The 55,122-nt window shown below is 66.8% G+C and carries 56 protein-coding genes and 1 tRNA gene (1 of these 57 only partly in view); 38 read left to right on the top strand and 19 right to left on the bottom strand.

Annotated elements, in window-relative coordinates; genetic code table 11:
* A protein-coding gene (locus AC6I6X_RS20865; RefSeq protein WP_497932492.1) for a glucodextranase DOMON-like domain-containing protein crosses the window boundary here: on the top strand, positions 1-1,159 show its 3' portion. 1,736 nt of this gene lie to the left of the window's left edge; only the last 1,159 of its 2,895 coding nucleotides appear in the window; the start codon falls outside the window, past its left edge; its stop codon occupies positions 1,157-1,159.
* Positions 1,160-1,263: 104 nt separating this feature from the next.
* Here AC6I6X_RS20865 and AC6I6X_RS20860 read toward each other — a convergent pair whose 3' ends face one another.
* On the bottom strand, positions 1,264-2,685 hold the full coding sequence (locus AC6I6X_RS20860) for an ATP-binding protein (protein WP_497932491.1): 1,422 nt from the start codon (positions 2,683-2,685) through the stop codon (positions 1,264-1,266).
* Positions 2,686-2,890: 205 nt separating this feature from the next.
* Here AC6I6X_RS20860 and AC6I6X_RS20855 point away from each other — a divergent pair, with 205 nt between their 5' ends.
* Together AC6I6X_RS20855 and AC6I6X_RS20850 are read left to right on the top strand one after the other, a co-directional pair.
* A complete protein-coding gene (locus tag AC6I6X_RS20855) occupies positions 2,891-3,259 on the top strand; it encodes a universal stress protein (protein WP_497932490.1) in 369 nt (122 codons plus the stop codon).
* Positions 3,260-3,261: 2 nt separating this feature from the next.
* A complete protein-coding gene (locus AC6I6X_RS20850) occupies positions 3,262-3,822 on the top strand; it encodes a GNAT family N-acetyltransferase (protein ID WP_497932489.1) in 561 nt (186 codons plus the stop codon).
* A gap of 119 nt (positions 3,823-3,941) precedes the next feature.
* Here the strand turns inward: AC6I6X_RS20850 and AC6I6X_RS20845 are convergent, their stop codons facing one another.
* Positions 3,942-4,400 (bottom strand): universal stress protein, encoded by a 459-nt coding sequence (locus AC6I6X_RS20845; RefSeq protein WP_497932488.1) that lies wholly within the window; start codon positions 4,398-4,400, stop codon positions 3,942-3,944.
* A gap of 212 nt (positions 4,401-4,612) precedes the next feature.
* Between AC6I6X_RS20845 and AC6I6X_RS20840 the strand changes: the two genes are divergently transcribed.
* Together AC6I6X_RS20840 and AC6I6X_RS20835 are read left to right on the top strand one after the other, a co-directional pair.
* Entirely contained in the window at positions 4,613-5,077 is a 465-nt protein-coding gene (locus tag AC6I6X_RS20840) for a universal stress protein (protein ID WP_497932487.1), read from the top strand.
* Between the two features lie 163 nt (positions 5,078-5,240).
* Positions 5,241-6,512 (top strand): DHH family phosphoesterase, encoded by a 1,272-nt coding sequence (locus AC6I6X_RS20835; RefSeq protein WP_497932649.1) that lies wholly within the window; start codon positions 5,241-5,243, stop codon positions 6,510-6,512.
* 12 nt (positions 6,513-6,524) lie between these two features.
* On the opposite strand, the gene AC6I6X_RS20830 is transcribed toward AC6I6X_RS20835, so the two are convergent.
* The 4 genes from AC6I6X_RS20830 to AC6I6X_RS20815 all read right to left on the bottom strand — a co-directional run bounded on the left by AC6I6X_RS20830 (position 6,525) and on the right by AC6I6X_RS20815 (position 8,809).
* Positions 6,525-7,220 carry a hypothetical protein gene (locus AC6I6X_RS20830; protein WP_497932486.1) on the bottom strand — a complete coding sequence of 232 codons (696 nt, stop codon included), beginning with the start codon at positions 7,218-7,220 and terminating at the stop codon, positions 6,525-6,527.
* 168 nt (positions 7,221-7,388) lie between these two features.
* Positions 7,389-7,817 (bottom strand): DUF5807 family protein, encoded by a 429-nt coding sequence (locus tag AC6I6X_RS20825; RefSeq protein ID WP_497932485.1) that lies wholly within the window; start codon positions 7,815-7,817, stop codon positions 7,389-7,391.
* 137 nt (positions 7,818-7,954) lie between these two features.
* A complete protein-coding gene (locus AC6I6X_RS20820; RefSeq protein ID WP_497932484.1) occupies positions 7,955-8,386 on the bottom strand; it encodes a DUF7112 family protein in 432 nt (143 codons plus the stop codon).
* A 33-nt stretch (positions 8,387-8,419) separates the two neighbouring features.
* Positions 8,420-8,809, bottom strand: coding sequence for a 30S ribosomal protein S6e (locus tag AC6I6X_RS20815; RefSeq protein ID WP_497932483.1), 390 nt, complete (start codon positions 8,807-8,809; stop codon positions 8,420-8,422).
* Between the two features lie 225 nt (positions 8,810-9,034).
* On the opposite strand from AC6I6X_RS20815, the gene AC6I6X_RS20810 reads away from it, so the two are divergent.
* From AC6I6X_RS20810 to AC6I6X_RS20790, 5 genes are all read left to right on the top strand, one after another.
* Positions 9,035-9,313, top strand: a complete 279-nt coding sequence (locus tag AC6I6X_RS20810) for a WNWW family protein (protein ID WP_497932482.1) — start codon at positions 9,035-9,037, stop codon at positions 9,311-9,313.
* A gap of 88 nt (positions 9,314-9,401) precedes the next feature.
* Positions 9,402-9,746 (top strand): hypothetical protein, encoded by a 345-nt coding sequence (locus AC6I6X_RS20805; protein WP_497932481.1) that lies wholly within the window; start codon positions 9,402-9,404, stop codon positions 9,744-9,746.
* 169 nt (positions 9,747-9,915) lie between these two features.
* The gene (locus AC6I6X_RS20800; protein ID WP_497932480.1) at positions 9,916-11,121 is read left to right on the top strand and encodes an NAD(P)/FAD-dependent oxidoreductase; all 1,206 of its coding nucleotides are present in this window, start codon (positions 9,916-9,918) and stop codon (positions 11,119-11,121) included.
* A 119-nt stretch (positions 11,122-11,240) separates the two neighbouring features.
* Positions 11,241-11,900 (top strand): plastocyanin/azurin family copper-binding protein, encoded by a 660-nt coding sequence (locus AC6I6X_RS20795; RefSeq protein ID WP_497932479.1) that lies wholly within the window; start codon positions 11,241-11,243, stop codon positions 11,898-11,900.
* A 214-nt stretch (positions 11,901-12,114) separates the two neighbouring features.
* Positions 12,115-12,387: a DUF7967 family protein gene (locus tag AC6I6X_RS20790; RefSeq protein ID WP_497932478.1), complete on the top strand. Its 273-nt coding sequence runs from the start codon at positions 12,115-12,117 to the stop codon at positions 12,385-12,387.
* Positions 12,388-12,448: 61 nt separating this feature from the next.
* Here the strand turns inward: AC6I6X_RS20790 and AC6I6X_RS20785 are convergent, their stop codons facing one another.
* Together AC6I6X_RS20785 and AC6I6X_RS20780 are read right to left on the bottom strand one after the other, a co-directional pair.
* A complete protein-coding gene (locus tag AC6I6X_RS20785) occupies positions 12,449-13,465 on the bottom strand; it encodes an ion channel (RefSeq protein ID WP_497932477.1) in 1,017 nt (338 codons plus the stop codon).
* Between the two features lie 237 nt (positions 13,466-13,702).
* Positions 13,703-15,928, bottom strand: coding sequence for a heavy metal translocating P-type ATPase (locus AC6I6X_RS20780; protein WP_497932476.1), 2,226 nt, complete (start codon positions 15,926-15,928; stop codon positions 13,703-13,705).
* 254 nt (positions 15,929-16,182) lie between these two features.
* On the opposite strand from AC6I6X_RS20780, the gene AC6I6X_RS20775 reads away from it, so the two are divergent.
* From AC6I6X_RS20775 to AC6I6X_RS20760, 4 genes are all read left to right on the top strand, one after another.
* On the top strand, positions 16,183-17,424 hold the full coding sequence (locus tag AC6I6X_RS20775; RefSeq protein WP_497932475.1) for an MBL fold metallo-hydrolase: 1,242 nt from the start codon (positions 16,183-16,185) through the stop codon (positions 17,422-17,424).
* A gap of 152 nt (positions 17,425-17,576) precedes the next feature.
* A complete protein-coding gene (locus tag AC6I6X_RS20770) occupies positions 17,577-18,113 on the top strand; it encodes a flavodoxin domain-containing protein (RefSeq protein ID WP_497932474.1) in 537 nt (178 codons plus the stop codon).
* A gap of 77 nt (positions 18,114-18,190) precedes the next feature.
* A complete protein-coding gene (locus AC6I6X_RS20765; protein ID WP_497932473.1) occupies positions 18,191-18,955 on the top strand; it encodes a hypothetical protein in 765 nt (254 codons plus the stop codon).
* Between the two features lie 75 nt (positions 18,956-19,030).
* Positions 19,031-19,432, top strand: coding sequence for a hypothetical protein (locus tag AC6I6X_RS20760; protein WP_497932472.1), 402 nt, complete (start codon positions 19,031-19,033; stop codon positions 19,430-19,432).
* Between the two features lie 93 nt (positions 19,433-19,525).
* On the opposite strand, the gene AC6I6X_RS20755 is transcribed toward AC6I6X_RS20760, so the two are convergent.
* The gene (locus tag AC6I6X_RS20755) at positions 19,526-20,773 is read right to left on the bottom strand and encodes a hypothetical protein (RefSeq protein WP_497932471.1); all 1,248 of its coding nucleotides are present in this window, start codon (positions 20,771-20,773) and stop codon (positions 19,526-19,528) included.
* A gap of 183 nt (positions 20,774-20,956) precedes the next feature.
* Between AC6I6X_RS20755 and AC6I6X_RS20750 the strand changes: the two genes are divergently transcribed.
* From AC6I6X_RS20750 to AC6I6X_RS20720, 7 genes are all read left to right on the top strand, one after another.
* Positions 20,957-21,958 carry a double zinc ribbon and FHA domain-containing protein gene (locus tag AC6I6X_RS20750; protein ID WP_497932470.1) on the top strand — a complete coding sequence of 334 codons (1,002 nt, stop codon included), beginning with the start codon at positions 20,957-20,959 and terminating at the stop codon, positions 21,956-21,958.
* Between the two features lie 203 nt (positions 21,959-22,161).
* Complete coding sequence (locus AC6I6X_RS20745; RefSeq protein WP_497932469.1) at positions 22,162-23,370, top strand: vWA domain-containing protein; 1,209 nt, start codon at positions 22,162-22,164, stop codon at positions 23,368-23,370.
* Positions 23,371-23,419: 49 nt separating this feature from the next.
* A complete protein-coding gene (locus AC6I6X_RS20740) occupies positions 23,420-24,688 on the top strand; it encodes a protein kinase domain-containing protein (protein WP_497932468.1) in 1,269 nt (422 codons plus the stop codon).
* Entirely contained in the window at positions 24,685-26,346 is a 1,662-nt protein-coding gene (locus tag AC6I6X_RS20735; RefSeq protein WP_497932467.1) for a protein phosphatase 2C domain-containing protein, read from the top strand. Before AC6I6X_RS20740 ends, AC6I6X_RS20735 begins: the two co-directional genes overlap by 4 nt.
* An 80-nt stretch (positions 26,347-26,426) precedes the next feature.
* Positions 26,427-27,650, top strand: coding sequence for a serine/threonine protein kinase (locus AC6I6X_RS20730; RefSeq protein WP_497932466.1), 1,224 nt, complete (start codon positions 26,427-26,429; stop codon positions 27,648-27,650).
* A 163-nt stretch (positions 27,651-27,813) separates the two neighbouring features.
* The gene (gene solA, locus AC6I6X_RS20725; RefSeq protein ID WP_497932465.1) at positions 27,814-28,941 is read left to right on the top strand and encodes an N-methyl-L-tryptophan oxidase; all 1,128 of its coding nucleotides are present in this window, start codon (positions 27,814-27,816) and stop codon (positions 28,939-28,941) included.
* A 293-nt stretch (positions 28,942-29,234) separates the two neighbouring features.
* The gene (locus tag AC6I6X_RS20720; protein WP_497932464.1) at positions 29,235-29,852 is read left to right on the top strand and encodes a DUF7344 domain-containing protein; all 618 of its coding nucleotides are present in this window, start codon (positions 29,235-29,237) and stop codon (positions 29,850-29,852) included.
* Positions 29,853-29,990: 138 nt separating this feature from the next.
* On the opposite strand, the gene AC6I6X_RS20715 is transcribed toward AC6I6X_RS20720, so the two are convergent.
* The 3 genes from AC6I6X_RS20715 to AC6I6X_RS20705 form a co-directional block, all read right to left on the bottom strand.
* Positions 29,991-30,914 (bottom strand): TIGR03571 family LLM class oxidoreductase, encoded by a 924-nt coding sequence (locus tag AC6I6X_RS20715; protein ID WP_497932463.1) that lies wholly within the window; start codon positions 30,912-30,914, stop codon positions 29,991-29,993.
* Positions 30,915-30,988: 74 nt separating this feature from the next.
* A complete protein-coding gene (locus tag AC6I6X_RS20710) occupies positions 30,989-32,053 on the bottom strand; it encodes a zinc-binding metallopeptidase family protein (RefSeq protein WP_497932462.1) in 1,065 nt (354 codons plus the stop codon).
* Between the two features lie 125 nt (positions 32,054-32,178).
* Positions 32,179-34,146, bottom strand: coding sequence for an aconitate hydratase (locus AC6I6X_RS20705; protein WP_497932461.1), 1,968 nt, complete (start codon positions 34,144-34,146; stop codon positions 32,179-32,181).
* Positions 34,147-34,446: 300 nt separating this feature from the next.
* Between AC6I6X_RS20705 and AC6I6X_RS20700 the strand changes: the two genes are divergently transcribed.
* The 8 genes from AC6I6X_RS20700 to AC6I6X_RS20665 all read left to right on the top strand — a co-directional run bounded on the left by AC6I6X_RS20700 (position 34,447) and on the right by AC6I6X_RS20665 (position 39,727).
* Positions 34,447-34,929 carry a deoxyuridine 5'-triphosphate nucleotidohydrolase gene (locus AC6I6X_RS20700; protein ID WP_497932460.1) on the top strand — a complete coding sequence of 161 codons (483 nt, stop codon included), beginning with the start codon at positions 34,447-34,449 and terminating at the stop codon, positions 34,927-34,929.
* A 419-nt stretch (positions 34,930-35,348) separates the two neighbouring features.
* Complete coding sequence (locus tag AC6I6X_RS20695; RefSeq protein WP_497932648.1) at positions 35,349-35,900, top strand: metal-dependent hydrolase; 552 nt, start codon at positions 35,349-35,351, stop codon at positions 35,898-35,900.
* A 69-nt stretch (positions 35,901-35,969) separates the two neighbouring features.
* Positions 35,970-36,434 carry a copper resistance protein CopD gene (locus AC6I6X_RS20690; RefSeq protein ID WP_497932459.1) on the top strand — a complete coding sequence of 155 codons (465 nt, stop codon included), beginning with the start codon at positions 35,970-35,972 and terminating at the stop codon, positions 36,432-36,434.
* A gap of 91 nt (positions 36,435-36,525) precedes the next feature.
* Positions 36,526-36,954, top strand: a complete 429-nt coding sequence (locus AC6I6X_RS20685) for a hypothetical protein (protein ID WP_497932458.1) — start codon at positions 36,526-36,528, stop codon at positions 36,952-36,954.
* Positions 36,955-37,150: 196 nt separating this feature from the next.
* Positions 37,151-38,050, top strand: a complete 900-nt coding sequence (gnd, locus tag AC6I6X_RS20680) for a phosphogluconate dehydrogenase (NAD(+)-dependent, decarboxylating) (RefSeq protein WP_497932457.1) — start codon at positions 37,151-37,153, stop codon at positions 38,048-38,050.
* Positions 38,051-38,390: 340 nt separating this feature from the next.
* Positions 38,391-38,708 carry a HalOD1 output domain-containing protein gene (locus AC6I6X_RS20675; protein ID WP_497932456.1) on the top strand — a complete coding sequence of 106 codons (318 nt, stop codon included), beginning with the start codon at positions 38,391-38,393 and terminating at the stop codon, positions 38,706-38,708.
* A gap of 144 nt (positions 38,709-38,852) precedes the next feature.
* A tRNA-Arg gene (locus AC6I6X_RS20670) sits at positions 38,853-38,925 on the top strand.
* Between the two features lie 196 nt (positions 38,926-39,121).
* The gene (locus AC6I6X_RS20665; protein ID WP_497932455.1) at positions 39,122-39,727 is read left to right on the top strand and encodes a class I SAM-dependent methyltransferase; all 606 of its coding nucleotides are present in this window, start codon (positions 39,122-39,124) and stop codon (positions 39,725-39,727) included.
* On the opposite strand, the gene AC6I6X_RS20660 is transcribed toward AC6I6X_RS20665, so the two are convergent.
* Positions 39,724-40,968, bottom strand: coding sequence for a hypothetical protein (locus AC6I6X_RS20660; RefSeq protein ID WP_497932454.1), 1,245 nt, complete (start codon positions 40,966-40,968; stop codon positions 39,724-39,726). The two genes, AC6I6X_RS20665 and AC6I6X_RS20660, sit on opposite strands and share 4 nt — an antisense overlap.
* A 96-nt stretch (positions 40,969-41,064) precedes the next feature.
* On the opposite strand from AC6I6X_RS20660, the gene AC6I6X_RS20655 reads away from it, so the two are divergent.
* Positions 41,065-41,451, top strand: a complete 387-nt coding sequence (locus AC6I6X_RS20655; protein WP_497932453.1) for a DCC1-like thiol-disulfide oxidoreductase family protein — start codon at positions 41,065-41,067, stop codon at positions 41,449-41,451.
* Between the two features lie 87 nt (positions 41,452-41,538).
* Here the strand turns inward: AC6I6X_RS20655 and AC6I6X_RS20650 are convergent, their stop codons facing one another.
* The gene (locus AC6I6X_RS20650) at positions 41,539-42,330 is read right to left on the bottom strand and encodes an HpcH/HpaI aldolase family protein (RefSeq protein ID WP_497932452.1); all 792 of its coding nucleotides are present in this window, start codon (positions 42,328-42,330) and stop codon (positions 41,539-41,541) included.
* A 143-nt stretch (positions 42,331-42,473) separates the two neighbouring features.
* On the opposite strand from AC6I6X_RS20650, the gene AC6I6X_RS20645 reads away from it, so the two are divergent.
* Together AC6I6X_RS20645 and AC6I6X_RS20640 are read left to right on the top strand one after the other, a co-directional pair.
* Positions 42,474-42,959: a cupin domain-containing protein gene (locus AC6I6X_RS20645; RefSeq protein WP_497932451.1), complete on the top strand. Its 486-nt coding sequence runs from the start codon at positions 42,474-42,476 to the stop codon at positions 42,957-42,959.
* Between the two features lie 147 nt (positions 42,960-43,106).
* Positions 43,107-43,928, top strand: coding sequence for a DUF6517 family protein (locus AC6I6X_RS20640; RefSeq protein ID WP_497932450.1), 822 nt, complete (start codon positions 43,107-43,109; stop codon positions 43,926-43,928).
* A 25-nt stretch (positions 43,929-43,953) separates the two neighbouring features.
* On the opposite strand, the gene AC6I6X_RS20635 is transcribed toward AC6I6X_RS20640, so the two are convergent.
* From AC6I6X_RS20635 to AC6I6X_RS20625, 3 genes are all read right to left on the bottom strand, one after another.
* On the bottom strand, positions 43,954-44,214 hold the full coding sequence (locus AC6I6X_RS20635) for an Hsp20/alpha crystallin family protein (RefSeq protein WP_497932449.1): 261 nt from the start codon (positions 44,212-44,214) through the stop codon (positions 43,954-43,956).
* Positions 44,215-44,438: 224 nt separating this feature from the next.
* Entirely contained in the window at positions 44,439-46,022 is a 1,584-nt protein-coding gene (locus AC6I6X_RS20630) for a sulfatase (RefSeq protein WP_497932448.1), read from the bottom strand.
* 230 nt (positions 46,023-46,252) lie between these two features.
* Positions 46,253-46,405, bottom strand: coding sequence for a DUF7560 family zinc ribbon protein (locus tag AC6I6X_RS20625; protein ID WP_497932447.1), 153 nt, complete (start codon positions 46,403-46,405; stop codon positions 46,253-46,255).
* 198 nt (positions 46,406-46,603) lie between these two features.
* Here AC6I6X_RS20625 and truA point away from each other — a divergent pair, with 198 nt between their 5' ends.
* From truA to AC6I6X_RS20610, 3 genes are all read left to right on the top strand, one after another.
* Positions 46,604-47,479 carry a tRNA pseudouridine(38-40) synthase TruA gene (gene truA, locus AC6I6X_RS20620; RefSeq protein WP_497932446.1) on the top strand — a complete coding sequence of 292 codons (876 nt, stop codon included), beginning with the start codon at positions 46,604-46,606 and terminating at the stop codon, positions 47,477-47,479.
* Between the two features lie 173 nt (positions 47,480-47,652).
* The gene (locus tag AC6I6X_RS20615; RefSeq protein WP_497932445.1) at positions 47,653-47,898 is read left to right on the top strand and encodes a hypothetical protein; all 246 of its coding nucleotides are present in this window, start codon (positions 47,653-47,655) and stop codon (positions 47,896-47,898) included.
* 58 nt (positions 47,899-47,956) lie between these two features.
* Positions 47,957-48,280, top strand: coding sequence for a NifU family protein (locus AC6I6X_RS20610; RefSeq protein ID WP_497932444.1), 324 nt, complete (start codon positions 47,957-47,959; stop codon positions 48,278-48,280).
* A 3-nt stretch (positions 48,281-48,283) separates the two neighbouring features.
* Here the strand turns inward: AC6I6X_RS20610 and AC6I6X_RS20605 are convergent, their stop codons facing one another.
* Entirely contained in the window at positions 48,284-49,726 is a 1,443-nt protein-coding gene (locus AC6I6X_RS20605; protein ID WP_497932443.1) for a M28 family peptidase, read from the bottom strand.
* A gap of 97 nt (positions 49,727-49,823) precedes the next feature.
* Between AC6I6X_RS20605 and pepF the strand changes: the two genes are divergently transcribed.
* Positions 49,824-51,617, top strand: a complete 1,794-nt coding sequence (gene pepF, locus AC6I6X_RS20600) for an oligoendopeptidase F (protein ID WP_497932442.1) — start codon at positions 49,824-49,826, stop codon at positions 51,615-51,617.
* 226 nt (positions 51,618-51,843) lie between these two features.
* A complete protein-coding gene (gene pan2 / locus AC6I6X_RS20595; RefSeq protein WP_497932441.1) occupies positions 51,844-53,076 on the top strand; it encodes a proteasome-activating nucleotidase Pan2 in 1,233 nt (410 codons plus the stop codon).
* 60 nt (positions 53,077-53,136) lie between these two features.
* Here the strand turns inward: pan2 and AC6I6X_RS20590 are convergent, their stop codons facing one another.
* Positions 53,137-54,357: an MFS transporter gene (locus AC6I6X_RS20590; protein ID WP_497932440.1), complete on the bottom strand. Its 1,221-nt coding sequence runs from the start codon at positions 54,355-54,357 to the stop codon at positions 53,137-53,139.
* A 149-nt stretch (positions 54,358-54,506) separates the two neighbouring features.
* Here AC6I6X_RS20590 and AC6I6X_RS20585 point away from each other — a divergent pair, with 149 nt between their 5' ends.
* Positions 54,507-54,986, top strand: coding sequence for a pyruvoyl-dependent arginine decarboxylase (locus tag AC6I6X_RS20585; protein ID WP_497932439.1), 480 nt, complete (start codon positions 54,507-54,509; stop codon positions 54,984-54,986).
* The last annotated feature ends 136 nt before the right edge of the window (positions 54,987-55,122 follow it).

Here is a 55,122-nt window from a genome sequence, read left to right as displayed (position 1 = left end):
CGCCCTCGGCGCGCGGGGCCGACTCGAACGGATCGACTACGAGAGCGAGGCGGACGGGGCGCTCGCGTACGCCCGCTACGACCCCGAGACCGACAGGCGTGCGGTCGTCCTCCTCAACTTCGCGATCGGCCCACAGACGGTCACCGTCGGCGACTACGTCCACGAGGAGAACCTGCTCGCCGACGCGCCGGCGAACCTCGAGTACGACGAGGAGACCGGCACCGCCGCGGTGACCGTCGGGACGGCCGTGGTGCTCGAAGCCGACGAACCCGAGGAGTTCGTGCTCTCGAGCGACGCGCTCGTCGAGTGGCCCTCCGAGGAGGGCACCGATCACGGCCCCGGGAGCTACACCTACCCCGCGACCGACGAGATTCCCGAGGGCGAGTTCGACCTCGCGTCCGTGACGATCGAGGAGGGCGACGGTCACTACCGCATCGCCTACGAGTTCCGGAACGAACTCAGCGATCCATGGAACGGCCCACTGGGCTTCTCGCACCCGATGATGCAGGTCTACTTCCGGAATCCGGACGGCGAGGGCGGGACGACCGAGGCTCGAACCGGCGTCAACGCCGAGTTCGAGGCCGCGTACCACCACCGCGTCGTCGCCGACGGGTTCGTCGACGAGTCCCAGCCCCGCGTCGAGGACGCCGAGGGCAACCACGTCAGCGACGTCGAACTCCACTACGATCGCAACCAGGATCCGCGGACGATCAGGATGACCGTCCCCGACGACGACCTCGAGTACCTGCCCGAGGGCGAGGGGATGGCGCTCGTGTTCAGCATGGACGGCTACGGCGAGGGCCGCATCCGCCAGGTCGGTACCGACGGCGGCGACTGGTCGTTCGGCGGCGCGAACGGGTCCGGCGCGCCGAACGTCATCGACATGGTGACCCCCGGCGACATCGACCAGTCCGACGCGCTCGCCCACTCCGAGGACGAGGTCGCGACGATTCCGTTCGCCCCGATCGGGGACGACGTCGAGGCCGACGATCCGGCCGAAGAGAGTGCCGGGGACGAGAACGCGGACGAGGGGTCGTCCCCCGTCCCCGGATTCGGAGTCACCGCCGGCGCGGCCGGCGTCGCGGGCGGGGCCGCCTACGTCGCGTCGAACGCGCTCGGCGACGCTGACGAGAGCGACGCGGGCGACGATACCGAGTAGTTACCTCGCGACTCGCGAGTCGGTCCGCCCCGCTCTCTCGCGATCGGCGAGGCGATCGGTGACGGGGTTGCGCTGAATCGGTATCGGACGGTGATCGCAAAAAATCAGTGATCGTGATCGTGGTCGTGCGAGTGGCCGTGATCGCTCGGCTCACCGCCGTCGCTCGCCTTCCCGATGTCGCCGCCGGCGACCAGCGCGTCGTGGTCGCCGCCCATCATGTCCATGTTCTTCAGGGTGTCGCGCTCCTCGAACTCCTCGACCGCCTCGAGCAGGTCGTCCTGGGACAGTTGCGTCCGGTCCTCGGTCAGGGCCTCGAGGACGGCCTCGCGAAGGACCATCCGGAGGTCGCTGCCGGTCAGCCCCTCGGTCGCGTCGGCGATGAGTTCCGGATCGAACTCGTCGATGTCCATCGTCCGGGTGATGACCCGAAGGATGTCGGCCCGCATGCCGTAGTCGGGTTTGGGGAAGTTGATGATCTCGTCGAACCGCCGCCAGGCCGCGTCGTCTAGCTGGTCGGGGTGGTTGGTCGCGCCGATGAGCAGGACGTCGTCCTCGATGAGCGAGATGTTGTCGATGCTCTTCAGCAGAGTGTTGACCGCGCGCTTCAGCGCGGCGTGCTCGTCGCTGCTCCGGGTCTTGGCGACGAAGTCGAACTCGTCGATGAACAGAATGCACGGCGAGAGCCGCTTTGCGACCTCGAAGGTCTTGTCGACGTTCTTGGCCGTCTCCCCGAGGTACTGGCTCGTGATCATCGAGAGTTTGACCTCGACGAACGGCAGGTCCATGTCCTGGGCCAGCGCCTGCGCCGTGGAGGTCTTGCCCGTTCCCGGCGGCCCGACGAACAGCAGTTTCCCGATCTCGCGCAGGCCGATGTCCTTGAGGTAGTCGCGGTGTTCGATCGCCTTCGAGATCTTGTCGAGTTCGTTCTCCTGGTCGTCTGTCAGGACGAGGTCGTCCAGCGACATCTCGACCTCCTCGGGGGCGCGAACCTCCACGAGGTCGAGCATCTCCTCATCGTCTTCCTCGTCGAAGTACTGGTCGAGCAGGCCGTCGATCCAGACCCGATCGGCCTGGATCGGCCGGTTCCGATCGCGCGCCGTCTGGTAATCGACGTCGACGTCGTACGCGTCGTGTTCGGCGAAGTATCTCGCGAGCGTCGGGTTCTCGAGCAGTCGCTCCTCGTCGACCCGCTCGACGAACCACTGTTCCGCGAGGTCCTGGTCGGCGAGCGTGATCGTCCCCGAGAACTCGTCGCGCTCGGTGAACATCAGTTCGGAGACGGCGGCCCACGGCTGATCGACGTCGGTCGCCTCGCGCGCGGTGCTGTTGGTTACCGAGAGCGGACGACTGATCCCGGCGGGCCGGTGGCGCTCCCCGTCGCTCTCGCTCTCGTCGCTGTCGACGCCGCCGGTCCAGTACACCCGGCGGTACGACGGCGGAAGGTCGTTCTCGTCCAGTCGTCTGTCGTCAGAATACACGCTCGTCGTGAGCAGGAACTCGACGACATCGAGCGCCGCATCACTCATTCGGTCAACGTATTCACCACATACCCTTAACGCCGTCGTCACGCGCAACGCGTGCGCCAGCACGACACACCGCACCGTTCGGCTCCGATCGGCTGCCGTGGTCCCCGTGGCGACTCGACGTGGCCGGCCCGACCACCGATCGACCGTCCCCGACCCGGATGCGAACGGCACAACGGTTTTTGTCCCTTGGCTCACACGCGTATACATGAACGTGTTGCTGGGACTCGCTGGAAGCGACGAGTCGGTCACGGCGCTCCGCCGGACGATCGAGCGCACGACCGAGGCCGACGACGATCTGACCGTTGCCGTCGTCCAGAAACCCGAGGCGGACCGCTCGCAGGACGAGATGTATCGCCAGGCCGACGAACTCCTCTCGTCGGCCGGTGTCGAGGCCTCGATCGAACGCCTCGACGGCGATCCCGGCAGTGCCCTCGTCGATTACGCCGAACAGGGCGAGTTCGATCAACTCGTCATCGGCGGCGGGACGCTGTCGCCGATGGGGAAGATCCAACTCGGCCCGGTCACCGAGTTCGTCCTGCTGAACTCGCCGATCACGGTCAAACTGGTCCGATAACCATGCCTGGTTCGCGTCCGTATCCCGACGACACGTCGGGTCCGTTTCCGTCGCCGCCGACGACGTTCGAGGACGGCGACGGCCGATCGATCGAGATCCGCGCCCTCGACATAGAGGAGGGGCTGGACGACGTCGTCGACATGTACGTCCAGTTCGATCCGGCCGACCGCGCACAGGGGATTCCGCCGACCGGCGAACAGCGCATCCGCAACTGGCTCGAGGCGATCGGCGAGGACAGCGTCACCGTCGTCGCGCGCCACGAGGGCGACGTGATCGGCCACGCGATGCTCGTCCCCGACGCCGACGATCCGTCCCTGATCGAGGACAACGACGACGTCGAGTGGGAACTCGCGATCTTCGTCCTCCAGGAGTACCAGCGGGCCGGGATCGGCACCGTCCTCCTCGAGAACCTCCTCGGCCACGCCAGCGACCTCGGCATCGATCGCGTCTGGCTCACCGTCGAACGCTGGAACAACCCGGCGATCGCACTCTACCGGCGCGTCGGCTTCGAGGCGACCGGCACCGAGAGCTTCGAGCAGGAGATGGCGATCCTGCTCGACTGAACCGTTTTCGTCCGGGGAACGATTCGCACGCAGTTCGAAACTCGCTGGTATCGAAAAGAGGACTTTCGAGGTGCGTTACGCGGCCGACTCGAACGGAGGAAACGAGCCGACGAAACGGCTCAAACGGACAGCACGGGCTGGCTCGCGTACGAGAGGACGTACTCCGCGGCCTTCTCGAGGACCTCCGCGGAGGTTCCGGTCACCGGTTCGCGCGGGAGGACGATGAAGTCGGCGTCGACCGCGTCGGCGGTGTCCAGGACGACGTTGCCGGGGTGGCGCGTCTTGCGCGTCTGGGAGAAGCCGTCGTCGACGGCGGTCGACAGCGGGACGCCGCGATCGTCCGCGAGGGCGCTGATCTCGTCGAAGAAGTCCTGGGTGGTATCGGCCACGTCCGTCTCGTCGACCGTCCCGGCGTCCATTCCCTGGACGACGCCACGGCCGAGCACGTACAGCGCGTGGACCGTGGCGTCGTACCGATCGGCGACGGCGACGGCGTACTCGACGGCGGTAGCTGACTCGTCGCTCCCGTCGACCGGTGCGAGAACGGTGTCGACGGTGAACGGCTCGCTGGCGTCCATACGCGTCCGTGCGCGTTCCGCTCTCAAAAAGCCTCCCCAAGGCTCGCCACGGGTCCCGGTTCGTCCGGCGATCGGGTCCCGCCGATCCCGCAACTCGGCGGCGACCTGCGTCGGTCCGGTGCCGCCGACCGCTCCGGGCCGACGACGCCGGTGCGGTCGCCGATCGGGATCGATCAGGGGTGTTTAAGCGGTCACGTGCGCAATTCCCGCCCATGTTCGATACGGTCGTCGTCGCAACGGACGGCTCCGAAAGCGTGAAACGGGCCGTCGACGTCGCGTTCGACCTCGCGGACCGCTTCGACGCCGAGGTTCACGCCCTCTCGGTCGTCGACGCGAGCGAGGTCGACGCCTCGCCCCAGCAACTGCGCGAGGAACTGCGGACCGCGCTCGAGACCACCGCCGACGCCGCGCTCGCGACGGTCGAGGAGCGGGCCGATCGGGAGATGACGACCGCCGTCCGTGAGGGCCGACCCGCGGCCGAGATCTGCGAGTACGCGCGGGAGATCGACGCCGACCTGATCGTGACCGGGACGCGCGGTCGCCACGGGGAGAACCGCCTCCTCCTCGGGAGCGTCGCCGAACGGATCGTCCGGACCTCGCCGGTCCCCGTCCTGACGGTCCGGCAACTCGAACCCGCGGACGAGGACGCCGGCGACGGGGCGACAGCCGACGCCTGATACGGATTGCTGTAACGATTTACCGGCGCAACCGCGATTCGGGCGGCGGTTGCGCCGGAAATGACTTACAGTAAACCGTATGAACCGGGACGCCGCCGATCGCGGACGAGCACTGACGGCGAAGACCGGCGGTTACTTCCCCGCCCGCCCCGCAGGGATGCCCATGGACGAGGAACTCATCGACAGCGGCGACTTGCCGATCGCCCGCAAGTCCGTGCTGCCGGGCACCGGCTTCTTCCTGCCGGACGCGCTCGAGGAGGACATCGAAGACGAGCAGACCGAAGCCGCACTCGAGGGGGCCGAGGTCGCCGTCATCGCCGATCCCGACGCCGACGGTCTCGCGTGTGTCGCCCTGCTCCGGGAGGCCTACGACGACGTCACGAACGTCCCGGAACCGGACGACGACGTGGCCGCGGCCGGCGACGACGCCAGCGCAGTGTCGACGAGTACGGCCGACGCGGCCGACGCGATCGACGACGCCGAGGAACCCGCGATCCTCGCCGCCGACGCTGACGATCCGCTCGAGGGTCCCGAGCCGACGCCTCACGAGGTCGCACTCGTTCCGGCGAGTCCCCACGACGTCGAGGACGCGCTGGCTCGCGTCGCCGAGTTCGGCGACGAGGGGATCGACATCTACGTCTGTGACCTCGCCCCGGACCGGTACGAGTACGTCGCGGAGGAACTCGACGCGGCCGTCGAGACCGCCGTCCGGGTCGCGTGGTACGACCACCACCAGTGGGACGACGCGGTCGCCGAGTCGGTTCGCGAGGCCGGCGTCGACCTCGTCGTCGGCGACTCCGACGAGGAGTGTAGCGCCGACGTGGTCTACCGATCGCTCGAGTACGAGTTCGGCCCGATGTACGAGGAACTGGCCGCCGTGACGCGCGATCACGACCTCTGGCTCCGCGAGGACCCCCGGAGCGACGACCTCGCGGACTACGCCTACTGGACCGATCCCGCCGAGTACGTCGAGGTCGTCCGCGAGTACGGCGTCGACCTGCCCGAATGGGCCCAGGAGTTCATCTCCGAACGTCGCGTCGAGAAACAGGCGCTCATCGATCGGGCCGTCGGTCGCGCCGAGTTCCGCGACATCGGCGGCTACACCGTCGGCGTCACCTACGGCCGCTGTTCGCAGAACGAGGTCGCCGAGGCGATGCGCGAGGAGGGTGCCGACGCCTCCGTGATCGTCAAACCCGCCGGCTCCGCGTCGATCCGGGGGACCGACGAATTCGATCGGTGTCACGAGGTCGCGGGGAGGGTAAACGGCGGCGGCCACCCGAAGGCCGCGGGCTGCAAGCCCGACATCTACGACGACATGCTCGACTACGCGAACCACTGGACGACCCGCGGGTCGGTCGCGAAACAGGTCATCCTCGACGCGTTCCGGGCGGTCGTCGAATCGGAATCGAACGTAGCGACGGCCGAAGAGGAGTAGATAGTCGATTCCTTACTGCCGCGAGGCCATGTACCGAAGCACGAGCTGCAGGACGTGGACGAACACCCCGGCCACGGCGATGTAGACGCCGATCGTCTGGAGGCCGATCGAGGCGTCGCGCCGATCCCGAACCTGCCAGATCTCGTAGCCCAGTCGGAGCAGGAAGCCGAGGAAGATCAGGACGAAACCGACCAGCAGGACCGGCTGGACGAACGTCCCGACGAGGACCGCGACGATGCCGCCGATGAACGAGAAGTTGGCGTAGCGCCCCCAGCTCTCGAACGTCTTCGATCGGGCGTAGACGTAGCCGGCGATGACGGCGGTCAGCAGGGCGGTCACGATCGCCGTCACGCCCAGGATCGTCAGGTGGGCCTCTCGCGGTGCGAAGCGCAACACGCCGGCGCCGAAGATCCCGAAGGCGAGTTGCAGGATGACCATCCCGACGAACGCGATTCCCATGTCACCGTTCGTGACGCCGCGTTCGGCGACGAATTCGCCGGCCATGATCGCTGCCCCGTAGACCAGCACGCCCACGATCGGGATCGAGAACAGGTAGGCGTTGACTTGCTGGAGCGGCGTCGTGACGATGACGTACATGAGGGCGACGTTGATCGCCATCAGGACGCTCGCACCGCCGATCACCTGCACGTCCCGGCTCGAGAGGCCGAACCCGCGTCCGGTCTCGTGCGGGGTTTCGAAGGAACTCATACCCCGATAGTACCGCGTCCGATCGCAAAAGGGTGGTCCCTCCCCCTGCGGCGGGCGGTCGTGACCGCGACGAACGCGGGCCGGGTTCATACGGATTTCTGTCAGTCAGTTCCGACGCATCCGCGACCCGTCTGCGGGTGCGCCGGGAACTCGGTACAGTGATCCGTATCAGGTGCCCGTCGCGTTCCACCGATCGGAGTACGCCGTCCCGCACGCACACCGCGCGTAGGCGTGGATGACGTCGCCGTCGGCGTAGATGCCGCCGACGTCCTCGTTTCGCTCCTCGGCGAACGCGAAGATGAACTGCGGGTGGTGGGGCCCCTCGTCTTCCGCGTCGGGGCAGGTCCCGTCCGTCAGATCGTCGGCGATCGGACTCTCCCGTTGCATCGCGGTCTTCGCGAACTCCATCGCGCCGGTACCCGTCGCGGCCTGGAAGGCGCTCCGGCCCCGTTCGCCGTCGACGACGATCAGGACGCCGCCGTCGACCCGATCGCCGAACTCCGCGAGTCGATCGTCGTCGACGAACGAGTCCGAGAGAAAGAGCGCTACGTCGTCCGGGCGCTCCCCTGCGAGGAAGGCCGTCCGTGAGTCGGTCATGCGTCGTGATCCTCGCTCGACGGGGAAAAAGGGCGCGTCATCGGTCGGGCGAGGCCGATCGCGTTCTCGGCTCGCCGAGCCGGTTCCGTTGCCGGGCCGCCGTCGATCGCAGGCGGCTGCCCCGCTCGCAAGTGCGGTTACTCGAGGTCGTCTGCGATCGACGACAGGCTGTCGCTCGGCGGTTCGCGGGCGTCGTAGTAGGCCGACTCGCCCGGTCCACGGAGGCCGTAGAGGAACTCGGGTTCGACGACGTCGACGAGGATCGAGCCGCCCGCGGGGACGTCGTGGTCGTCGATCCACGCCGCCAGCCGATCGGAACCGCTGCCGGGATCGCGAGCCCCGTCCGGCGTCTCGTAGATGCCGGGGACCGACAGGTCGTCTCCCGTGAGCGCCCGCTCGACGCGAGCGAACAGTTCGTCGCCGTCGAGGACGACGCGGACGACCTCGTCGGTCGGGAACGCGTCGCGCTCGTCGGACGGGATCTCCAGGCGGCGGCCGGAGGGGGTCTCCGCACACGTCGCTCGAATCGTTTGCACTGACGGGTGGTCGCTCGAAACGCGGTCTGCCATGTGTGGTGAAAGAGAATGCGGTGGGTAGGGTAGTTACTCGTCGTCGCCCAGCAACTCGTCGACTTCGGTGCTCCCGCGATCGACGATCGAGGCGTTGATCTGCGCGACGGCGTCGGAAATTTCGCGACCGCGAACCGTGATCCGGCGTCGCTCGCCGTCACGGTCGGGGTGGTAGCCCGTCGTGCGCCCTTTCATCATGACTTCCTTCAGGTTCGCCCCGGCGACTTCGGGGGTGAGCGGTCGGCCGGCTTCGTCGGACCCGCCCGTGATCTCGAGCGTGTAGCCGTCGAGTCCGACCGCTCCGCCGTCGACCTCCTCGCCGATCGACTTGCCGATGAACCGGTTCGCGTCCTGTTCCTCCGCCTCGAGTTGGTAGGACGACCCGGAATCGGGGTCGCCGACGACGACAGTGAAACTTGCCATGCACGGGAGAAAACGGTCGGTACCCAAAAACACATCGAAACACGGGCCGCGCCAGGACCCGACGTGGCCGTCGTTCCGCGTTCGGGCCCCGTCGATCACTTTCGTCGCGGTCTCGTCGGACCGATCGGCGGTCCGGAATCCGACTCGATCGCGTCACCCGCCGGCGCGGAGGACGGCGACAGGCCGGGCGGTGGGATTTAGGCCGCTCGCCCCCTTTCTGGATGTATGTGCCTCGATCCGGGGCGACTGGAGCGCCGTCTGCGCGACGAGTTCGGCGGGACGATGGGCCAGTCCCGCGTCGTCGTCCGGCAGGCCGTCGACCTCGCGGACTCCGGGCAGTACCGCGAGGACGTGGGCGTCGCTCTCACGAACGACGTCGTCGTCGACGAACTGGCCGACGCCCCGGACGGGGGCCCGCCGGAGCGCTGGAACTGGTGGATCGGCTCGCTGGAGCTCGCGTACGGTGGTTACGGCCAGTTCGGGATCCGGCGGTACCGGCCGTAGCAGGTGGGGTCGGCCCCGTTTCGAGAACACCCGGTGGCGCGAGTCGAGAGGGTAACAGGGATTGTGATGGACGACGAACGTGAAGTCGATGAGCGACTCGACCCGTCCGCTCTGGCCGGCGTACCTGTTGACGGTACTCGTCGCCGGGCTCGGCCACTGTTATCTCGGACGGTGGAAGCGAGGGGCTGCCTGGTTCGGCAGCTACGCCCTCGCGCTCGCGTTCCTCAGTGCGCGGACGCTCTCGAGTGCGCTCGAACCGGGCGCTCCGTTCGTCGTCACGGCGTTGCAGTTCGATGCCGTGAGCTACACCGACGTCGCCTTCCCGCTGGCCGTCCTGGTCGTCTGCCTGCTCGACGTCTATCTCATCGGACTCGCCGAGTTCCGCTCCGGCCGTTCGAACGGCACGCCGGTCCGATCGGACGGGACCTCCTGATCTCGCTCCGGGACCGGGTCCGATCGGACGCGGCTTCGAGATCGGTCGCCGCCACCCGGCGTCGGGTGCCCGCGCCCGAGACCGCGTCGGCGCGCATCGATCACCGGTTAACTGTCAGCCATTCTCATTACCCTCGACGGAGATGGTTCGATCGAGGACGCGAACAGCGATGAACGAGAGTCAGTCCACAGCAGCAGTTATCGGCGGCTCCGTGTCCGGACTCGCCGCGGCGACGGGCCTGAACCAGTTACCAGCGATCGCTAGCGTGACCGTCTACGAACGCCAGGAGTACGACGAGAAGCGGGTCGATTGTGGCGAGGCGATAAACGACGCGACGCTGGTACCACTCGAGAAGACGCCCGAGAACGGATTCGTCAACGACGTCGACGGGTTCCAGCTCCGGATCTACGCCGGCACCGATCGCCCGCCGGAAGCGCCCCCGCTGGCGACGTCGAACCTGCGCTGCGAGCCCGGTTACATCTGCGAGCGAGACGTGGTCGAACGACAGTGGGCGGACCGACTCGCTTCCCGGGGCGTCGAATTCCGCACCGGACGATCGGTCTCGCCGGACGAGTACGCGGACATCGTGGAGACGTACGACTACATCGTCGACGCGTCGGGCCAGCCCTCCCTGACGCTCAAATCGAAGGGGAAGACGCGAGACTACACGGGCGATATGGTCGCTCTCAATGCGACGGTCGAGGGCGACTTCTCGGCGTACGTGAACCGGCCGCGCATCTTTTTCGAGGGATACGTCGGCTACGCCTGGTCGTTTCCGAAGTCGGAACGCCACGCGAACGTCGGAATCGGGTGGGCGGGTGACCAGCGTCCGGACGATTACGTCGCCGCGCTCGAGGCCGCTGCCGAGCGGAACGGGTTCCCGATACCGGACCGGGACCGCGTCAACATCTACACGATTCCGAAAGGTCCGAGCCTCGACCCTGCCAGCGCGTACTATCCCGAGGAGAACGTGTTTCTCGTCGGTGACGCGGCCGGAATCGCCAATCGGTATCAGGGGGAGGGAATCTGCCAGGGGATCAGATCGGCGTATCTCCTCACCGACCTGATCAGGGCTGGGAACGAGTCGACCTATCCACGAGCACTGTACGAACTGATGCAGTCGGAGTACCGACTCGCCCATCTGATGCGTGGTGCGTGGGTCGAACACGAAAACCCCGAGTTGCTGGCAGCCGTCGCAGAGGCCCTCGACGGGCTGACGATCGAGGACATCACACGGCGACCTGCAACGGTGATTCGGCGCGTCGTGGGACGGCCGACGATCGCGGCCAGACTCCTCTCCGACCGCGGAATGCTCCGGCGGCTCTACGACTCCTATACGGACTCGTGGGAATACGCTACCGCGGGTGGGCCCTGACATCCGCCCACGGCAGGGCGCTCGGTTGGACGGTCCGCCGAGAGTACGAACACGACCGGCTGACATTATCCTCCAAATAAGGAACTCGTAGCGGACGTTTCGACAGTCTGGCGACCACGATGAGTGATCAGTCATCCCGACGGCGCGTACTCGGAATAGCTAGCGGAACGATCGTGGCCGGGCTCGCCGGTTGTCTGACCGGCAACGACGATCCGGAGACCGATACCAGTCAGGGCGGGGGAACCGGTGGCTCCAGCGACGAATCCGACGACCAGAGCGGTGAGGAGGATACCCAGTCGGGGGAGGAGAGCGATCGCAAAAGCGAATCCGCGAGCGGGACCGAGGTCACGATGGTGACCAACGACTCCGGGACTCACTTCGAACCGCACGTCGTCCGAATCGAGCCAGGCGAGACAGTCACGTGGGTCCTCGAGAGCGGTTCACACACGACGACCGCCTACGCGCCGGCGAACGACAGGCCCCTTCGGATTCCCGACGACGCAGACGCGTGGGACAGCGGAACGCTCACCGAAGCGGGCACGACCTTCGAACACACGTTCGAAACTGCGGGGGTCTACGACTACTTCTGTAGCCCACACGAGAACGGGGGAATGCTCGGGAGCGTCGTCGCCGGTGACCCTCACCTCGATGACCAACCCGGCATGGCTGCGCCGCAGTCCGAACTGCCTGACGGCACTCACGAGAAGATCCGTGACCTGAACGAACGGGTTCGGAACGGGAGCGAAAGCGGCCACGACGATCACGAGAACGACCACTGACGGTGCCCGTCCGGCCCAGGCAGCGAGGGTCGCTCATGGCGTCGATCCCCTCGCGGTACCACAAACGAGCAGATTCCGAGTGTTGCCACCGCTGCGAGAGGGATCCGGTCTATCACCCGGACTCGTATCGAGTCGCTCGCTACGTCCGCGAGTATTTCGGTATCAGTCGACGTCAGGGCCAACGGATACACTCGCGCATCTCGTTCGTTCGACCATGCCACCGGAGTCGGACGACGTCCGCGTATGGCTCGTCGAGCGCGGGTACAACAATCGTGACCTCATCGTCCTCAAGTACGCGACGCCGGAGGGTGATCGAGTCTTTCGGAAGGAACTCGCGGCCCAGGCCGTCGACATGGACTCGGTGACCGCCGCCACAGACGTCTCCGCAGACAACCTCGAACCTGTCGACGAGACGGCCGTACAGGAGCGGTATGCCGACGAAGCCGCGCGAATGGCGGCCGAACACGACCCCGACGACACGGTGTAACGATCGCGTTCGACGGCGACGCCGGTCCCGCGTCTAACTCGCCGCCGAGAAGTCCCGCCCCTCACGCGGTGGTGCCGTCGGATTCGTCCCGCGAGGGCCAGTCACGCTCGTCGGAGTCGACGAGGCCGAGCAGAATTCGTCGCCGGTCGCTCAGTTCGTCGAGGGCCGAGGCGAACTCGTCGTCGGAGACCGTCGGAACGGCTCCGTCACGGAGCCGATCGAGATCGGGCGGCGGTGGCGTTCGCTCTGCGGGTTCGACGAACGTGTGCTGAAGCGTTCGGAGGTAGTTCTGCACGCTCGTTCGAGCAATCCGGACGAGAATCTCATCGGGCCGGACCTCTTCCGGGACGCCACACCGGAGGAGCGTCAGCAGTTCGTCCAGAATCACGATCCCGATCACCGACGCCTCGTTCGGTTGCTGGCTGTAGAAATAGTGGAGGATCGGGTACGCCTTGTGGTTCGTCGTAAGGGTATTGAGCTGCGTCGTGATCGTGTTCAGTGGCAGATCGAGTCCGCGAAACCCGTCCTCGTCCCAGCTCGTTCGGAGGATTTCCTCGCTCGTCGGGCCGAGTGTGCGCACGGTACTGGCGAACGAACGCTTCTGCGTGACGGCGTCGAGGAGCGAAAGCGTGTACGTGATACTCAACGTGATGAAGAGCAGCCCGCTCGCGGACGCGAGGATGGTTAGTGCCTGCCACAAGCCCCCGTTCGGAGCGAAATCGCCGTTTCCCAGCGTGAATATCGCGTACCCGGCGAAATAGACCCGATCGGCCCACGTGATCGGTCCACGGTGAAGCGTATCGACGAGGGCGTGCTCGGCACTGGCAAAGACAAGCGTCCAGCCGGCCCAGAGGAGGACGATCCACGTCGAGAGACCGAGCGCGAGAATTACCGGTCCCGAGAGACTGAGAAGTCGATTATTCCGGGGTTCGACCGTCCGTAGCGCCCGCCACGTCCACACCATCAGCAGGGACGTCAGTGGGCCGGCACCTTCCGAGATCCATAGCGTCGTCCAGAGGAGGTCGACGGTAACACCGCCGAGCAGAACGACGCCGAGAAGGAGGTACCAGGCGTTCATACTGCTAGGGTCGGGACCGTACGAACGCTTCTGCGGTATCGTTCGTCCGCCGTGGTCTGCGTTCACCGCCCGCGTTCACGTTCCGCGACTGTTTCACGGCGATTCACTCGTCCTCGGTGCCAATCACCTGCCTGCTTTCGATCCAATGGTTCGTCCGTTATTCGGTCGCGAACGGGGTGGAATCCCCGCCCGAACGAACCGAGTCGGGAGCGCGTCTCGATCCCCGACGTGACTCCGTCAGTCCGCTGGCTGTGGTGTCTGCGGTGGGGAGACCCCCGACAGACTCGGGAGGTCGAGGTCGACCCGGCGGAGGAACTGGGCGTTGATCGCGACGATCACGGTGCTGAGCGACATCAGCAGGGCGCCGACGGCGGGCGAGAGGAGGATCCCGATCGGCGCGAGGACCCCTGCCGCGAGCGGTAGCGCGAACACGTTGTAACCGGCGGCCCAGACGAGATTCTCCTGCATCTTCCGGTAACTGGCCTTGCTCAGTTTCACCAGTCGGACGACGTCCATCGGGTTGTTCTGGACGAGGATGATGTCCGCCGACTGGACGGCGACGTCGGTTCCGGACCCGATCGCGATGCCGATGTCGGCGCGGGTCAGTGCGGGCGCGTCGTTCACGCCGTCGCCGACCATCGCGACCGACTTCCCCTGCTTCTGGAGTTCGGTCACCTTCTCGTCCTTGTCCTCGGGCAGGACCTCCGCGAAGACCGTGTCGATGCCGAGGTCGTCGGCCACGGCACGAGCCACGTCTTCGGAGTCGCCGGTCAGCATCGCCACCTCGATCCCGAGTTCGTGGAGCGCGTCGACGACCTGGTAACTCTCCTCGCGGACGACGTCGGCGAGCGCGAACGCGGCGATCGGGCCGTCCTCGCGGTTCGCGTGTCGCGTCGCTCCCGCTCGCCCATTGGAGGACTCACTGCGCTCGCCCTCGCGAACGAGATACACGACCGTTTGCGCGTTTTCACCGGCCCGATCCGCGAACGTCGCCAACGCGGTCGGCACGTCGGCGTCCAGGTGCGACAGGAGGTTCGGACCGCCGACGTACACCGTGTCGCCGTCGACGGTCGCACGCACGCCCCGGCCCTTGAGCGCCTCGAAGTCCGTCGCCGTTCTCGCCGTAACGCCCCGCTCGTCGGCGTCGTCGCGGATCGCCTGTGCGATCATGTGTTCCGAATCGCCCTCGACGGACGCGGCGAGTGCGAGCGCCTCCTCCGCGTCGACGTCGCCGACCGTTTCGACGTCGACGACTCCCTGTTCGCCTCTCGTGAGCGTCCCCGTCTTGTCGAACACGATCGTATCGAGGTTGCGGGCCTCTTCCATCGCGATCCGATCGCGGATCAGCATCCCGTTTCGCGCCGCGAGCGACGTGTTGATCGCGACGACCAGCGGGATGGCGAGGCCGAGCGCGTGCGGACAGGCGATCACCAGCACGGTCACGACCCGTTCGATGACTGTGGCGTCGAACGAGGCGGCGACGGTCCACGCGAGTCCAGTTACGATCGCCACGGCGAGCGCGACGTAGAAGAGCCACCCGGCCGCCCTGTCGGCGAGTACCTGCGTCTGGGACTTGCTCTGCTGGGCTTCCTCCACGAGGCGCATGATTCCCGCCAGCGTCGTCTCCTCGCCCGTCGCGCTGATCCGCACGCGAAGACTTCCGTCGCCGTTGATGGTGCCGCCGATCACCTCGTCACCTGGGTCTTTCGACACCGGTCTCGACTCCCCGGTGATCATCGACTCGTTGACGTCGGAGTCCCCCTCCTCGACGACGCCGTCGGTGGGCACGCTCGCGCCGGGCCGGACGAGCACGCGATCGTCCTCGCTCAGTTCGCTCACGGGAACTTCCTCGGTGTCACCGGATTGCATCCGGTTACTCGCGGGACTTCGTCCCGCGCTCTCGCCGTCGTCGGTGATGCGCTCTGCGGTGTCCGGGAGGAGTTCCGCGAGTTCGTCGAGCGCGCTGGAGGCTCTGCGGACCGATCGCATCTCGATCCAGTGGCCCAGCAACATGACGTCGATCAGCGTCACGAGTTCCCAGAAGAACGCCGACTCGGTCGGCAAGACGACGCTCGCCAGGCTGTAGACGAACGCGACGGTGATCGCCATCGAGATGAGCGTCATCATCCCCGGTGACCGATCGCGCAGTTCCGGGACGGCCATGCGGATGAACGGGACGCCACCGTAGGCGAAGACGATCACCGCGAAGACCGGGTTGATCCACTCGCTACCCGGGAACGCCGGCACCGAGAAGCCGAGCCACGCCTGGAGCGTCTCGCTGTACAGCAGGACGGGGATCGAGAGCAGGGTCGAGACGAAAAATCGCCGGCGGAACAGCTGTTCGTGGCCCTCGTGCATCCCGCCGTGTCCGTCGTGACCACCACCGTGATCTTCGTGGCCCTCGCCGCGTCCGTCGTGGCTCGCGTACCGATCGGACGAGTTCCCCTCGCCGTGTTCGTCCATGAACTCCCCTCGTCGGGGCGACTACGCGACGACGGACGAAGGGTGTGTGGCTTGCTAACGGAACATCGACGAGGAAGCCTGGGGGCAGTGGTCTTCCGGGGCCGATGGTTTCCGGTCAGTGGGCGGCAGGTTCGAAGCAGCGATCCGATCGGTCGGACGTGCCCGATCGTCGGCGTTTCGGGGACCGATCGGCACGTCGGAATCCATCGACGCAAACCGACGAAGAAAAACGGATCCGGGAGCTATCGCCGACAATGGACGTTCAGTTTCTCGGCGGCGCTCGCGAGATCGGGCGGAGCGCCGTTCTGGTGAACGACGCTCTCCTCCTCGATTTCGGAATGCTGACGGACAACCCCCCGCAGTTCCCGATCGAGACGCCGGATCCCGATGCGGTCGTTGTCTCGCACGGCCACCTGGATCACGTCGGGACGGTCCCCGCGTTGCTCTCCGGCGACTCTCGCCCGCCGATTCACTGGACGCCGCCCACGTACGAGTTGACCCTGACGCTCGCACGGGACACGCTCAAACTGCACGGCGGCACGTACAACTGCCCGTTCACCGAGACCGACCTCAGGCGCGTCACGCAGGTCTCCGAAACCCACGGCTACCGCGAGACGTTCGCGGCGGCCGGCCACGAGGTGACGTTCTACAACGCGGGACACATCCCGGGAAGTGCCCACGTGCTCGTCGACGACGGCGAGACCCGTCTCCTCTATACCGGCGACTTCCACACCGACGACCAGCGCCTGGTTTCGGGAACGAACGCCCGTCCGAACGCCGACGTCGTCGTCTGCGAGAGCACGTACTCCGACGTCGAACACGAGGAGCGGTCCGTGGTGGAGGAGCGCTTCGTCGAGAGCATCGAGACGACGCTCTGGGAGGGTGGGACAGTCGTCGTCCCCGCGTTCGCGATCGGCCGGACACAGGAGATGATGCTCGTCTGTGACGCGTACGACATCCCGTGTTACGTCGACGGAATGGGGAAGCGGGTAACCGAGATGCTTCGGCAGTATCCCGAGTTCCTCCGCGACGCGGACGCGTTCCGGCGAGCGAAATCCCACGCGCGATTCGTCACCGGCCGGGACGGCCAGCGAAAGCGAATTACTGAGCAGAAGGCAGCGATCATCACCACCAGTGGGATGCTGTCTGGTGGCCCTGCGATGACCTATATTCCCGAAATTCGGGCGAATCCGACGAACAAAATCACCATGACGGGTTACCAGGTCGAAGGGACACCCGGCCGCGATCTACTCGAAACGGGTCGCGCCGAAATCGACGGCCGCGTGATGCCCGTCAGCGCCCAGGTCGAACAGTACGACTTCTCCGCCCACGCCGATCGATCGGGACTCCTGTCGTTTCTCGAGTCCTACCGGGACACCGCGGTGCTCGTCGATCACGGCGATCGGTGCGAGGCCTTCGCCGCGGAACTGCGAGCCGACGGCTTCGACGCGACCGCGCCGGACCTCGGCGCGACGGTGACGATCGGGACCGATTGAGCGCGTCGGACGGTTCGCTCCCGCCGTAGCTATCGATCCGGAACGGGAGTCCACGCTGAACCGCGCCCGTTTGCGGGTGGTCGCTCGAGAGCGAGGTTGATCGTCTTCCAGCCCGAACGGGTGGGTATGAGTCTCGATCGAGGTGGCCACCGGTGACCCGGGTCCTCGTCGCGTACGGGACGAGCGAGGGGCAGACGGCGCGGATCGCCGATCGGATCGGTGACGTTCTCGGGGACGAGGGCCACGACGCGACCCTCGTCAACCTGAACCACCCGCCCGCCGACCTCGATCCGGGGGCCTTCGACGGGGTGATCGTCGGCGGATCGATCCACGTGGGATCCCACCAGGCGTCCGTCACCGACTTCGTCCGGGAGCAGCGATCGTCGCTGAACCGGCTGCCGTCGGCGTTCTTCTCCGTCAGCCTCTCGAGCGCGTCGGACGATCCCGAGGCCCGATCGGCGGCCGAGGACCTCCTGGAGGAGTTCCTCGAAGACACGGGCTGGGATCCGGACGGCACGCTTGCGGTCGCGGGAGCGCTGAAGTACAGCGAGTACGGCCTGCTCAAACGGTTCGTGATGCGCCGCATCGCCCGCAAATCGGGCGGTGATACCGACACCTCGCGGGACCACGAGTACACCGACTGGGACGGAGTCGAGGCGTTCGCGACCGAGTTCGCGACGTTACTGTGAGCCGGCCCGTAGCGTCCGGCGACGGCGACCAGTGGGGACGTACCCTCTATGATCTCAGCCGGCGTAGTACGGTCGGTATGTTTGGACCGCTCGTACACGCGCTCACTCGACCCGGATCGGGCGACGGAACGCCCGGCGCGTCCGACCGGCAGTCGAACGACCCGTCGCGCTACCGATCGCCGTGGCTCCTCGTGGCGCTCTCGATCGCCGCCGGCGTGTACCACTCCCGGATTCGACCGTGGCACCGCACGTGGGGAACGACCCCGCGGGAGGCGGTCGGCGCGCTCCCCGGCGACGAATTCCTCCCCGAGCCCGCCGATCAGGTGACACACGCGATCGAGATCGACGCGGCACCCGACGCAGTTTGGCAGTGGCTCGTCCAGATCGGTCAGAATCGGGGCGGGTTCTACAGTTACGACGTGCTCGAGAATCTGGTCGGCGCGGACATCCACACGGTCGATCGAATCGTCCCCGAGTATCAGCAGCTAGCGGAGGGAGACACCGTCCGGCTGGCACCCGAGGACTACCGGGTCCAAACACCCGAATCCGCACCCGAAGTGGTCCGCCTCGAGTCGGAACGAGCGATCGTCCTCCGGCCGCCAGTCGACGGGCCGACGTGGATCTGGGCCTTCGTGCTTCGGGAGCCCGACGCGGGGACGACGCGGCTCGTAGCTCGGATGCGGTCTCCACCGCCATCGTCGCGGCTCGAGGCCGCGATCGAGTACCTGTTCTGGGAACCGGCTCACTTCGTCATGGAGCGCCGGATGCTTCGCGAACTCAAACGCCGCGCGGAACGGCACGACGAGGAGGCAGCGGCGGCCGCCGAGTCGCGAGCGGCGTGACCGATCGCCCGGAGAAGCGGAACCGGTTGCCGGGCCTGAAACCTCTTTTGAAGGGGTCGTGGTCGATGGGGCCGGATGACGACTGATCCCGACGACCTCGAGTTGACCGACGCCGAACGGGAGGCGCTCCACGACATGCAACTCGGCCTGGAGTACGTCCATCGCGCCTACGGGAGCCTGCTCGAGTTCCACCACCAGCTCGGGCACGCGATGGACCGGATGAGCGACGCCGAGGAGCGGCTCCGCGAGTCGGGACACGACGAGTGGGCCGACGCGCTCCGCGACGACCACCTCCCGTCGGGCGCGATCAGCGACCAGTGGACGTTCGAACTCGTCGAGGAGTTTTCGACGGAGTTTCTCGAAGAGGTCGACGCCTTCGAGGACGCCGTCCGTGAGGAGTTGGCGGACGGAGTCGATCACGTGACCGAACGCCAGCAGAAACGCGAGATTCGCGACCGGGCCGAAGACGAGGGGTGACCAGCGACGCTCGCGTCCGGTGGAATCGCTATCGTCGCTACGGCGGCGAATCCGCCGCTGACGCGACTTTCTCGCGGCGAATCCGATCGGCGGTCAGAGCTGGCCGCCGCAGAACGGACAGAAGTTGTAGACCCCGTCAGAGGGAATCTCTTCCTCGCATTCGGGACACGTCTCGACGGGCGTCTGGTCGGGACCGTACTGATCGAAGTCGTCGACGAATATCCGTGTGTCGGAGCCGGTTCCGTCGGTGTCGGTGGTCGAGCCGTCGTCCGCGCCGGCATCCTCGCGGTCGTCACTCGCGGACCGATCGCTCCCGTTCGTGGTCTCCGTAGTCGACTGTTCGTCTTCCGCCGACGTGTCAGAAGCCGATCCGTTGGACGGCTTCGAATCGTCGCCGTCGTCCGAGTTCGACCCGTCGCGACGACTGGGCGTCGAGCCCGGACTGGACGGCACGACCACGTTCGAGTGGCTGGCGCTCGACCTCGGGGCCGACGGTGCGCCGCCCGCGGCCGATCTGTCGGCCGATCGAGCGGACTTCGAGGAGACTCGGCCGGCACCGGCACCGGTGGGCTGTCGACTCGACGGGTCCGATCGGACTCGCGACACGAGGTCGACGAACGGATTCCGGAGTCGCGAGATCGACCAGTCAGGTCCGTCCCACCGTGTCTGCGTACTGTAGTGCCTCCCGGCGCCGTAGAGTACCGTGACGAGAATCGGAACGGCGATCACGACGGCCCGCACCGTCGGGTCGCTCGCCCCGACTACGACCCCGTCCAGCGTCCGCGCGATCGGTCGTTCCGAACCGAGCATCCCGATGGCGAAGTCGACCAGTACGACGACGACCGGGAGGGCCGTGAGGGAGGCGGCGACGAAACTCGATCGCTCGCGGCCCTCGCGGAGCGAGTCGACCGCGAACGTTCGGAACGCCAGCGCGTTCGCCGCGATCGCGACGGGGAAAAACACCCACGACGACAGCTGTAGCGAGCCGGAATCCCAGATCGCGTACCCGATCGGAACGACGACGCCGAGGATCGGAACGAGCACCACGGGGAGCGGTTCGACGTCGTCGAACAACGATTCGAAGTAGTACCGATAGCCGGCGACGAGGAGCCCACCGCCGCTGACGAGCACCACCAGCGTCCCGAACCCGATCACGGCGTGTCCGACGTCCAGAACCGTATCACCGGCTGCCACGGCATCGGCACCGATGCCGAGGACGACAGCGACGAGTTCGGCGAGGGCCAGCGTGAAGACCGTCGCCAGCAGCGCGATGGGGACCGCCACCAGTTCCAGAAGGACGAGTGTTTCGTGATCGTTACCTGAGCGGTTCGGGAGGCGCATCGTATCTCGATATCTTGTGTCTGACGTAAATAATTAGTGCTTGTTGATATCGGACCACGGAACCGCGCGTAGCGGCCGTGGCTCCAAGGTTTCGATCGTGATTCGGGTGCAGAATAAGAAGGCAGAACGTTCCCGTTCTGGCATACTTTTTTCTATCGTGACTGAGAAAGTGCGCTGAATACCATGGCAGAACAAACCGAATTCAGTTGCGTCTCGTGTGAAACGACGTTCGATCCATCCCCGAACGGTGGATTCTGTCCGAACTGTGATACGCCCCACCCGGACTACGAAGCGCCGAGCAGCGACGACGCCGACGGTAGCGGGGGAGACGGCGACGAGGCCGAAGCCGAGACCGGCGACGAAGCCGCGGACGCCGACGACTCGGTCGAGGTAGAATACGCCGAAGACGACGAGGGCGACGCCGACGCGGACGCCGAAGACGACGAAGTCGAAACCGACGCGGACGACGCCGAAGAGGACGAGGCCGACGACGGAGCCGAGGTCGAAGCCGACGACGACGGGGACGAGACGGCGGCTGACGACTCGGCGACGATCGAGTGCCAGTCGTGTGATTCGACGGTCGACGCGTCGGCGGCGTTCTGTCCGAACTGCGGTACGGAACTCGAGGACGAGGACGACGAGAGCGAGGCGGACGACGACGAGTCGGTGGAACTCACCGCCTGTCCGGACTGTGGCAAGTCGATCGACGAGGAGGCGTTCTGTCCGGGCTGTGGAACGAATCTGGATGCGATCCGCGAGGGTGGAGCGGTCGACGACGCCGACGATGCTGACGCCGACGCCGCCGACGATACCGACGATGCTGACGCTGACGACGCCGACGATACCGACGCCGACGATGCCGACGCCGACGACGCGGTCCCCGAAGAGGTCACCCTCGAAATCGACGGCGAACAGTACACGTTCGGTGACGGCGACGTGTTCGGCCGACGGGACGAGGAGTGGCTCGCCGATCTGGTCGCCGCCAGCGGCGGACGCGAGGAGGCCCGGTACCTCTCGGGCGACCACCTCGAGTTCTCCGTCGAAGACGACGGCATCTACGTGACCGACACCAGTACGAACGGGACGAAACTCAACGGGACTGCCATGGACGGTTCCGATGCGAAACTCGAGGACGGTGATACGCTCGAACTCGCCGATCGTGCGGAAATCGACGTGATCCTGTAGGACGGACGGCGCGTCGCACGACCGACGACTCGAGTCGCCGCGTGCGAAGCGGTACTCGCGATTCAGCGGCCCGTAAGAGGACGGTGCCGTCTCGGGAGTGTACACTTTCTCTCGGTCGTCGCGGGCCGCCATCGTGTCAGCATTCATCAAATACCAGCGAAAAAGTTATCAGATCCTCCTGAGACGTATGATTAGTTACCGCAATGACGACCGACTTCTCAGTGGAACTCAATCGACCGTACGTACCGGAGAACGGCGGCGGAATCACCTGCGAACTGACGATCGAACCGGACGAGGACGCGCACGACGACCCGACCGAGCGACACATCGCGCTCTGTATCGACAGCAGCGGCTCGATGTCCTACAAGAAGATGGATCAGGTTCGTAACGCGACGAACCTCGTCTTCGGACTGTTGAACGATCAGGACTACCTGAGCATCGTCACGTTCGATACCGAGGTCGACATCATCATGGACGCGACCCGGTGGGGCGATATCGATCGCAGCGAGGCCGAGGACTATCTCGACGACATCGAGACTCGTGGCGGGACCGACATCTACGCGGGCCTCGAAGAGGCGCGAAAGTCGCTCCGCGGCCTCGACGAGGGCGAGGGAATCGCAAAGCGGATCCTGTTGCTCTCGGACGGCCGTGACATCCGACTCGAGGAACCGGACTTCGAACCGCTCGCGAAGGCGACTGCCGACGGCGGCACCTCGATCTACTCCGCGGGTATCGGGTCGAACTACGACAAAGGAATCATTCGAACGCTGGGCGAACACTCCCAGGGGCAGTGGGCCCACGTGGAGAATCCGACGGACATCAGGTCGTTCTTCGGGGACGTCGTCCAGGAGGCGTCGACGGTCGTCGCGAACAATCCCGAACTGGTGATCGACCTGAAAGAGGGCTGTGAGGTCGGCGACGTCTACCGTCGCCTCCCCCAGATCCAGGAGGTCGACGTCGAGTACGCGGGCGGGAGCGCGATCGTGGGGCTTCCGGATCTGCTGGACCGCGAGAAACAGAAGGTCGTCCTGACCATGGACGCCCCGGCGGGCGAACTCGAGACGACCGAGGCGATCGCCGACGTCGAACTACAGGCCGGGTCCGCATCGGCGACGACCGATATCTCGGTGACCTACACCGACGACGAGGAGAAACTCGCCACCCAGAACGAGGACGTCACGCTCACGTACCGCGAGACCGACCTCCGCACTCGCATCGCTCACGCCGACGAGGAAGAGGACCTCGACGACGTCAAGGATCTGATCGACGAGACCGAGGTCATTACCGGCGAGACGGAGATCACGGACGCCCTCAGGGAGAACGTGACCCGGATCGAAGAGGGCGACGAGGAAGAGGTACGCGAAATCCAGGAGAACACGACGGTCGTCTACGACGCCGGTCGGTTCGACTGAGGGCGGACACCTCGGCGGACGATTGTAACTATAGTAGCTATCAATGAGCATGTCAGAGCCAACAGTCGGGGACGAACTCGCCGGTCGGTACCAGATTCGCGAACAACTCGGAAGAGGCGGCTTCGGCGTCGTGTGGGGGGCGAACGACGTCGACACGGGGCGATCGGTCGCGCTGAAACACCCCAACTACGAGGGGAACGCGCCGGACGACCTCGTCGACAAATACTTCAAGCGAGAGACGGACGTCCTCGAGGACATCCGTGAGGCGGGCGGCCACCCGAACATCATGGGGTACTACGGCAAAGAAGAGGGGTTCGGGATGCCGGTACTCGTCATCGAACCGATCGAGGGCGAGGAACTCGGTACCGTCGTCCGAAACGACGATCCGATCACCGACGACGACGAAGTCCGCGAGATCGGCATCGGCGTCTGTGACGCGCTGTCGTTCCTCCACGATCACGACCTCATCTACCGGGATCTCAAGCCGGACAACATCATGATCGACGGGTCCGGGGAACCGAAGATCATCGACTTCACTACGGCCAAAGGGTTCGTCCCCGAACGCGGCGGTGCCGAGTTTACGACGGGCGAGTCCACGAGTTCCGCGGCCGGGTCGTCGAACGCGGACTCGACCGTCCCGGGGGAGTTCAAACCGCCGGAACTGAATCAGGGCTCGGAACAGCGCCAGGGCCCCTGGAGCGACGTCTACTCGATCGGAAAGATCCTGTGTTTCCTCAAAGTGGGCTGGGTTCCGGACGACGACGGCGTCGCGCCGTCCGACTTCGGCATCGAAACGGCGCCGTACATGGACGAGATCATCGAGCGATCGACCCAGCACGATACCGTCGATCGGTACCCCAACGCGTCGGTCCTGAAACGATCCCTCGAGAAACGGGACGCGACGATGCCGACGCAGGCGTCGGTCCACTGGCTCGGTCGCGACGAGCGGTGGACGATCAGTCCGGGCGACACCATCGGGAGGAAGACGGCCGACGGACCGCGACCCTCGATCATGCTCGAGGACGACCGTCACAAGGCCCTCTCGGCGGTTCACTGCCGGTTCGACACCGACGGCGACGGGAACTGGAAGGTGATCGATACCAGTCTCAACGGCACATACATCAGCAAACACGACGAACGGGAGTGGCACCTCCTGCTCTCGGAGGCCGGACAGGAGCGCCAGCGGCGCCACGGCGAAACGGTCCCCGACGAACTCGAGGCGTCGACGGAACTCGAGGGAGGAGACACCATCGCGCTGGTCAGTCCCTCCTATCCGGAGCGGTTCTACTTCCAGTTCGATCAACAACCCGTAGAATGACAATGGAATACGCGAGTACCATCGACATCGGCGCACGGAAGCAACGACGCGGCGGAATCAACGAAGACGCCATCGCGACGGCGGTCTTCGAGAACCATCACCGGCAGACGGAACGACCCGTCGGTATCTTCGTCCTCGGTGACGGGGTCGGCGGCGAGGACTGCGGCGACGTCGCCTCCCTCCTGGCGACGACCGTGGTCAGAAAGCGACTCACGGACGCTATCCTCGGACCGGGAACGGACGTCCCCGAACGGTTCGGTATCGACGCCTACCAGGGGACGCCACCGACGAGTGGCGCCGACCCGGACGCGGCGCTCTCCGAAGACCGGATCCGATCCGCGATCCAGGAGAGCGTCGACGCCGCTCACCAGCACGTCCAGGAGTTCGCCGCCGAAATCGGCGGACGGCCGGCGACGACGCTCGTCGTCGGCGTCTACGTCGACGGCTGCCTCTACTACGGCTGGGTCGGCGACAGCCGTATCTACCTCATCAACGAGCGACACGAAGAGGCGAGACAACTCACGCGCGATCACGCCGTCACCAACGAACTGCTCGAGAAGGGTGAGATCGACGACGAGGTGTACGCGCGCATCCATCCCGACGCGACGGCCATCACGAACGTCGTCGGTGGCTCCGCCCACGGCCGACCGAGCGTGGACGTCGAGTTCGGTTCCACCGACATCTATCGCGACGACATCATCATGTTCACGAGCGACGGACTGATCGACGCCTTCCCGGACAACCGTTCGCTCCGCGAGGAGTACAAGCAGGCGACGGACGTGGAGGCCGTCCGCGAGTCGATCCTCGACACGCTGGTCACCGACGACGAGATCCGGGAGATCGTTCTCGAGGCCGACGGCCTCCAGGAAGCCGTCGAGCGCCTCGTCTCGTTCGCGAACGAGCGCGGCGGCAAAGATAATCTCTCGGTCACGCTGGCCAGGGACGCCGAGGCGAACGCGTCGCCCGATTCGCTTCCGTTCCGCGGCGCAGCGACTGACTTCCAGGGGATAACGAATCAGGAGACGATCATCGATCCGCCGGAAGACGACGCCGAATCCGATTCCGGCGGCGGATCGGGGTCGTCCCGTAACGCGAGCGGGTCGAACACCTCTCACGGCGGTTCGAACGCGTCGGGTGGGAGGGCGAAGGTCGTCTCGGCCGGTGACGGCGACCCCCCGAAGGCAGCGGTCACGATCGCGGGCGACGAGACGATCTTCGAAATCGTCGACGGCGTCACCATCGGACGAAACACGGGAGGCGGCGAACGCGGCCCGAACATCGGTCTCGTCATCGACGACGACGAACCAGTCGAACGGAACCACGCCCGCCTGGAACTCGACGACGAGGGGTACTGGTGCGTTCGCGATATCAGTGCTACCGGAACGTTCGTCGAGGCGGAGGACGGAAAGTGGACGGTTCTGCTCTCCAGCAAAGGTGCAGAACTGCACCGAAAGCACGGCTTCGATCCGAGTGCCGCCGTCGAGGAAGAACTCGAGGAGACGTCGCGACTGCAAGACGGGACGGCGTTCACGCTCGAAGATCCCCGGAACGCCGATCCGATCACGTTCCGATTCTTCTCGACGCTCGATCACGCCCGGAATCGGACGCGCTGGAGCGATCCGACCGATGGGAGGTCCTTCAGTGGCTTCTGTACGTAGTCGGGAGGCCTCGTCCGCCCGCGGCCGTCGAGCCGATCGATCGCAGCGCGTCGAACGATCCCCGGCAGGAGCGTGACGTGATGACGACCGACGAACGGACCGGAACGATGGTCGACGATCGGTTCCGACTCGAAGAGCGGGTCGCCACCGGCGGTCTCGCGACGGTCTGGCGGGCGACCGACTGCGAGCGAGGACTGCCGGTCGCGCTGAAGTGCGAGAACGACGGGGCGCACGATCGGGAGCAGGTCCGGGCGCACTTCCAGGGGGAACTGCGGTGGTTCCGCCGTTTCGAGGGCGGACCGAGTCCCGGTTCGCTCGTGCGCTTCGTCGACGGTGCGGTCAGCGGGGACACGGTGTACGTCGCCACGGAACTGATCCGCCGCGGTTCGGTCGACGACGTTTTCGGCCGCGACGACCCACCGGACCCCTCCCTCGAGAGCGTCCGCGAGATCGGCGGTCCCGTCTGCAGAGCCGTCGGATTCCTCCACCGGAACGGCGTCTCACACCTCGACCTGAAGCCGAGCAACGTCCTCGTGCGGCGATCCGGCCAGCCCGCGGTGATCGACCTGAACGCCGCGGTCTCGACCGAGACGGATCCCGACGTCCGTTTCCGTCGCGATCCGTTCAAACCGCCCGAATTGACTCGGACGGACGCTCACGAGGCGCCGATCGGTCCACGGTCGGACGTGTACGCGCTCGGGGCGTTGCTCGCGTTTCTGGTGACCGGAAGGGCGAACGCGGAACCGACCTCGTCGTCCGGGACGCGGGAGGGCGCCGGTCCGGGGTCGCTTCCCTCGACCTGTCCCGATTCCCTCGCCGAACCGATCCGTCGTGCGACCGCACCCGACCACGGCGATCGGTTCGACGACGCCTGTGAGCTGTACGACGCGCTCGTCCCGTTTCTCGACGTCCCCGATCGCCGTGCCCGCCTCGTCCACGAGCCGTCCGGACGCACCGTTCGCGTTCGTCCCGGGGACACGCTCGGCCGCTGGGCGGCGGACCGACCGGTGCCGACCGTCGTCCTTCCCGACGACGAGCGGTTCCTCTGTCCGGAACACGCCGCCGTCGAGTACGACGGGTCGGCCTGGCACCTTCGGGACCGGAGCCTCAACGGCACCTACGTCCGCGGGAGCGCCGACTGGGAGTACGTCCTCTCTCGGCACGGCCGCGAGCGCCGCCGCGACGCCGACGCGCCGTTGCCCCAGCCCGATCCGCCGACGTCGATTCGGCTCTCTGACGGCGACCGAATCTCGCCGGTCAACCCTGAATACGGCTGCCAGTTAGTGTTCCGGAGCGAGGCGTGAACGCCGCCGACTCGCTCACGGTCGTTCGGGCGACACGGAACGTCTCTCGATCGACGTCGCCGTTCGCCGTCGACTTCTGGACGCGAGCGCAACTGCGCGGACGCGGAACTGCGCCGCCGGCCGAGTGTTAACTGTTTTCGCACTCGCCGTTGCACCGCTTCCTATGACCGATCGATACGACGCCATCGTCGTCGGCGTCGGCGGGATGGGGAGCGCGGCGGTCGCCCACCTCGCCGATCGCGGCGCGGACGTCCTCGGCCTCGAACGCTACGACGTGCCCCACGGCTACGGCTCCTCGCACGGCATCACCCGGATCATTCGACTCGCCTACTACGAGGGGGCCAACTACGTGCCCCTGCTCCAGCGGGCGGACGACCTGTGGACGGAGCTGGAGGCCGACCACGATCGACAGTTGCTGTACCGGACCGGATCGATCGACGCCGGGCCGGCCGGCGACCCGCTCGTCGAGGGCTCGAAGCGGTCCTGTGAGGAACACGGCCTGGAGTACGAGCACCTCTCGAGTGCCGAACTCTCGGATCGCTACCCCGGCTACGGGCTTCCGGCGGACTACGAGGCGATCTCCCAGCCCGACGGCGGCTTTCTCGTCCCCGAGCAGTGTATCGTCGCCCACGTCGAGCGTGCCCACCGCGCCGGGGCGACGATCCGGGCCCGCGAGCGCGTCGTCGACTGGCGGCCGACCGCCGACGGCGTTCGCGTCGAGACGGATCACAACGAATACGAGGCCGACAGGCTCGTGATCACCGCGGGGGCGTGGGCGGCGCGGTTCGTCGACGCGCTCGACGGGATCGCCGTTCCCGAGCGACAGGTGCTCGCCTGGCTCCAGCCCCGCGAACCCGATCGGTTCGCGCCCGATCGGTTCCCGGTCTGGAACCTGCGGGTTCCCGAGGGCCGCTTCTACGGCTTTCCGGTCCACGGCGTCCCGGGATTCAAGTTCGGCCGGTACCACCACCGCGAGGAGACGGTCGACCCCGACGCCTTCGAGCGCGAGCCGACCCAGGCGGACGAACGACTGCTGCGGGAGTTCGCGGAGACGTACTTCCCGGACGGTGCGGGGCCGACGATGCGCCTGGAAACCTGTCTCTTTACGAATACGCCCGACGATCACTTCGTCCTCGATACGCTTCCCGACCACCCGCAGGTCGCCGTCGCCGCCGGCTTCTCCGGCCACGGCTTCAAGTTCGCCAGCGTGATCGGCGAGATCATGGCCGACCTCGCGCTCGAGGGCGAGACCGACCACCCGATCGGAACCTTCTCGCTCGATCGGTTCTGACCGCGTCCTCGATTCGCGGCCGTCGACCGATTCAGGAGTTCCGTTCGTCGTCGGCGTTCTCCAGACGCTTCCGGATCGATCGCTAGCGGCCGATGCGACTCGAACTCGGTGCTGACGACGTCGAATCGGCGTGTTCCGGCAGCACCAGCATCACTGCCGAGGCGCGAATCGACACGAAGTCCGCGGCTACTCTACCCACTCATACAAATATAATTACGTAAAATAACAACGGAAATATGAACTGTTTGGAAATCCAATGGATTTATCTGGTGGTCGGAAGACCTCGATATCGAATGGGGGGTACGCAGGAAGAATCCGGAGGGGAACTGGAGGTACCGCAACCGAACCGGGGCGGGCTGACGGAAGACGAACTCTTCGAACTGCTGTCGAACCAGCGCCGGCGACACATCTTGTACACGCTCATGCGCGAAGAGGGTCGGGTCGACGTCGGAACGATCGCCCAGGAGATCGCCGCCCGGGAGGACGGCCTCCAGTTCGAGGCGGTCTCGAGCAGCGATCGCAAACGGGTCTACACGGCGCTCCAGCAGTCACACCTGCCGAAACTGGACCGGGCCGGCGTCGTCGAGTTCGATCGCGAACGGGGGGCGATCGGGCCGACGCCGGCGCTCGAGGACGTCGGGGTCTACATGAACGCCGTGCGCGGCCGCGAGGTCCCGTGGAGCGAGTACTATCTCGGACTTACTGCGCTCATCGGAATCGTCCTCGGCGGCGTCACGCTCGAACTGGCGCCGTTCACCGCCCTTCCCGAGTTCGCCTGGATGGTCCTCGTGACCGTCACGCTCGGCGTGTCCGCGCTTGTCCATCGCCACTACGCCCGCCGGAACCGGCCGGGAATCGGCGGCGATCCCGCCGAGGTCGAACTGGAGTATCGGGAATCGACCGACGGATGAGTGGTCCGAACGGCACGTCGTCTCCCGCGGAATGGACACGCCCCATCGTGATCGATCGGACGCCGACGGACGGCCGCGCCGACGTCGAAGAACTCGAACTGCCGATCGAGACCTGACCGGCGTTCGAAACTGCGGTGACTACAGGTCGTCGATGATCTCTTCTCCAAACCGCGCGAGTCCCCGTTCGGAATCTTCGCTCTCGATCGAGACGATCGCGTGATCGACGCCAAGGTCGTCGAGCCGCCGGAAGTAGTCGCGGAACCACTCGACGCCGGCGCGGTATCCCTGGTGTAGCGGTTCGGGATCCGCCGTCGGATCGTCCGCGAACTCGACGCGGACGACCATCGCGAACGGCTTCGCGCCCGCGTCGGCGCGCCAGTCGTCGAGATAGCTCGCGAGCGTTTCCTCCGGGAGGTGGTAGAACAGCCAGCCGTCGCCGTGTGCGGCGATCCACTCGCGGGACTGGCGGGCGTGGCCCGTGGGCAACAGCGGGAGCGTCTCGGTCGTCGGTTTGGGAACGACGTCGAGGTCCCCCTCGAGCGCGCCCCAGTCGCCCTCGAGTTCGGGATACTCCTCCCGCCAGACCGTCCGAAGGACCTCGACGGCCTCCCGGAACCGATCGCCGCGGTCGTCACGGTCGACGTCGAACGCGGGAAACTCGGGGTCGCGATCGCCGGTCGCGACGCCGAGGACGAGCCGCCCGTCCGAGAGCCGATCGACGGTCGCGGCCGCCTTCGCGACGTGGAGCGGGTGGCGCAAGGTGAGGACGATGCTCGCCGTCCCGAGCGCGACGTCGTCGGTGTGGGCGGCGACCTGCGAGAGCCACGGCCACGCGTCGACGGTCTGGCCCGCGTCGCCGAACTTCGGCCAGTAGGTCGGAACGTCGCGCGCCCAGAGGCCGTCGAAGCCGACGGCTTCCGCGTGGGCCGCGAGACGCAGTTCCTCGTCGATCGGTGGCGTCGATCGGTTCGTCCCCGTGAGGGGAAAGCCGGTGCCGAAGGTGAGTCCGTCGTCGTCGAACAGCCGTCGATAGCCCGCGTTGTCGTGTCCGCGTGTCGGCATTCGGTCGAGCTATCGGCTCCGATCGGATGTCGGTACCGGTTGCGATACCGGGTCCGATTCCCGAGCGCCGGTGCTCAGATGTCGACGGTGAACGGAGCGAACTCGTGTGCGTTGCTCGCGAACGCCCCGAGAAGCGTCGCCACGGCCTCGAGATCGTCGGTGTCGATCACCTCGACGGGGGTGTGCATGTACCGGTTGGGGACGCTGACGACTTGCGAGGGAATCCCGCCGGCCGCGGTGAAGAAGCCGTCGGCGTCCGTCCCCGTTCCGAGGCCGAGCGCCTCGACTTGCACCTCGACGTCGCGGTCGTCGGCGATCGATCGCAACGCCTCGAACAGCACCGGATGATTCGTGCTTCCCCGTCCCAGGGCCGGCCCCTCGCCGAGTTCCATCCGGCTCGTCTTCTCGCTCGGCGCGGAGGGGTAGTCGACCGCGTGCCCGACGTCGACGGCGACGACGGCGTCCGGCTCGAGGTCGAACCCGACCATCTGCGCTCCCTTGACGCCGACTTCCTCCTGGACGGTGGAGACGGCGTAGACGGTTGCTTCGGTGCCGGCGTCGACCGCTTGCCGAAAGCCCTCGGCGGCGGCCCACGTTCCGACGCGGTTGTCGAGCCCGCGGGCGGCGAGGCGCGTCTCCGAAAGCCAGGACACGGTCGACGAGAACGTGATCGGGTCGCCGATATCGAGGCGCTCGGTCGCTTCGTCCTCGCTCTCGGCCCCGATGTCGATCCAGAGGTCCGATACCTCGGTGTCGTCGTCGTCGTCCTCCTTGCGAAGGTGGATCGCCGTCTGGCCGACGACGCCCTCGACGGGACCGTCCGCGGTGTGAATCGTCACGTGCTGCCCCTGAGACACCGACGGGTCGCTGCCGCCGATTCGACCCGGCCTGACGAACCCGTCCTCGTCGATCGATCTGACGATGAAGCCGATCTCGTCGGCGTGGCCGGTGAGGACTACTTCCGGTGCGTCGGGGTCGCCCTCGTGGACGGCGATGGCGTTCCCGTAGGCGTCCGTCCGAACGTCGTCCGCAAACTGGTCGACGTAATCCATCCAGACGCGCTGTCCGCGGGTTTCGAAGCCCGATGGCGAGGGCGTCTCGAGCAATTCGACGAGAACGTCCCGCGATGTCGAGTCCATATCCGGGTCGTACGGACCCGCTGTTGAATAGCTCACCGGACGTCCAGCCGCGCTTCTCGGGACCCAGTAGCGACTGCGACGGTCGGCACCGCGAAAAAACGGGGAATCGAAGCGTCGTGACGCGATCAGTCGTCGGCGGGCGCGGCGCCGCTTCCCTCGGCCTGTTCTTTCGTCCAGGCGAGTTTGCCGCCGGCGGCGAGAATGTCGCGTTCGCGCTCGGAGGCGTCGAGCGTCGCGGTGAACTCCTCGTCGCCGACGCGGACCGTGAACTCCTCCTGGCCGGAGGTGACGGCGTCGTAGACGTCGTCGACGATCTCGATCTGGTCGCCTTGGTCGATCGACTCGTAGGTCTCCTCGTCGATCGTCAGCGGGACGATGCCGAAGTTGAAGAGGTTCGCGCGGTGGATGCGCGCGAAGCTCTGTGCGAGGACGCCCTCGATGCCGAGGTACATCGGACAGAGGGCGGCGTGTTCGCGCGAGGAGCCCTGCCCGTAGTTCTCGCCGGCGACGAGGAAGCCGCCGTCGGCCTCGAGCGCGCGCTCGGCGAAGGTGTCGTCGACGCGCGAGAGCGTGAACTCGCTCAGTTTGGGGACGTTCGACCGGTACATCAGGATGTCCTGGGTCGCAGGGATGATGTGGTCGGTCGTGATGTTGTCCTCCATCTTGAGCAGCGCCTCGCCTTTGATGTCGGAGCCCAGCTGGTCCTTCAGCGGGACGTCGCCGATGTTCGGGCCCTTGATGAGTTCGTCGTCGACGGCCTCGTCGGGGCTGATGAGGTCGGTCTTGGAGCCGGTGTACTCGTCGGGGAGCTCGACGCCGGGCGCTTCGAGGTCGCCGAGTTCGTCCGCCAGGTCCCGCGGGTCGACGATTTCGCCCTTGATCGCGGCGGCGGCCGCGACCTCCGGCGAACAGAGGTAGACGTTGTCGTCCTCGATGCCGGAGCGCCCCTCGAAGTTGCGGTTGAAGGTCCGCAGCGAGACGGAGTCGGAGGACGGCACGTGACCGATCCCGATACACGCGCCGCAGGTGGCCTCGGAGAAGTTGACGCCGGCGGCCATCATCTCCGCGACCCACCCCTCACGGGCGAGCATCTCGGAGGCCTGCTTGGAGCCGGGGGCGACGATCGTCTCGGTTTCCATCGAGACTTCGCGGCCCTCGAGCATCTTCGCGACGGGGAGGATGTCCTCGTAGCCGCCGTTGGTACAGGAGCCGACGATGACTTGCTCGACGGACTGGCCGGCCGCCTCGCTGACGGGGACGACGTTGTCCGGCATCGACGGCTGGGCGATCAGCGGTTCGAGGTCCGAGAGATCGACGACGATCTCGTCGTCGTACTCGGCGTCGTCGTCGGGCTGGAGTTCGACGTACTCCTCGCCGCGGCTGACGCGCTCCAGGTAGTCCTGGGTCTGCTCGTCGGTCGGGAAGATCGACGTGGTCGCGCCGAGTTCCGTGCCCATGTTGGTGATCGTCATGCGCTCGGGCGCGGTGAGCGTCTCGACGCCGGGCCCGGTGTACTCGAGGATCTTGCCGACGCCGCCCTTGACGGAGAGGCGTCGCAGCATCTCGAGGATGATGTCCTTCGCGGTGGCCCACTCGGGGAGTTCGCCCTCGAGTCGGACGTTGACGATCTCGGGCATCTCGATGTAGTAGGGGGCGCCACCCATCGCGACGGTGACGTCGATCCCGCCCGCACCGATCGCGAGCTGGCCGAGGCCGCCGGGGGTCGGGGTGTGACTGTCCGAACCCAGCAGCGTCTTGCCGGGAGCCGCGAAGTTCTCGCGGTGGACGTTGTGGCAGATACCGTTACCGGGGCGAGAGAAGTGAGCGCCGTACTTGCCGGCCGCAGAACGCAGGAAACGGTGGTCGTCGGTGTTCTTGAAGTCGAACTGGTAGGTCTGGTGGTCGCAGTACTGGGCGGCGATTTCGGTCTGGACCTCGTCCAGTCCCATCGCCTCGAACTGGAGCCAGACCATCGTGCCGGTCGTGTCCTGCGTGAGTACCTGGTCGATCTCGATCCCGATCTCCTCGCCGGTCTCGAGTTCGCCCTCGACGAGGTGGTCGTCGAGAACTTTTTCGGTAAGAGTCTGTCCCATAGCACCCGAATCTCGGCCGTCCGTCCTGATAAAACCAGCGTGTTTCTGTAGGGATCGACCGTGTAAATTCCCCGCCAGTGTGGCGGTTTTCGAGTAATTATTGCCAGCTCACTGGACGCCCGTCGAGTGGAGCGCGGCCGATCGTCGATACCGTTCGCCATCCTCGTCGCCGATCGAGAGTCGTCGCTTACCGACGTCGCCGATCGGATCCCTCTCGTCGGCTGGCCTCGGCCCATCGGCGGTTCGCGGAGACCGTCGCCGAACGAACGCCTTATCTCACTTCCGGGGCGTTGCGTGGATATGTTCCGTTCAGGTGCGTTCGTCGCCGATCACGTCTCGCCGATCGACGAGGAGCAGGTCCAGCCCAACGGCGTCGATCTCACCGTCGACGTCGTCTTCGAGCAACTGGAACCCGGTCGGATCGGCCGTGACGACAAGCAGATCGGCGACCGGATCGCCCGGCCGCTCGAGGAACTCGAGCAGAAGGATCCCGACACCTACTACCTGCCCGAGGGGGCCTACGTCGCCCGCTACGGCGAGCGGATCGCGATTCCCGAGGGCCACGTCGGCTTCGTCTACCCGCGATCGTCGCTCATGCGCAACTCCTGTATGCTCAACACGGCGGTCTGGGACGCCGGCTACGAGGGCCGCGGCGAGGGGCTGTTGCAGGTCCACCACGACGTCGAGATCGAACGCGGGGCCCGGATCGCCCAGTTGGTGTTCGCCGAGGCGAACCACGAGGACGTCTACGACGGCAGTTACCAGGGCGAGAATATCGAGTAACGCGATCGAATCGGCTGCGCCCGCCTCCCCTCCGTCGTCAGTTTCGTTGTCCGTCTCGTTCTCGGTATCGTCCGTCTCGTTCTCGGTGCTGTCCGACTCGTTGCCGGTCTCGTTGTCCGACTCGTTCCCGATGTCCTCGTCCTCGTCTCGCTCCGGACCGTTGCCCGTCCCCTCTTCGGCCTCCGGTTCGCCGTCGTCCTCTTCTTCGCCTCCCTCTTCGCCGGGACCGCCACAACCCGCCAGGAGGGCCGTCGTCGCGGCCGCCGTCGCCGTCCCGATGAACCGGGCTCGACGCGATCGCTCGCTACCGGAGATCGTTCCGCACCGTGATCGCACTTGAGGGTCCGGGACCCGACCGGTGCCGTTCCCCTGCCGTTTCACGCAGCGTTTTGCCGATCGGACGCCTACGCCGAGTCATGATGGCGACGACGCACGCGTTCGCGGGGCTCGCAGCCGTCGCGCCCGTCGCCTACGCCGTGCCGGAGTTCGCCGGTCCGCTCGCCGTCGGCGCGATCCTCGGCGGCCTCGCGCCGGATCTCGATCTCGTCCTCGAGCATCGGCGGAGCTTCCACTTTCCCGTCGCCGGCGTCGTGCCGGCGGTGCTCGCGACGATGCTCGCCGCGCTCGTTCCGACCCCGCTCACCGTCGCCGTCGCGGCGATCGCGGTGGCCGCGTGGCTCCACGCGGCGAGCGACGCCCTCGGCGGGGGGCCGGAGATGGATCCCTGGACGAACCCGAGCGATCGGGCGGTCTACGATCACGTTCGCGGTCGGTGGCTGCGCCCGCGCCGGTGGATCCGGTACGACGGCGCACCCGAAGACGCCGCGGTCGCCGTCGCGCTCGCGGTGCCCGCCCTGTTCGTCTTCGACGGCTGGTTCCCCGCGGTCGTCCTCGGCGGGATCGCCGTCTCGCTCGTCTACGCCGGCGTCCGGCGACGGCTGGTCGCGTGGACGCCCGAGTGGCTCGAGTGACCGATCGCTCGCGGCCGATCTCGACCGCGAGTCGGAACGCTGATACCATCGTGCTTCGAGTCACCCCGTATGATCGATACGTTTCTCGCCCAGACGACGCACCTGCTCTTTGCCGCGATCTGGGCCGGCAGCGTCTTCTACGTCGCGTTCGTCGTAGTTCCGCTCGCACGAGACGGGGCGTTCAACACGACGAAGCCGCTCGAACGGATCGCGGGTCGACTCACGACGATTTCGCGGGTGAGCGCGCTGGTCCTGTTTCTCACCGGCGGCCACCTCGCGGGGACCCGATACACTGCCGACAGCCTCGTCGGATCCACGAACGGCCAGCTAGTGATCGCCATGGTCGTGCTCTGGCTGGCGTTCGCCGGCCTCGTCGAGGTCGGCTCCAAGCGGTTCGAGGCCGGTCTCAACGGAAAGAAACTGCGGGAACCCGCCGCCAACGCGTTGCCGTTCTACCGGGCGGCGGCGGTCGTCGGTCTCGCCCTGCTCGTCGTGGCCGGCGCGATCACGACGAACCTATCGGCGGCCCTCTAGACGCGGCGCGCCGACCGCGACTCGATAGCAATCATCGTGTCAGACATTCTGTCGAAAGATACTTAATCGGTTGCTGTTACGTACTCGCATAATGATCAGGGGCAAAGAGATCGGTCTCTCACTTCTGGCGGTCGGAACGGCCGCTGCCGCCGGCTACGTGCTTCGATCGGGCCGTTCGCGCAGGTCGTCGGCACGATCGAAGGCGGACCTCGGCGCGCGCATCGTCGAGGACGTGCCCGCCGATGCGACCGTCGTCGACGCGACGTCCGATCGACTGGATCGCATCCCCGGCGCGCGACGCGCGATCGATCGGGCGATCCGCAACGACGCGCGCGAGGAGTGGGAACACGTCACCCTCGACCGCGACGGCGCGTGGTCTGTCGTCGACGCCGTCCGGAGTTCGCTCCCGTACCACGACGCCGCCGGTTGCGAGTACAACGGCGTCTACGTTCGCTACGAGGACCGGATCGTCGTCCTCGATGCGATCGGCTGGGCCCGCCTCGAGGACCCGATCTACTGACGCCGCTCGCACGCTCTCGAGCGGAACTGGGAGCGGCGGCCATCGATCGCCGCCGCGTCGTCGACCGCCGCGCTTCTCGCCTGCGTCGCGTCGTCGCGTCCGGAACACGTCTGCCGGCGCAGTCGGTGGCCCGACCGGTCCAGCGAGCGGCCGTCGAATCACAACCACTACCTCGTAGCCCCGCCCAGCATCGACCATGCAACTGGGCGTAATCGGACTCGGACGCATGGGACAGATCGTCGTCGATCGCACGCTCGCGGCGGGCCACGACGTCGTTGCCTTCGACCTCGACGCGGACGCCGTCGCGACCGCCGCCGACGCCGGCGCGGAACCGGCGGACTCGATCGACGACCTCGTCGATCGACTCGGGGCGGACAAGCGCATCTGGCTGATGGTCCCGGCGGGTGAGGCCGTCGACGTCACGCTCGACGAACTCGAACCCCACCTCGACAGCGAGGACGTGGTGGTCGACGGCGGCAACTCGTACTTCGAGGACTCCGTCCGTCGGGCGGAGTCCTGCCCCGCGGCGTACCTGGACTGTGGCACCTCCGGCGGCCCCGCCGGGGCGGAACTCGGCTTCTCTCTAATGATCGGCGGTCCCGAATGGGCCTACGACGAACTGACGCCCGTCTTCGACGCCGTCGCGACCGGCCCCGACGGCCACGAGCGGATGGGACCAGCGGGATCGGGTCACTACGTCAAGATGGTCCACAACGGGGTCGAGTACGCGCTGATGCAGGCCTACGGCGAGGGGTTCGAACTCCTCCACGAGGGCCGGTACGACCTCGACCTCGAATCCGTGGCGTCGGTCTGGAACAACGGCGCGGTCATCCGCTCGTGGCTGCTCGAACTCTGCGAGGAGGCGTTCCGCGAGGAGGGGACCGATCTCGGCGACGTCGCCGATCGGATCGAGGGCGGGTCGACCGGCACGTGGACGGTCCAGGAGGCCCTCGAACAGGAGGTCCCGCTCCCGCTGATCTACACCTCGCTGGCCGAACGGTTCGGCTCGCGGGCCGACGATGGCCGGTTCTCCCGGCGGCTGGCGAACCGTCTCCGGTACGGGTTCGGTCGGCACGAGGTCCCGCGTCGGGAGTGAGTCGGTAGCGCCGCCGCGTCGCGTTCGTGGCGCTGTGGGGTACCGTCGCGCCCCGACCACCGAGGAATATTTTTGAATGATACCCCCCGATGGACGAGGTAGAATCGATCGGGCTTTCCGTCCGACGAATCTCGACTGCGTTTCGGCTATCGTCGAGTGAACGCCCGTCGAACCGTCGTCCCCTCCCGGAAGGGGCGTATTCGGGCCTGAAACGCGATCACGAATCGACGCCGTCCGCGGGATAGCCGCTCGTCACCGCCCGACAGAATCTTTCTGTCTACTCGAACGACGGTGGAATATTGAGTCATTCTCTTTACCTCCGATCACCTCAGCAGTAGTGATGAATCCCTCCAGCACATCTACGAGAGTCGGTCCGGCGGACAACCGACGACCCAGTACCGCGGTTATCGATCTGCTGGCCCGCGTCGAAGGGGTGGATCCGCTCGACCTCGAGCCTCTCTACTCCGCGATCGATCCCGACGCACTCGATGGGCTCTGCGGGTCGGGGTCCGGGTTCGACTCGCTCGAGTTCACCTACGGTGACCACGCCGTCACCGTTGCGGCGACCGAGGGCGAACTCGAGATCACGATCGATCGCGGCCCGTGCCCAGCCGATGAACAGCCCGGGTGCGGGACGGCGGACACCTCGTCGCTGTAATACGGTTTACTGTAAGTCATTTCCGGCCCAACCGTGATCCGGGCGGCGGTTGCGCCGGGAAATCGGTACAGCAATCCGTATAAGTCGCCGACGGGCGATCGGAAGGGGAACCGTTATGTCGTCGATTGCACTAGGTTTTTCCGAGGGCGCGTAGCTCAGTGGACAGAGTTCTTGGTTCCGGACCAAGATGTCGGGGGTTCAAATCCCTCCGCGCCCGTCGTTCTGCTTCTCACGTGCGTTCGTCGCGGAAATGCGGATCGCGCGGGCTCGAATCGGACGAGTCGCGGGCAGCGAAGCGACCACTTCGGCGTCGTTCAGATCGAACCGGCAGGCCCCTCGATCGTGGCTGCGGAAATTCCCGATTCACTGGCAGTGGCCGATCGGTTATAAGATCGAGGTTCGAACGTCCCGCCATGGACCGTTTCCGGAACACCGGACAGCCGGACTGGGACTGGTGGGGACGGCTCTGGCCGACGCCCGGCGACACGCTCCGGCGACTCGGGGTCGCGGCCGGGGACGCCCTCGTCGAGATCGGGTGCGGGAACGGCTACTTCGCGCTGCCGGCCGCCCGAATCACCGATCCGGCCCCGGTCTACGCCCTCGACCTCGACGAGAGGCTGCTCGCGGACCTCGAGACGATCGCCGACCAGCAGGGCGTCGAGAACGTCGTCCCCGTCCGCGGCGACGCCCGATCGCTCGCGTCCCACCTGCCCGAGCCGGTCGACGTCTGTCTGTGTGCGAACGCGTTCCACGGGATCGAGGACCCGGCCCCGTTCGTCGAGCAGGTCGATGCGGTACTCGAATCTGACGGCACGTTCGTCGTCGTCAACTGGCACCCGCTCCCGAGAACGGAGACGACGATCGCGGGCGAGCCGCGCGGCCCGCCGACCGAACTCCGGCTGTCTCCCGACGAAACCCGATCGCACGTCACCGACGCCGGCGACTTCGATCGGGATCGGCGGATCGACCTGCCGCCGCACCACTACGGGCTGGTCTTCGAGCGCCAGGGACGGTTCTAGACGGCCTCCCGAAGCGCCCAGCTATCCTCGATCGGCTCCAGCCGGTGTGGCTCCGCGCCCCGCGCCTCTAGAATGCCGGTGTGATACAGCATCGCCTTCAGCTGGAAGACGGTCGGCGAGTGGTAGACGGTGCCGTCCTCGAGCGGGGTCGATCGCAACGCCCCGTCTTCGGTCAGGACCCGGCTCCGGACGGCTTCGTCGCCCCGAAGGAACAACTCGATCGTGAACGAGGGGTGGAGTTCGTGCAGGTACTCGACCAGGTCCACGAGGGACGGCTCCGTGATCCCGTCGTCGTGCATGCACTGCAGTTCCGTGACGAGGAGCTCCGTAGCCTCGTAGTCGAAGACGACCCGCCGGGCGAGCCGGCCCCACGCGGGTGCGAGGTCGACGAATCGCTTGCGCGATCGGTACCAGTCCCGGAACTCCGCGAGGGCGGCCTCGACGGAGCCGTTACGGGCCAGCGCGAACCGGACGACCTCCTGGCCGAGCGAGGTCAGTTCCGGTCCGCGCGGGCCGTCGTCGATCAGCCCGAGGAATCGCGCCCCGCGTTTCGCGTCCCGGACCGCCCCGACGACGTCGTACTCGGTCAGCAGGGACTCAGTGTCGCCGTCGGCGTAGTGTGCGAGCGGATAGCCGAGGTAGTTCTTCGGGTGGTTCAGCCCGAACGAGGCGTCCGCGACGCCCTGTGCGCTGGCCTGGAAGCGCAGCGCGGTCGCCTCCGTCGAGGTCCGGTTGCCGACGACCCGCGGGCGCTCGAGCACCCGCACGTCGCCCGCCGAATCGACGCCGAGGACGCCGACGTTGAGTTCCCGGGCGAGCGTCCGATCGGTCGCGGAAATCGCGGCCACCGGCGCGGCGACGTACGCCACGTTCGCCTCGTGGAGCCGATCGTGGGCCTGGGCGATCCCGAGGTGGGTGTCGACGCCGCTCTCGGTCTCGCCTTTCGCCTCGATGGCGATCAGCGGCTGCTCCTCGCCCAGTCGATCGACGGCTAGCAGGTCGGACTCGAGGTGGCCCACGCCCACGAGGTCGGGATAGCCGCCGCCGATCTGGACGTGGTTGAACGGGGCCAGCCGATCGCGCACGTCGGAGCGGATGGGGCGGCCGGGGAGCCACTCGTCCCGAGCGAACTGCGTGTCCGCGACGGCGTACGATCGGCGCTTCTCGTCGGTCGGAAAGAGCCGCCGCTTCGCGTGGGCCAGAACCTGCGGTTCCGAGAGCGATCGGGCCGCGCTGCTCATGCCCCTCGATTGCGCAGAACCACCAATAATGTTCTGCCCCCGCACTCGATCGCGAGCGGAGCCAGAGGTTAGTGACTCCGGACCGTCGTCCCTAGTATGCCCGACCCGACCCTCGTCTACGACGACGACTGCGGCTTCTGTACGTGGTGGGCCGAGTACGTCGACGAGCGATCGACCCTCCGCGTCGTCGGCTTCAGCGACCTGACGCCCGACCTGCGCGAGCGACTGCCGCCGTCCTACGAGGAGTGTGCCCACCTCGTGACCGAGGACCGGGTCTACTCCTGCGGGGCCTCGATCGAGGAGGCGCTCCGCCGCGTCGACAGGGGTGGGCCCGTCGACGACGCCGTCGAGTTCCTCCGGCACTTCGAGGACTACCGGCGCTTCCGCGAGGGCGCCTACCGGTTCGTCGCGGACAACCGCGACCTGTTCGGCACGGTCCTCTCCCGGACCCCGCCGGCGCGGCGTTCGCAGGACGACCGCTGAACCCGATCGGCTGTGCTCGTCGGGTTCGATCGGCTGTCCTCGCCGGGGTCGACCGGTCTCCGCGTCGCTATCGGTCCTCTTCTTTCGCTATCCCTCGTACTCCTCGAGCCACGATCGTACCGCAGTCGCGAGCGCCCCGGTCGTGCTCCCGAGGTTCAGGATCTGGTACCCCGCGTCGGCCTTCTCGTTGACGTCGTCCATTCCGAACCCCAGTCCGCCGAGGGGGACGTCGGCGTCGATCGCCTGCTCTCGAATTTCTTCGACCGCGGCCTGGACCTCGTCGTGGGTCGGTTCGCCGGGGTGGCCGAGCGAGACGGCCAGATCGAGCGGGCCGGCGAACACGAACCCGAGGTCCGGGACGGCCAGGATTTCGTCGAGATCGTCGATCGCCTCGGGGGACTCGATCGTGACGCCGACGACGATCTCTTCGTCCTCGGTGTCGACGTAGTCGTCGGCGGTCCCCCACCGACTCGCGCGGGGATTGGCGAAGCCGCGTTTCCCTGGCTCGCCGTCGTACCGGAACCGGGCGGCCTCGACGGCCCGTCGAACGTCGGCCGCGGACTCGATCCGCGAGACGAACAGGTTCCGGACGCCGGCGTCCAGCGTCTTCCGGACCAGTCCGGGATCCGGTTCCGGCAGCCGAACGAGGAGTTCGGTGCCGGAGACGTCCGCCGCCCGCAGGAGGTCGGCCATGCGCTCGCCGTCCCAGGGGCTCGGGCCGGCGTGTTCGAGGTCGATCCAGACGAAGTCGAGGCCGAGGTCGCCGTAGAACTCGACGAGGTCCGGACTGTACGCGCTCTCGAGGACGCCGAGTGCGACCGCGTCGTTCTCGAGGGTTTCGCGAAGGTCGTTCGATCGTGGTGCGGCGGCTGGAGTCACGCTCGTGACGGACCATGGGTGACCGGATAAACCTTCGCGGGGCCTGTTCCGGCATTCGTCCATCGATCGACCGCCGCGTTCGCTCCCTCGGTCGCGCCGATCGCGCCACAGTGATTCATGGGCCAGCGAGACGAAGGCCGTCCATGGAGCACGTTTCGATCGACGAGATCGATCCCGACCCGTACGAGGACGCCTGGCAGTCCGATCGACGGCCGCTGACGGACCCGCTGAACGCAGCGAACGTCACGATCACGCGCTACGCCCTCGAATCGGGCGAGCGGTTCAGCGGGTCGGTACACGCGCACGCGGATCAGGAGGAAGTGTTCGTCGTCCTCGAGGGGACGGCGACGTTCGAGACGAGAGACGGCGAGATCACGGTCGGGGAAGACGAGGCGATCCGGTTCGCTCCGGGGGAGTTCCAGTCGGGGTACAACGACGGCGAGGCGGACCTCGTCGCGCTCGCGATCGGCGCGCCCGGGGAGACCGAGGACGTTCGGATCGATCGGATTCCCGTGCTCGACGATCGGAACGTCTCGTGTCCCGACTGCGGACGCGACAGTATGCGAATCTCGGACGGCGAGTCGGAGTTCGTCTGTCCGGACTGCGGCGCCGAACTGAATCTCGAGTGAATCGACGGGCGATCGGAACGCGGGCTTCTCGACGGGCGATCGGTCCCGAGGCCGATCCTGCTCTCGGAGTCGATCGCCGCATTTCAGCCATCGGAACGGTTCTAAATCCACCATATTCATGGTCCCCGAACGGAAAGAGGCGGCAAGATGAACCGCAGAACCGTCCTGGCCGGTGCCGGAAGCATCGGACTCGCGAGTCTCGCTGGCTGTCTCGGCGTGGCCGGCCTCGATACGCACGAATCGTCGCCTGCAGGCGTCGAAACCAGCGTTCGCGAGGACACCGAGTACGAGCAGACCGGGATCGAACCGCTCGAGATCACGGAATCGTTCGAAGTGGGGCCCTACTCGGAGACGATCACGGTGACGAACTACCTGACCGAACACGAGAAGTCGGTCGATATGGGCCCGATCGGTGACGCCCGGGGAGCCGTCTTCATGCTCCTGACGACCCCGCAGGTGTCGATCGCCGGCCGGGAGTTCAACCCGGTCGAGGAGATGTCGACCACGGAACTCGTCGAACTGGTCGAGGACAACTACGATGGGATGGACGACATCTCCCACGAGGAGGACGAAACGGTCACGATCCTCGATCAGGAGACGACGATGTCCCGGTTCACCGCTACGGCCGAGTTCGAGGGCCATTCCGTCGACGTCAACCTGCACGCCACCGAGGCCGTCGAGACGGACGAGGACCTGCTGGTCGCGATCGGCGTCTACCCGGAACGGGTCCGATCTATGGAAGAGTCGAACGTGAAGGACCTCGCGGCCGGCGTCGTCGAGGAGGCCGACGAATCCGAGAGCACCGGCGGCGGTGACGCAGACGGCAGCGACGGTGACGATGGTAGCGACAACGAGACCGAGGACGGCAGCGACGGTGGCGACAACGAGTCCGACGACAGCAACGACAGTGGCGACAACGAGTCCGAGGAGGACGACGACGGCCTCTTCGACGACATGAGTCCCGTCTAACGGGTCGACGATCCGGGACTCGGTCTCAGTGCCCCCACCATGACTTCGTCCCGATCGTCACCGTGAGGACGCCGTTGTTGTAGTGCGCCTCGCGGTCCCGGGTAAAATCGTGTCGGCGAGTCGGCGGCGTCGCGGTCCAGACTGCGTCGCGTCCCGCGCGGGAGACCGTGATCCGAACGCGGGTCGGACTCGTTTCGACCGTGACGTCGTCGACGTCGGCCGGGGCTGCGTCGACGACGATCGTCAGTCGGCGGGTTGATCGATCGTACAGGCTCCGAGCGGGCAACGAGCACGTATCGGCGGACGTAGCGGGTGACACGGAGCCACGTACCGATGGCGGACGGAAACGAAGCCGCGTGTACACGTGGCCGCTTCATGTCGGCAGGACCGACGGGAGCGGATCGACGACGGATCGATCGACGCCGGTCTCATGGGCTACCGGACACGTCAGTTCCAGTGCAACCGCGATCGCCGTGCGGTTGCACCGGTACAACGGTACAGCAGACCGTCTCAGAGGTAGCCCAGGTCCGCCAGTCGCTCTTTCGTTCCCGCTCGCATCTCGACGGCTCCGGAGTCGTCGGCGTCCGCGATCGGGTCGAACCGATCCTCGAGTCGGTCCCGGAGTGCCCGTACCCGTGCTGGCTCGCTGGGTGCGATGTCGTCGTTCTCGGCCGGATCGGTCGGGACGTGGTGGAGCCGTTCGAATCCGTCGTCGCCGCGGACGTACTTGTACTCGATCGTCCGGACGGCCCGCAGGCGGCGATCGAACGCGCGAACGCGATCCGGAATCTCGCCGAAGCGCGCCACGAGCCGATCGATCGAGGGTTGCGGGGCGACGTACTCGGCGAAGACGGCGTCTCGCGGCTCGGCATCGGACGCCGGGTGGACCGATCGGCCCGAGCCCTGGTCCAGCAGTTCTGGATCGTCGATTCCGACCGTCTCCAGCACCGTCGCGGGCAGGTCGAGCAACTGGACGAGGTCGGACCGTCGGCCGCCGTCGGTGAACGGGCCGCCGTGGATCGCCAGCGGGACGTTCAGCAGGGTGTCGTACAGGTTGTACTGGTGGCCGAAGAAGCCGTGTTCGCCGATGTGCTCGCCGTGGTCGCCACAGACGACGAACAGGGTGTCCTCCCATTCGCCGGCGTCCTCCAGCGCCCGCCGGAGCCGGGCGAGTTGGTCGTCTACGTAGGCGAGTTCGGCCCGGTAGAGCCCTCGGAGGAGGGCGAAGTCGCGATCGGAAAGCTGGTAATCGTCACAGTCGTAGGCGCGGGGATCCTGCCTGATCGCGGTCGCCTCCTCGTAGGTCGCGCCGGCGGGGAGGAACTCCTCGGCGTACTCCCGCGGCGGATCGTACTCGACGTGCGGTTCGATGAAGTTACAGAACAGGAAGAACGGCCGCTCGTCGGTGCGGCCGGTGAGCCAGTTCTCGATCCAGTCGACCGATCGGGCCGCGCCGTCGTCGCCGGCCGGCTGGAGCAGTTCGCTGTAGAGGATGTTGGCGGCGTTGACCAGCGGATTGCCGTCGAAGAGGCGGTTCCGGGTCGCCTGAAGCTTCTCGGTCATGTCCTCGCCGCGGACCACCGCGCCCATGTCCGCGTCGGACTGGATGTACTGCCAGCCCTTGCGGAGGTCCTCGAAGCCCCGGTCGAAGCCGAACTCCTCGGTAATCCAGGTGTTGTTCGAGACGCCGATCGTCTGGTAGCCCGCGTCGGCGAAGGCCTCCGGCAGCGTCCGCAGGTCGTCGTTGAGGTAGGTGTGACCGCCGTGAGTACCGTGTTCGGAGGGGAAAAGCCCCGTAAACAGCGACGCGTGGGAGGGGAGCGTCCACGGCGCGGTCGCGAAGGTGTTCTCGAACGCGGTCCCCTCGGCCGCGAGACGCGATAGCGCTGGGGTGGATTGCGGCCCGTCGCACCCGTGTCCGCTCGTGCCGGCGTCGCGCCGGGTCGCGTCCCCGACGTCGTCGCCTGCCCCGACTCCGCCCCGCGGTTCAGGAAACGTACCGACGCTTTTCGATCGTGCCGTATCGAGGATCACGAGAACGACGTTCCGCACAGTAGTGTGTGACTCCGGGTCACGCTCGTTGGACTCGCCCATGTGTAGTGGTGTCTCCGCCACTCGTGGGGAAGGTCACCCGCCCGGAGTATGCAGGCGGTTCACGATATCGAGACGCGTTCGAACGCCGCTGGTTCGCCGTTCGCACTCGCACATTTCGACCCCATCTCTCGCAATCGTGTTCATCCGGTCTGTTGTGATTCTTTACCGGTGATCGCCCGACGGGGAGGCGATCACCGGTAAAACGTTACAACGATCCGTATCAGGGCCGATCACGCGGATCCGCCTTTTTTCGCCGCGAAGTGGGTGTCGGCGATCGGGCGGCCACAGAGCGGACAGCCGCTCCGTATCGCCACCGATCGCTGTCGCTCGTCGAACTCGAGTCGCGCCGTGCAGTCCGGACAGGTAAATTCGTATGTCGCCATAGGCGTTCCTCCTCTACCCGACTAGACGGCGGCCGGCGGGGTGGCTTGGTAGCCTCGATATCAGGGTCGTTTAAGACGCGCCCTCGTCGCGGCGTCCGCGACGTGCGCCGATTCCCGCGCTTCGCCGCGCTCTCGTGTGCGGTTCGGCACGGTCGGCGGTCGACGCGCCTAACACGTTGGCACCCCTCGATCGAACCGATGCCCAAGCGAGCGTTCCGGATCGCCTACGACGGCGCCGGCTACCGCGGGTTCCAGCGCCAGCCCGACGTTCCGACCGTCGAGGAGACCCTCTTCGATGCACTCCGATCGCTCGACGTGTACGATCCCGACGCCGATCGCGAGGGGCCCGATCGGCCGGCCGGCTACGCCGCCGCCGGCCGGACCGACGCCGGGGTGTCGGCGCTCGCCCAGACGATCGCGCTCCAGGTCCCCGACTGGCTCACGCCGCGGGCGTTCAACGCCGACCTTCCGGCCGACGTCCGGGCGTGGGCGGCCGCCGACGTGCCCCTCTCGTTCCACGCCACGCACGACGCTACCCGGCGGACGTACACGTACCACCTGTACGCGCCGGCCGCCGCCGGCGGCCGAAGCCCCGATCTGATCGACGACGGTCTCGGCTCCCCCGTCGACGACGATCGGTTCCGAGCCGCCTGTGAAGCGCTCTCGGGCCGGCACGACTTCCACAACCTCACGCCGGACGATCGCAACACCGAGCGAGCGCCGACGATCGAGGCGACGCGGGACGGTGACTTCCTCGTGCTCACCGTCGCCGCGGGCGGGTTCGCCCGCGAACTCGTTCGGCGGCTGGTCTCGCTCGCACACGCCGTCGGGACCGGCGAGGCGAGCCTCGAGACGATCGATCGGGTTCTCGGGCCCGACCCGCTTCCGGGTCACGAAGGAATCGCGCCAGCGCCGCCGGACCCGCTGCTCCTGACCGACGTCACGTACCCCGACGTCGCGTTCACGGCCGACGAGCGGGCCGCCGAGAGCGCGCGGGCCGTGTTCGAACGCCGGCGGATCGATCGGCAGACGGGCGCGCGAGTGGCCGGCCAGGTCGCCGACGGGATCGACTGATACGGATTGCTGTACCGATTTCCCGGCGCAACCGCCGCCCGGATCGCGGTTGCGCCGGAACTGACTTACAGTAAACCGTATGACTCCTCGTCGATCGGTCGACGCCGGGAGCGTGATTCCGCGATGGATCGGACTCGGGTACACTTTTCATCGCCGAACACACACGCCGGAGCATGGAGCTGTCGCCGGAGGAGTACGGGGCGTACTGGCGGGCGTCGATTCGGGTCGCGGCGGGGATCCTCCTCGTCTTCCTCAGTTACCGGTTCCTCGTCGCGGGGCTGCTGTCGTATGGAAACGCCGGCGCGCTCGTGCTCGGAATCGTCCTGTTCGCCGCGCTGGTCGCGGCAGGGACGTTCGTCGCGATGCTCGGGGTCGCCCGCGTCGTCCGGACCGCGGTCGACGCCGAGATGCGCGGCTAGGGCGGCCCGAATCCGATCGTGAACAGGGTTATGTCCCGCCGGTTCCCTACGGACTCGTATGAGCGACTCCCAGTCGGGCGGGTCCACGGACGACGAGATCAGAGACGCCGTCTCGCTGTTTCTCAGGCGGAACTTCCCGCAGATCGAGGCCCACGGCGGCGACTTCGCGATCACGAGCCTCGACCGCGACGAGCGTAGCGTCTCGATCACGCTTAGCGGGGCCTGCGACGGCTGTGGCGTCAGTCCGATGACGACCCAGGCGATCCAGCAGCGCCTGCCGAGCGAGATCGACGCGATCGATCGCGTCTCGGTCACCCTCGGCTTCGACGGGATGGCCGGGGAGGGGACCCCGCGCGACGTGCCGGAGGACGTCCCGTTCTAGCCGTCACTCGGCCGATTCCCACGCGGCCGGCCAGACGTCGGCCGCACGCATCCCCGGTTCGTACGTCTGCTCGCGAAGTCGCTCGCGGAGATCGGCCTCGTCGATTCGCGGGACGTCGACTCGTGTGAGTTCCCGCACCAGCAGCGCCGTCAGCATCGCGTGTTCGCGCAGGGTCCGCGGATCGACCTTGTCCCGGGTATCCGCCGCGGTGTGTCCCCAGCCGCGACCGCGCTCGCTCCCCTCGGGCGGTTCGCTGTGCAGTTGCACCGTCGGGACGCCCGCCCGCAGGAACGGCCAGTGATCGCTGAACGGGTGCGGATCTGGCTCCCGACCGATCGGCTGGCCGGCCTCGGCGGCGACGCGCTCGGCGACCGCTGCCATCGTCTCCGACCCGTGGGTGAGCGCCCGCAGGTTCCGGAACCGGCCCGCGCCGTCGACGTTGACGACCGCCCGGATCGCGTCGGGATCGAGGTCGTCCGCCAGTGCCTCGGCACCGAGCAGACCGATCTCCTCGCAGCCGACGCCGGCGATCTGTACCGGGCAGACGAGGTCGTCCTCGATCGCCGCGAGGACCCTCGCGGCACCGACGACGGTGGCGATCCCGCAGCCGTTGTCGAGTGCACCCTCGCCGACGTCGTGGGCGTCGTAGTGTGCGAGAACGAGCACCGCCTCGTCCGGGGGGTCCTCGCCCTCGTCGGCGGTTTCATCCGGGGCATCCGCACCGCCGAGAACCCCGCGGACGTTCTGGCTCGATCCCCGTCGGGTCGTCGCGTCGACGCGGATCCGCGCGCTCGCGCCCCGATCGGCATATTCCGTGAGCCAATCGCCAGTCTCGGCACTGACGCCGACGCCGGGGACGGCGGCCTCGGCGTCGAATCGCAGTGCCCCGGTCGGCGGTAACTGCCCGGGGACGTGGTTGACGAAGACGAATGCCGAGGCCCCGGCGGCGACCGCGTGCCCAAACTTCTCCATCCGGTGGACGAACCGCCGATCGGGTGGGGTCGTCGTGCTCGCGACGACGATGCCGTCCTGAACGGCCGATCCCGCCGCCTCGATCTCCTCGGGCGTGCCGTAGCCGACGTCGACCAGCGGCCCCTCGACGTCGCCCGGCGGCGAGTACGGCAGTGCGATCGCCTCGAACGAGCGATCGATCGAACCGGTCCCCAGGCGCTCTCTCCCGCGCGTCGCCTCGTCGCCGACGACGGCGAACTCGGTCTCTCCGCGCTCCCAGTGGTGCATCGGGAACTCGTCGATCCGGACGTCCGCGAGGCCGGCGTCGGTAAACGCCGTCCGGACGAGTTCGGCCGCCCGCCGTTCGCCCGGGGAGCCGCCCATCCGGTCCGGCAGTTCGGTCAGTCGCGTCAGCAGGTTCCACGGCCGATCGTCGGTCCACGCGCGCCCGAGTGCACGTTCGACGTCGGCGAGAACTGGTCCACGATCCGTCATACTTCGTCTTTGCGCGGCCATCGACAAAAGCCGTCGCCACGATCACCGATCACAATAGTCCGACACGCTTTACCACTGCCGTTGCAAACGTCTCGCTATGAGTTCAGTTCCGGAGCGCTCCGAGATCGACGAGGCCTATACCTGGGATCTCGAGAGCATCTACGCCACCGACGACGACTGGGAGGCGGCCTACGAGTCGGTCGCCGATCGGATCGACGATCTCGCGGCCTACGAGGGCCAGACCGTCGACGACGCCGAGACCCTGCTCGCCGTCCTCGAGTTGCGCGACGAGATCATGCGCGAGGTCGCGACGGTGTCGGCCTACGCCCGGATGCGCCGAGACGAGGACACGACGAACCAGCACTACCAGGGGCTGACCGCCCGCGCCCAGTCGCTGGCGGCCGACGCCCAGTCCGCCGCGTCGTTCATCGAACCGGAACTCCAGGACCTGACCCGCGAGGCGTTCGACGAGATGGTCGCGGCCGAACCCGACCTCGAGACCTACGACCACTACGTCGACGACGTGCTCCGCATGAAGCCCCACACGCGATCGGCCGAGGTGGAGGCCCTGCTCGCGGACCTGAGCGAGGTCACGGGGGCGACCGGCGAGGTGTACAACATGCTCTCGAACGCGGACATGGCGTTTCCGACCGTGGAAGATCCGGACGGCGATGCCGTCGAGATCACCCAGAGCAACTTCGTCAACCTGCTCAAGCGGCCCGATCGCGACTTCCGAAAGCGGGTCTACGAGAACTACTTCGACGAGTGGGCGTCCGTCCGGAACACCGTCGCCGCGTCCTACAAGAACAGCGTCAAGGCCGACGTCAAGACGGCCCAGGCGCGCAACTACGACACCGCCCGCGAGGCGGCGCTCGACGGACCCAACGTTCCCGTCGACGTCTACGATACGCTCGTCGAATCGGTCCACGACAACCTCGACAAGCTACACCGCCACGCCGAACTCAAGCGGGACGCGCTCGACGTCGACGAACTCCGGATGTGGGACGTCTACATGCCCCTGACCGGTGACGAGGGGCCGGACGTCGAGTACGACGAGGCCACGGACCACGTCGTCGCCGCGCTCGAACCGCTCGGCGAGGAGTACCAGTCCCGCGTCGCCGAGGGCCTCGACTCGCAGTGGGTCGACGTCTACGAGAACGAGGGGAAACAGTCCGGCGCCTACTCCGGGGGAACCTACGATACCCAGCCGTTCATCCTGATGAACTACCAGGACGACATCTCCTCGATGTACACGCTAGCCCACGAACTCGGCCACTCGATGCACTCCCAATTCACGAAAGAGGAACAGCCCTACGTCTACTCGGGGTACGAGATCTTCGTGGCCGAGGTCGCCAGTACGGTCAACGAGGCCCTGCTGACGAACCACCTGCTCGAGACCGTCGACGATCCCGAGTTCCGCAAGCACGTCCTCAACGAGTTCCTGGAGCGCGTCCGTTCGACACTCTATCGCCAGACGCTGTTCGCCGAGTTCGAACACGAGGCCCACCGACTCGAGGAGGCCGGCGAACCGCTGACCGCCGATCGGCTGGACGACCTCTACCGCGACCTCAAGGCCGACTACTACGAGCCAGCCGCGATCGACGACCGAATCGCCCGCGAGTGGATGCGCATTCCCCACTTCTACCGCGCGTTCTACGTCTACCAGTACGCCACCGGCATCTCGGCCGCGCTCGCGATCGTCGACACCGTCCTCGAGGAGGGCCGGACCGCCGCGGAGGACTACCTCGAATTCCTTCGCCGCGGCTCCCGGGAGTACCCGCTCGATCTCCTGCGGATCGCCGGCGTCGACATGAGCAGTTCGGACCCGATCGATCGCGCGCTCGCGAGCTACGGCGATCGGATCGACGAGATGGAGGCACTGCTGTCGTAGCGCTCTTGCTGTCGTAGCGCTCTGGCCGATTCGGCGCGCGGGTCTCGACCACAATTCCGTCGTCTCGCCGGCGCGGTACCGCGGCGTAAACCGCCCCGAGACTCGTGCCCACGGACGCGAAGCGGCCGAATACGTTCGGTAGGCATTCCCTGATCGATCGGCGTCGGAAATCCAACCGGGACCCAAAGGCACATTTATCGCCGGGGACTTACCGACGTACGTTACGATGTCTCGAAGCCCGTCTATTCCCGATCGACCCCACCGCGATATCGATCCCGATCTCCCGGACGACGAACGGCTCGAGGCGCTTCGCGGCCACTTCGAGGATCTCGTCGAGGTCAACGAACAGCTGTCCGACCAGCTCGACGACGCCGACGACCGCCGCCAGCGCCTCCGCGAGAAAGTCGACCGCGTCGAACGCGAGAACGAGACCCTCAAGAGTTCGTCGCTGTACATCGCGACCGTCGAGGACGTGATGGACGACGACGAGGTCATCGTCAAACAGCACGGCAACAACCAGGAAGTGCTCACCGACGTCTCGCCGCGAATCGTCGACCGCGTCGAGGCCGGCGATCGGGTCGCCGTCAACGACTCCTTTGCGATCCAGACGGTGCTCTCCGCCGAGACCGACGCACGCGCCCAGTCGATGGAGATCACCGAGCGGCCCGCCGTCAGCTACGCGGACATCGGCGGCATCGACGAACAGGTCCGCGAGGTCCGCGAAGCCGTCGAACAGCCGCTCACCCAGCCGGAGATGTTCCAGGAGGTCGGCATCGATCCGCCGAGCGGCGTCCTTCTGTACGGGCCGCCGGGGACGGGCAAGACGATGCTCGCGAAGGCCGTCGCCAACGAGACCGACGCCACCTTCATCAAGATGGCCGGCTCCGAACTCGTCCGCAAGTTCATCGGCGAGGGCTCGCGGCTCGTCCGGGACCTCTTCGAGATGGCTCGCGAACGCGAACCCGCCATCATCTTCATCGACGAGATCGACGCCATCGCCACCCGCCGCACCGAGTCCAAGACCTCCGGCGACGCCGAGGTCCAGCGGACCATGATGCAACTGCTCTCCGAGATGGACGGCTTCGAGGCTCGCGGAGAGATCCGCATCATCGCCGCCACCAACCGCTTCGACATGCTCGATCGGGCCATCCTCCGACCCGGCCGGTTCGATCGCCTCATCGAGGTGCCCGAACCCGACCGGGACGGCCGCGAGCAGATCCTCGAGATCCACACCCGCGGCATGAACGTCGATTCCGACGTCGACTTCGACGCCCTGGCCGACGAGACCGAGGGCTACTCCGGGGCCGATATCGAGAGTCTCGCGACCGAGGCCGGCATGTTCGCGATCCGGAACGATCGGGACGAGGTCCACCACCGGGACTTCCTCGACGCCCACGAGAAGATGGAGCAGGACGACTCGAGCGACGTCATTTCGTCGCCGGGCTACTTCTACCAGTAAGGGGTCGGCCGTTCTTTTCGCGCGCGATCGAACACAGCTTTCGAGCCGTTCGATTCGCCGTCAGTCGTACTCCCGAACGGAGAGCACGGCGGCAATCGCCGCGGCGACGGCGGGAACGATCGCGAGCAACAGGAACAGCGTCTGCTGGGTCGTGTACGCGAGCATCGCGCCGGTCGCGGTCGCGCCGAGGGAGCCGACCCCGAAGACGCCGAGGAACATGAAGCCGTAGGACAGTCCGCGGACTCCGGACCCCGAGTAGTCGGCGACGACGGCCTGCAACAGCGGCTGTTCGGCGAAGAGGACGAAACCGAGCAGCATGGTGACGACGAGCAGCGCGACGAGGCCGGCGTTCGCCGCGGGGACGAAGACGAGACACAGCGCGGCCAGCGCGATGAAGACGCCGACGACGGCTCGCTCCGGTGGCATCCGATCGGTCAGCTTTCCGCCGACGTACTGGCCGGCCATGCCTACGACGAGCAGCGTGACGTAGACGTACTGCGCCGGATCCAGTTCCTGCTCGGCGATCGTCACGGGCGCCAGGCTCCGGTAACTCGCCAGGATCTCCGGCAGGAACGTGAGGATGCCGCGGTAGAAGAACCCCTCGAGGACGACCATCAGGAAGACGACGAGGAAACCGCCGGTGAACAGCACCAGTGTGTCGGAGACGAACTCCGAGAGCGACGGGCCGCCGCCGTCGGTGACCGGTTCGCGATTGGCGGTGACGGCCGCGGTCTCATCGACCGAGACGAAGACGGTGTAGACGCCGGCGAGCAGCGCCGGGACCGCGAGCACTGCCGTGACGGTCCGCCAGTCGAGGGCGGTCAACAGCAGCGCCGCGACCAGCGGTCCCGCCGCGATCCCGAAGTTTCCGGCGATCCCGTGGTAGGCGAAGCCGGTTCCGCGTTCAGTCGTGCCGGTGCTGATCAGCCGGAGGCCCGCGGGGTGGTGGACGCTCGCTGCCACGCCCCAACAGACCAGCGCGACCGTCAGCCCGACGACGGACCTGGCGAAGCTCAGCGCCAGAAACGAGAGGCTCATGCCGAACAGGCAGGCGGAGATGAGCCGCTTGGAGCCGTACGCGTCGGTTGCCACGCCGCTCGGAACCGCGCCGATCCCGTACAGCGCGTAGCCGGCGGAGACGACGAGGCCCATCACCGCGGCGTTGATCCCAAACTCCGACATCCAGATGGCGATGAAGATCGGGAACGCGAGTTCGTAGGCGTGGACCGTCGCGTGTCCGAGCATCGTGATCGAGAGGATCGATCGATCATTGTCGTTCATCCGAACGGGCCGTTCTACGGTCGTCGAGACGGCGGCTTACGAGTGTGGGTCTCGGTAAAACGTGCTGCAATCTGCCAGGTGTGAACGCGGAACGCTCGGATGGCGCAGAGATCGCAAGTCCTTACGCCGTTCGTCCCCGACTCGCACCCATGAGCACGATTCGAGTCGTCTGGGGATCCGCCTCGGGACCCACGGCGATGGCCTCCTACGACGCCGCCCTCGCGGACGCCGGCGTCGAGAACTACAATCTCGTCTCCGTCTCGTCGGTCATTCCCGCAGATGTCGACGTCGAGGCCGTCGGCACCGCACCCGATCTCGGCCCCGCGGGCGAGCGCCTGACGGTGGTCGAAGCCCGGGCCACGACCGCCGAACCGGGGCGGGTCAGCGCGGCACTGGCGTGGGTTCAGTCGATCGACGACGGACCGGGACTGTTCTACGAGACGGCCGGCGAGATGGACAGCGACGACGTCGAACGGCGCGTTCGCGAGGGGCTGGCGGCGGGACAGGACCTGCGGGGCTGGCAGTTCGGCGATCCTCGCGTCGCGGTCGAGAGCGCACCGGCCGAGTCCGGTACCCACACGACGGCGCTCGTGCTCGCGGTCTACGGCGAGAGCACTCCGCTCCTGTAACCTTCCCGAGGCGCTGTTCAGATTAGAGTTTGAAGAAGCGAGGCGGTGGAATTCGCGGTATCCATGCCCGAATTCAACCGCCTCACGCTACCTAGCACCGACATTCAGTTAGAATTTGTGGAGCGCGAGCAGACAC

The sequence above is a fragment of the Halosolutus sp. YCN4 genome, from assembly GCF_059736495.1.
This window is presented reverse-complemented; position numbering and strand designations above follow the sequence as displayed.

What these genes read in the sequence shown, in the direction of transcription:
- AC6I6X_RS20860 (WP_497932491.1), bottom strand. Translation starts at nt 2,685, where the DNA reads ATGAGTGATGCGGCGCTCGATGTCGTCGAGTTCCTGCTCACGACGAGC.
- AC6I6X_RS20855 (WP_497932490.1), top strand. Translation starts at nt 2,891, where the DNA reads ATGAACGTGTTGCTGGGACTCGCTGGAAGCGACGAGTCGGTCACGGCG.
- AC6I6X_RS20850 (WP_497932489.1), top strand. Translation starts at nt 3,262, where the DNA reads ATGCCTGGTTCGCGTCCGTATCCCGACGACACGTCGGGTCCGTTTCCG.
- AC6I6X_RS20845 (WP_497932488.1), bottom strand. Translation starts at nt 4,400, where the DNA reads ATGGACGCCAGCGAGCCGTTCACCGTCGACACCGTTCTCGCACCGGTC.
- AC6I6X_RS20840 (WP_497932487.1), top strand. Translation starts at nt 4,613, where the DNA reads ATGTTCGATACGGTCGTCGTCGCAACGGACGGCTCCGAAAGCGTGAAA.
- AC6I6X_RS20835 (WP_497932649.1), top strand. Translation starts at nt 5,241, where the DNA reads ATGGACGAGGAACTCATCGACAGCGGCGACTTGCCGATCGCCCGCAAG.
- AC6I6X_RS20830 (WP_497932486.1), bottom strand. Translation starts at nt 7,220, where the DNA reads ATGAGTTCCTTCGAAACCCCGCACGAGACCGGACGCGGGTTCGGCCTC.
- AC6I6X_RS20825 (WP_497932485.1), bottom strand. Translation starts at nt 7,817, where the DNA reads ATGACCGACTCACGGACGGCCTTCCTCGCAGGGGAGCGCCCGGACGAC.
- AC6I6X_RS20820 (WP_497932484.1), bottom strand. Translation starts at nt 8,386, where the DNA reads ATGGCAGACCGCGTTTCGAGCGACCACCCGTCAGTGCAAACGATTCGA.
- AC6I6X_RS20815 (WP_497932483.1), bottom strand. Translation starts at nt 8,809, where the DNA reads ATGGCAAGTTTCACTGTCGTCGTCGGCGACCCCGATTCCGGGTCGTCC.
- AC6I6X_RS20810 (WP_497932482.1), top strand. Translation starts at nt 9,035, where the DNA reads ATGTGCCTCGATCCGGGGCGACTGGAGCGCCGTCTGCGCGACGAGTTC.
- AC6I6X_RS20805 (WP_497932481.1), top strand. Translation starts at nt 9,402, where the DNA reads ATGAGCGACTCGACCCGTCCGCTCTGGCCGGCGTACCTGTTGACGGTA.
- AC6I6X_RS20800 (WP_497932480.1), top strand. Translation starts at nt 9,916, where the DNA reads ATGAACGAGAGTCAGTCCACAGCAGCAGTTATCGGCGGCTCCGTGTCC.
- AC6I6X_RS20795 (WP_497932479.1), top strand. Translation starts at nt 11,241, where the DNA reads ATGAGTGATCAGTCATCCCGACGGCGCGTACTCGGAATAGCTAGCGGA.
- AC6I6X_RS20790 (WP_497932478.1), top strand. Translation starts at nt 12,115, where the DNA reads ATGCCACCGGAGTCGGACGACGTCCGCGTATGGCTCGTCGAGCGCGGG.
- AC6I6X_RS20785 (WP_497932477.1), bottom strand. Translation starts at nt 13,465, where the DNA reads ATGAACGCCTGGTACCTCCTTCTCGGCGTCGTTCTGCTCGGCGGTGTT.
- AC6I6X_RS20780 (WP_497932476.1), bottom strand. Translation starts at nt 15,928, where the DNA reads ATGGACGAACACGGCGAGGGGAACTCGTCCGATCGGTACGCGAGCCAC.
- AC6I6X_RS20775 (WP_497932475.1), top strand. Translation starts at nt 16,183, where the DNA reads ATGGACGTTCAGTTTCTCGGCGGCGCTCGCGAGATCGGGCGGAGCGCC.
- AC6I6X_RS20765 (WP_497932473.1), top strand. Translation starts at nt 18,191, where the DNA reads ATGTTTGGACCGCTCGTACACGCGCTCACTCGACCCGGATCGGGCGAC.
- AC6I6X_RS20760 (WP_497932472.1), top strand. Translation starts at nt 19,031, where the DNA reads ATGACGACTGATCCCGACGACCTCGAGTTGACCGACGCCGAACGGGAG.
- AC6I6X_RS20755 (WP_497932471.1), bottom strand. Translation starts at nt 20,773, where the DNA reads ATGCGCCTCCCGAACCGCTCAGGTAACGATCACGAAACACTCGTCCTT.
- AC6I6X_RS20750 (WP_497932470.1), top strand. Translation starts at nt 20,957, where the DNA reads ATGGCAGAACAAACCGAATTCAGTTGCGTCTCGTGTGAAACGACGTTC.
- AC6I6X_RS20745 (WP_497932469.1), top strand. Translation starts at nt 22,162, where the DNA reads ATGACGACCGACTTCTCAGTGGAACTCAATCGACCGTACGTACCGGAG.
- AC6I6X_RS20740 (WP_497932468.1), top strand. Translation starts at nt 23,420, where the DNA reads ATGTCAGAGCCAACAGTCGGGGACGAACTCGCCGGTCGGTACCAGATT.
- AC6I6X_RS20735 (WP_497932467.1), top strand. Translation starts at nt 24,685, where the DNA reads ATGACAATGGAATACGCGAGTACCATCGACATCGGCGCACGGAAGCAA.
- AC6I6X_RS20730 (WP_497932466.1), top strand. Translation starts at nt 26,427, where the DNA reads ATGACGACCGACGAACGGACCGGAACGATGGTCGACGATCGGTTCCGA.
- solA (WP_497932465.1), top strand. Translation starts at nt 27,814, where the DNA reads ATGACCGATCGATACGACGCCATCGTCGTCGGCGTCGGCGGGATGGGG.
- AC6I6X_RS20720 (WP_497932464.1), top strand. Translation starts at nt 29,235, where the DNA reads ATGGGGGGTACGCAGGAAGAATCCGGAGGGGAACTGGAGGTACCGCAA.
- AC6I6X_RS20715 (WP_497932463.1), bottom strand. Translation starts at nt 30,914, where the DNA reads ATGCCGACACGCGGACACGACAACGCGGGCTATCGACGGCTGTTCGAC.
- AC6I6X_RS20710 (WP_497932462.1), bottom strand. Translation starts at nt 32,053, where the DNA reads ATGGACTCGACATCGCGGGACGTTCTCGTCGAATTGCTCGAGACGCCC.
- AC6I6X_RS20705 (WP_497932461.1), bottom strand. Translation starts at nt 34,146, where the DNA reads ATGGGACAGACTCTTACCGAAAAAGTTCTCGACGACCACCTCGTCGAG.
- AC6I6X_RS20700 (WP_497932460.1), top strand. Translation starts at nt 34,447, where the DNA reads ATGTTCCGTTCAGGTGCGTTCGTCGCCGATCACGTCTCGCCGATCGAC.
- AC6I6X_RS20695 (WP_497932648.1), top strand. Translation starts at nt 35,349, where the DNA reads ATGGCGACGACGCACGCGTTCGCGGGGCTCGCAGCCGTCGCGCCCGTC.
- AC6I6X_RS20690 (WP_497932459.1), top strand. Translation starts at nt 35,970, where the DNA reads ATGATCGATACGTTTCTCGCCCAGACGACGCACCTGCTCTTTGCCGCG.
- AC6I6X_RS20685 (WP_497932458.1), top strand. Translation starts at nt 36,526, where the DNA reads ATGATCAGGGGCAAAGAGATCGGTCTCTCACTTCTGGCGGTCGGAACG.
- gnd (WP_497932457.1), top strand. Translation starts at nt 37,151, where the DNA reads ATGCAACTGGGCGTAATCGGACTCGGACGCATGGGACAGATCGTCGTC.
- AC6I6X_RS20675 (WP_497932456.1), top strand. Translation starts at nt 38,391, where the DNA reads ATGAATCCCTCCAGCACATCTACGAGAGTCGGTCCGGCGGACAACCGA.
- AC6I6X_RS20665 (WP_497932455.1), top strand. Translation starts at nt 39,122, where the DNA reads ATGGACCGTTTCCGGAACACCGGACAGCCGGACTGGGACTGGTGGGGA.
- AC6I6X_RS20660 (WP_497932454.1), bottom strand. Translation starts at nt 40,968, where the DNA reads ATGAGCAGCGCGGCCCGATCGCTCTCGGAACCGCAGGTTCTGGCCCAC.
- AC6I6X_RS20655 (WP_497932453.1), top strand. Translation starts at nt 41,065, where the DNA reads ATGCCCGACCCGACCCTCGTCTACGACGACGACTGCGGCTTCTGTACG.
- AC6I6X_RS20645 (WP_497932451.1), top strand. Translation starts at nt 42,474, where the DNA reads ATGGAGCACGTTTCGATCGACGAGATCGATCCCGACCCGTACGAGGAC.
- AC6I6X_RS20640 (WP_497932450.1), top strand. Translation starts at nt 43,107, where the DNA reads ATGAACCGCAGAACCGTCCTGGCCGGTGCCGGAAGCATCGGACTCGCG.
- AC6I6X_RS20630 (WP_497932448.1), bottom strand. Translation starts at nt 46,022, where the DNA reads ATGGGCGAGTCCAACGAGCGTGACCCGGAGTCACACACTACTGTGCGG.
- AC6I6X_RS20625 (WP_497932447.1), bottom strand. Translation starts at nt 46,405, where the DNA reads ATGGCGACATACGAATTTACCTGTCCGGACTGCACGGCGCGACTCGAG.
- truA (WP_497932446.1), top strand. Translation starts at nt 46,604, where the DNA reads ATGCCCAAGCGAGCGTTCCGGATCGCCTACGACGGCGCCGGCTACCGC.
- AC6I6X_RS20615 (WP_497932445.1), top strand. Translation starts at nt 47,653, where the DNA reads ATGGAGCTGTCGCCGGAGGAGTACGGGGCGTACTGGCGGGCGTCGATT.
- AC6I6X_RS20610 (WP_497932444.1), top strand. Translation starts at nt 47,957, where the DNA reads ATGAGCGACTCCCAGTCGGGCGGGTCCACGGACGACGAGATCAGAGAC.
- AC6I6X_RS20605 (WP_497932443.1), bottom strand. Translation starts at nt 49,726, where the DNA reads ATGACGGATCGTGGACCAGTTCTCGCCGACGTCGAACGTGCACTCGGG.
- pepF (WP_497932442.1), top strand. Translation starts at nt 49,824, where the DNA reads ATGAGTTCAGTTCCGGAGCGCTCCGAGATCGACGAGGCCTATACCTGG.
- pan2 (WP_497932441.1), top strand. Translation starts at nt 51,844, where the DNA reads ATGTCTCGAAGCCCGTCTATTCCCGATCGACCCCACCGCGATATCGAT.
- AC6I6X_RS20590 (WP_497932440.1), bottom strand. Translation starts at nt 54,357, where the DNA reads ATGAACGACAATGATCGATCGATCCTCTCGATCACGATGCTCGGACAC.
- AC6I6X_RS20585 (WP_497932439.1), top strand. Translation starts at nt 54,507, where the DNA reads ATGAGCACGATTCGAGTCGTCTGGGGATCCGCCTCGGGACCCACGGCG.